Raw genomic sequence first — 57,671 nt, forward strand, 5'->3', positions numbered from 1 at the left:
GCGATCCCTTAATTTTGAATTGAAATACGAATTCCATGTCAAACCACTGGCGGAAGCAATTACATCCTGAAGTTTTACATAAACATTATGATACGCCCATCGTGTGTTGGCATCGGCTACGTATTGAAGATTTGCAGGGGACACATCATCACCTAAAGCATCATCCAATCCAGAAGTCATGCTTAACAGATGTTTACAGGTAATCAGATTTTCTTTTGCTGTCGGAGCGCTGGTCCAACCCGTTCCTAAATAATCGGAAACTTTGGAATTGACATTCAAAAAACCTTCCTGTTGTGCGATTCCGGTCATGGTTGCGGTTAATGTTTTTCCGGCGCTCGCCCAATACCAGTTGTCTGTTGCGGCGTGGCCGTTAAAATAGCGTTCCATAACAATCCTGCCGTTTACAAGGATAATAAAGCCTTTGGTGTGTTTGTCATTCAAATACGTTTCTAAGGGCGTTACTGCTGCTGGATTCCAGCCTAAATCGGCGATGCTTTTCGTTTCCCAGGTAGTTCCGGTTAGTGGCGGAAAATACATTGCTTCGGGTGTGGGGGAAGGGTTTTCTGTTGCCACATCGGAATCGGAATTGCAACCCAACAGGAGAGCCAGAATGAATATCGGTAAAATGATGTTTTTCATTTGTTAAGATTTCGGATAGGACTTTAAAATTAGCGAATAGTTTAATCGGTTTTGTTTTTTCGGAATGGTTTTTACAATTAACTTTGTGAAAATTCAAATCCGATGAAAAAAGTTTTTTCCATAATTCTTGTTGTCTTATTTTTTACTGGTTGTAAACAGCATATCGATGAAAAAGAGTTGGTGAAAATAAACGGCTATTGGGAAATAGAAAAAGCCGAATTACCCGATGGCAGTAAAAAAGAATATAAGGTAAACACCACGATAGATTTTTTTGAAATCAAGGGTAAGAAAGGCTTCCGAAAGAAAGTAATGCCGCAACTTGACGGTTCGTACCTGATGAATGATTTGTCTGAAAACATTGAAGTAGTGAATCGGGAAGGCGACATCATTCTTAATTATGCTACACCCTACGCTAAGTGGAAAGAAGAAATCATTGCACTTTCCGAAGAGAAATTAGTCATCAAAAATGATCAGGATATTGAATATCACTATAAAAAACCAAAACCTTTTTCTGTGAAATAATGGCAAAACGATTCAACGAGGAAAGTCCGATTGGCGATGTTTTAAGACAGTTTATTCAGGAGAATAAGCTGCAGGCCGGTATGGATAAAATTGACGTTCGCGATGCCTGGAAAAACCTGATGGGTAATGGCGTGAATAATTACACTACCGAGATACTCCTCAAAGGAAGCACCCTTTATGTGGCACTTTCATCGGCTGTTTTAAGGGAAGAGTTGAGTTACGGCAAGGATAAAATCATTAAAATGATCAATGAAGAATTACGGAAAGAAATTGTTAATGAATTGATTTTAAGGTAGTTAAAAAAATGTAAATAAATTTATTTTTATTTATTCTAAATAAATTTGCACAGTTTATAAACCTTATTTAGTTTTGCATTAAATATAATCAATCTAAATAAGCTTTATAAAGATGAAAAGCCCTATCAAGTTTTTATTCGCAGCTCTTTTTTTTACTTTTCAATTATACGCACAAAGCAATGGATCAATTAAAGGTACTGTTGTTTCTTCGCAAAATTTCCCTTTGGAAAAGGTTACTGTTGCTACTCAAAACGCTGGTTTCAGTACGTTAACAGATAAAGGAGGGAATTATAACATTTCCAATGTAAAACCCGGAAATTACACCCTTATTATTTCTCACATCGGTTTTACCACTTCATCGGTTCAGGTTACGGTAACCTCAAATTCGGTAACTATTGTTCCAAAAGTAACCTTGGCAGAATCCCAAAATACGTTATCCGAAGTGATTGTTTCCGGAAGTGTAGTCAACAGAACCCTTGCCAATGGTAAGGCTGGTATCAAGACGATTGATTTACCGCAAAGTATTCAGGTAATTAACAGTAAGACTTTGGAACAGCAACAAACACTTAGGTTAAGTGATGTTATCAAAAACGTCAATGGTGTTTACGTAGGTTCGGCCCGTGGTGGTGCTCAGGAATCGTTTTGGTCCCGAGGATACGATATGAGCGCCAACAATATGTTTAAAAACGGCTTCCGTTCCAATTCGGGTTCGATGCCGGAAGTGGCCTCTTTGGAGCAGGTAGAAGCTTTGAAAGGGAGTTCGGCTTTGTTGTTTGGAAATGTTGCCCCTGGTGGTATCATCAACATGGTTACGAAAACACCTTATTTCAGTAAAGGAGGGTCGGTTTCTTTTCAGACAGGAAGTAATGCTTTTTACAAACCAACCATCGACTTTTACGGGCCGTTAAATTCAACAATTGCTTACCGATTCATTGGTTCGTATGAAAACGCCGAAAGTTTCAGAGACGTGGTAACAAGGGATCGTATTTATGTAAATCCATCCCTTCTATTTAAAGTCAGTAAAAAAACCCATATTTTATTACAAGGGGATTATTTGAGAGACAATTGGACTCCCGATTTCGGTACCGGTGCCATAGGAAAAGAATTGGTCGATTTGCCCCGTAACACTTATTTGGGAGCAAAATGGTCTAACGGTTTGACGACTCAGGCGACATTCACAGGTCAAATCAGTTATAAGTTTCACAAGAATTGGAAATTCAGTTCCAATACCTCGATACAGGATTTCGGAAGAAAATCAGAAGGTACAGAACGTATTCAGCCCTCTGCGAATGGAACGTTGAACCGACCATACGGAAAAAACAAGAACACGGAACTTATTACAGCACAGCAGTTCAATCTTCAGGGTACAGTTATGACCGGTTCCGTAAAACACCAATTGTCAACGGGTGTTGATACCGATTACTCTTTTGGTCAGGCGTATACGTATGCTTTTGATACAGCAAATTACGATCAGATAAATATTTATGATCCATCAACGTATGAGAATGATAATGGTAGTATGACAGGTGCCAGAAACTCAAAAATCGTAAGAACGGAAACCAATCGTTTTGGCGGATATGCGCAGGATTTAATCAGTCTTAGCGATAAATTCAAAGTTTTGGCCGGTATTCGTTGGTCTTGGCAGGAAGCACAGGCTATAAATTATAATGAAAAATTAACGGCTGGAGTTCAGGAATATACGCCGGAAAACGATCCAAATCCAAAAAAAGACGCGAAACGTATCGATGCTGCTTTTTCACCAAAAGCGGGATTAGTGTATCAGCCTACCAAAAACACCTCCTTATTTGCCAGTTATGCCAACTCATTTACGCCAAATACAGGGATTGGTATCGATAAACAACCGTTAGAAGCTTCCATTATCGATCAATTCGAAGTAGGGGTTAAGAAAGAATTCTGGAACGGAATTTTAACAACCAACATTACGTTATACCAAATTGTAAACAATAATTTAGCGCAAATGGCCGAATTTGATGCGGAGGGTGCAGTAAATTCAAATTCGCAAATGAAAATTTTGTCTGGAGAAACAAAAAGTAAAGGGGTTGAAGTAGATGTAAACGTGAAACCGATTGAAGGACTTAGTATCCTTGCAGGATACAGTTATAACGACATGCGATTCTCGGATACTGAGGAAGGTATTGTAGGAAGTTTTATCGAAGGCGACCGTGTTGCCAGAACGCCTGCCCATACCGCTAATTTAAGCTTCTTTTATACTGTTCCTTCAGGGAAATTAAAAGGACTTTCCTTTGGTAGTATCGCAAATTATATCGGAGATCGTATTGGAGGATGGAACAGGGATTATGCCAAAGATCCAAACACGAATCAGATTTTTATCCGTGATCGTGAAATTCCAATCAGCGGGTATACTACCATTGATGTTTCTGCCGGATATACTTGGAGACAGTTCTCTATCCTGTGCCGATTGTCCAATATCACAAATGAATTGAACTATACCGTTCATGAGAATTACAGTGTGAACCCAATTGCACCACGTCAGGTAATGGCGACTTTAAAATACAAATTTTAAGATAGATGAAAAGACAAAAACAGCTTAGAGCCATACACCGCGATCTTGGGTATTTCTATTTGGGATTAATCATTTCCTTCGCTTTCTCCGGAATTTTAATGAACCACCGCGAAAGCTGGCATCCCGAAAAATATACAGTGGAATCCAAAGCCATAGAAGTGACATTGCCGCCGGAAGAACAGATTACGGAGAAATTCGTAGAGCAATTCGTCAAAGGATTAGGGATAGAGGATAAGTTCAAACGCCACGGAATCAAGAAAGGAGAATTGCGAATCGCATTTGAAAATACCGATGTGGAAATTGATCTGAAAACCGGAAAAGGCGAGATCGTTACATTCAAAAAAACGCCTTTCATCAGTCAGACCATGAAACTGCATAAGAATACGTCTAACTGGTGGATTTATTATTCCGATATTTTCGGACTGTCTTTAATCATCATTGCCGTTACAGGCGCGTTAATGATTTCCGTAGGGAAACATACTTTCAAACGTCGAGGCTGGAAACTCGCATTGGCCGGAATCTTATTCCCGCTACTATTTTTATTTTTGTTAGCTTAATTTTATAAAAAAGAGAAAACCCATTTCAATTGAAATGGGTTTTTTTATGGAATGCAAATAGGTTTTGGGTTACTCCTGTTTTCTGTTTTGGGCGTGTCCCGAAAAAGGGCCGGGCTTCCCGATAGCTATCGGGACGTTCCAATCTTTTCGGGAACAGAAAAAGTTCCCCAAAAGGATTACCACTGCTATCCCTCACGCAAACCTTGCAAATAACATGTTTAGTGGAAAAGAAACGAACTAAAGTCTAATCACATTAAAATTGTTTCCGTGTATCAAAAGGCTTAGTAGGGACAAAAAAGAAAAACCCACCTCGCAATGCGGGTGGGTTTTGTATTTGGTAATTCTAAACGATTAGAATTGCTCTCTTCCTGCAAAATGGAAAGCGCTTTCAATAGCCGCATTCTCATCACTATCCGATCCGTGAACTGCATTTTCTCCGATAGAAGTCGCATATTTTTTACGGATAGTACCTTCAGCAGCATCTGCCGGGTTGGTAGCACCAATTAAAGTTCTGAAATCCTCAACTGCATTGTCTTTTTCCAAGATAGCAGCCACGATTGGACCTCTTGTCATGAACTCAACCAATTCTCCAAAGAAAGGTCTTGCGCTGTGAACAGCATAAAATTTCTGAGCATCCGCTACAGTTAACTGAGTAAGTTTCATCGAAACGATTCTGAAACCACCTTCAGTAATCATATTTAAAATTCCACCGATGTGTCCGTTTTCAACACCATCCGGCTTAATCATTGTAAATGTTCTGTTAGTTGCCATTTTTGTATTTTTTAATTTGGCGCAAAAGTACTGCTTTCTAATTGAAAAACAACTGCGTTAACAGAAATTTATTTAACAGTTCTAACAATTCGCAATCCGAAAAATTCGTTTGTGGATGTTGGATTCCAACTCAACTGGTTGGATGGTTTTAAGTAATCCAATTTGCTGCTGTCCCAAGAGCCCCCTCTTACCGTACGTTTCTCCCCTCTGTCCGGACCTGTTGGGTTGTCTCTTTTTTCAACCAAATGGTGAATCGGGCTGTAATAATTCCAACACCATTCCCAAACATTGCCACTCATGTCATGGATGCCAAGTTCATTGGCTAATTTTGTTCCGATTTCCTGCGGAGATTTCCTGCTGTTTTGAGCATACCATGCAATCATTTCAAGATCATTGCCTCCGGAATAGGTGAAATTCTGAGATTTGTTACCTCCTTTGGCGGCATATTCCCATTCTGCTTCACTTGGCAAACGGTAACCGTCAGCAGAAAAATCACATACGTATTTCTCTCCTTTTTTGGTGTAGGCCGGTTTCAGATTATTTACTTTGCTTAACCAATTGCAATATTTTATCGCATCGGTCCAGGTAATGTTTGTCATCGGATATTCGTCATTCCATCCCCAAGATGGTCTTGCCGGCATGTTCATTTTATTGGCACTGGTATAGGCTTTCCAGTCGGCAACCGTAACTTCAAATTTAGCCATTTCAAAAGAAGCGACTGTGATGTCGTAAACGATTTTCTTTTTGGTTTTCGGATCTACCGCATTTTCTTTAGGAGACATTTTAAAAGTACCGCCTTCGACCATAACCATTTTAGGTTTCATGTTGGAAATCTGGTAAAAAGAGCATAAAAAAAGTGCCATGGCACTTAAACTTAATAGTAGGTAATTCTTCTTCATATGATAATTTTAACTTTTCTTTAAATTTATGTTGCGAAAATAACACTTTTTCGTTACCAACCTAATTTTAAAAGAAATTTGTTAGATGAAGTGCTTAAAATTATCGATGAAATACACTGATGTAAGTAAAATTTTGCTTTATTCTAAAACAATTATCTTAAATTCTTGGGATAATGGAATTAGTTCCTCAAGTAATCTTTCAAGGAGTCTTTTTCCGTTATCAAGATAGAACTCCGAAAAATTGGCTTTACGTTCCTGTAAACTCTGATTTGGGAATAATTCGTTCTGAATTTCATAGATTCGGAGAAGCTGCTCCTGATGGTTTCTTTTTTCGGCTTTCAGTAATCGTTTTTCAAGATTTTCCAAGCCTTTAAGTTGTTTTCTTTCCTGCGCTTTTACGGCTCCTATAAAAGACTTGTCGGTTTGCATTGCAATTTGGTTCAGTTTGTCGAACTGGTTTTTAAGAAATGCTTTTTGTTCGGAAAAATCCAGATTGAAATTGGAAAATTCAGCGGTTTTTCGATTGGTTACCTCGGTTTGTCCCGAAAATAAATCATGCCACTGCAAATTCAGTTTGTCGACTTTCTGGACTTGCTTTTCCGTAGCCAGTAAAACCGAATTACGAAGCAAAAGTATCGGAAAAGTAATGGCATTGGCTTCAAAATTAGCTTTCAGTTCCAGCCAATACGCAATCTCTCCTCCACCGCCAATATAACAAAGGTTGGGCAGGATTACTTCCTGATATAACGGACGCAAAATCACGTTCGGACTGAATTTCTCCGGATGGTTTTCCAACTCGTTAAGAATTTCAGATTCCGAAAACGTCGTGTTTGTATTGTTTATTCTGTAGTTGGAGCCTTCAAAAACAATGCGCTCTCTTAAATTGTCTTCAATGTAAAACAAATTGATTTCCCGCGGATTTACCTGAACCGTATAGTCTTTCAGTTTTTCATTGGTTTCCGATACCATTTTAAAAGAAGTCTGTTCCAGTAATTCCCGCTTGACAAACGGAACAAACAAACGTTTCAATTCGGCGTCATCTCCGTCGATAATCACTAACCCCTGTTCTTTAAACAATTCGTTGGCTAAAAATCGGGTGGCATCGGTCAAATTAGTATGTTCCAGATACGCTTTTTGAAATAAACCGCGTAAGAAATCGGCATTAGCACCAACGCCCAATTCCTTTGAAAAAACATTGAAAACTTCCTGGAGTCCTTCGGTTGAAATCCTTCCCACGGGGCCGCTGGTTGCTCTGTTCCACTGTATTTTTTTATTTCTGAAATGGAAATAATTGATTTCTTCAAAATCGTGATCCTCGGTTGCCATCCAATATACGGGAACAAAATCATATTCGGGATAGGCATTTTTCAGTTGTTTGGATAAATTGATTACCGAAACAATCTTATACAAAAAATAAAGCGGACCCGTAAAGAGATTCAATTGATGTCCGGTCGTAATTGTAAACGTTTTATCGTTTTTTAATGACTGAATGTTCGTTTTCGTAGCTTCGGAAACATCCAATTTTTGGTATTGCTTCGCCAATGCGTTTACCAAGACGGCTCTGTTTTCCAAAGGAAAAGTAGTCCTTTTTTCTTCGGCCTGTAATTTGAAATGCTCCGGTTTCGGAAAACGATGGTATAAGGACTGTACTTCCGGCTTCTGATTCAAATAATCAACAATAAGCTTTGAAAAATATCCGGAATTCTGATAACTGATACAGTCGGTTGGCATAGCATTTTTTTTTATTACCGCTAAAATAACAAAAATAAATGTAGCTGAATTCGGTTTAACAAAGACTTATAAATTCGGCTTATCGTTTCAGTGTAAAATGACCGCGATGTTCTTTTCCGTTTTTACGGGTTACCACAAACCAATAATCATCGGAAGGTACCGGCACACCTAAGTAAGTGCCATCCCAACCTTCGGAAGCATTCCCCAACTGTTTTAAGAGTTTTCCGTAACGGTTGAATATTTTTACGGTCAGATCCGATTCTTTTTCCGAAAATTTGATTCTCCAGAAATCATTATACCCATCGCCGTTCGGAGTGAAAAACTTAGGATGAATAAGTAAATACACCTCATCAGCCACAACGCCACAGCCGTGTTTGTCTCTTACATAAACGGTATGTTCTCCCACTTCCAAATCATAAAAAGTAGAACTGTTTTGATAATTAATCCCATCCAATGAGTATTCGTAATCACCCAATCCGGTGACAGATACTGTAATGATGTTGTTTTCGGGTGTCCAGTCCAATATGTCGAAATTTGTTATGGTTGCCGGATTGGATAAAACGACCTTAAAGGTTTTGGTTGTACTGCAAATTACCGAACCGTGACTCTCCGTTACGGTCAAAGTATAATTTCCGGCCTGCGAAATCACCGCGGTTGGGCTTGTACTTCCGTTAGACCAGGTATAGCTGTCAAAAACAGCATCTTCCGTTACGGTAACGGTATGGTTTTCACACAGGTAATATAAATCGTCTATGGTAATAACCGGTGTTGGGATTAAGGTTAAATCCAAATTGGCTATACTGAAACAACCGTAGGTATCTTTTACCACTACATAGATGATTTGGTTGGTTGTATTCAAATTATAACCGCTGTAATTGGTAATACCTTCCGCTGTCAGTTGATTTTGAGCCCCATTCAGTGAGGTATAGTAAGCAAATGTATAATTCGAAGGTGTTGATACGAACATAGGATTATAGAGCGATAAATTCACCGGTTCGTTTCCATTGTTCAGATTATCACAAATCAGCGTACTGTAATCGGTAACCACCGGAAGCGGTCGGAAATAGGAGCTGATAAATGCATTTTGGATGTTAGATATACAATTCAAACCTTTTCGCACTCTTAACTGTAAATTGGCGCCATTATTTAAATTGCCTAATGTATTGTTGGTTGACCAGGTTACTCCACCGTCAAAACTGTAAAAATCGGCAGGAGTTGTTATGATTATCGTGGCATATTTGTCACAGCCGGCATCATCTATAGTGTAGGTAGGGCGACTGTTTTCAAAACTGGTTAAATACACATATACATTTGGAGACGTGCATCCCTGAGCATTTTTTATTTTGATGATGTAACTTCCCGCAGCAAGATTGTTGAAAGTGTCTGAGGTTTGCCAGGTTGTTCCTCCATCAGAACTGTATTCCGATGCAGGGGTGGTCACTGTGATACTACCCAAGTTGGAACAATAAGGAGCAACAACGGAATACGTTGGGGCTGATAAAAACTGACTGTAAAATACGACACTATTAAAATTGGAAATACAGCCAAATTCATTTTTAGTACGAATTAAATACGTTCCAATCGGTAAATTGCTTGCGGTATTGCTGGTGGTCCATGTAACCCCGTTATCAAAACTATATTCTGTTGCCGGAGTGGTAATAGTGATACTGCCCAAATCATCACAATTCGTTGGATTAACACTGGTGTAAAGTGGGTATGAAGATAAATACGGAACGAGGTTAATAGGCGAACTGTAGGAAATACAGTTGTTTATCGTTTTTATTTTTATGCGATAGGTACCAACCTGTAAGTTGGTTGCAGTGTTGTTTGTGGTCCAGGTCACACCATCATCATAACTGTATTGCGATGCCGGGGATGCTATCGTTATGGTTCCCGTGTTTACAAAACAAGTGGGTTGCGTAACCACGATAGTAGGCGATACCGCAATTTGACTTGGTAAAATAGTTACCGAAGCATTCGCCACACATCCGTCGCTATCCGTTATTGCAACGCTGTATGTTCCTACGCTGTTAACAACTGTGTCGCGAGTCGTATCACCGTTAGACCATAAGTAGGCACTTCCCGGGGAGGCGGTGAGTGTGGTACTCCCACTACAAACATTTAAAATACCGGAGATGGTTCCGGAAGGATTTTTTACCATAACCTGAAAAGCTATGATTTTATAACAGGTAGCATCTTTCGTTACTCTCGCAAAAATGGTTGACGAATAACTTTCGTGATTGGTAAAGTTCGTTATCGGATTTGTATCGTTAGTGGCATCGATTAGTGTGGTGAAATAACTTAACGTCAGTCCCGTCTGTGTCCCGATAATTTGGGTGTCTACAGTGGTAAGGTCAAAAAATTCTTTCCCGTCATCATTTCCGTCACAAAGTTTCAGTACGCCGGTTTGCAGCGTAAAATTACAATCGGGAGTACAGTTCATAAATGAAATATCCCACCCCGGATTAGCATCGGTATCGCTTGCCGAACTGAAATTCGTTCCCGCACAGTCAGATTCGGTTACACCGTAATTGATAACCACACCCACATTGTAATTTCCGGTTATGGTATCAGGTAAATTGGTTCCGTCCAACTGAAAACAGAAGGTATTGTTGGTCAAATCCAAAGCAGATGTGACCGAAGTGCTGTAAATAACCGCATTCGTACTGTCGTAAACATTCAGCGTAATGGCTTCTACAGAAGCCGCAACACCTCCGGAATTCGGCACTGTAAAAGTACCGCAAACAGAGAGTGGTAATGTCGGACAAATTTGATACATAGGATCTAATTCGATACTTCCCTGAAGGTTCTCATCAGAGTGCAACAAACACAAATCGTCAATATAAGCATAGCCAAAATGACCGCCCAAACCGCATCGTGCACCGGTAAACTCGATGGTAAATTCTTCATTGTTAGGAATAGAAGAGATGTCAAGGCTTCCGGATTGCCAATTCTGGGTGTACAAAACAATGCTTCCGGCTTCATAATTTGGAGCTTGCGTAAAGATACAGTTGGTTGGATCACCGATTACACAGAACTCACTCACTACGGTACCGTTTCGGTTGATAATTCTCGCCTTGAAAAAGGGTTGTTCGTTAAAGTGTCCCGAATCTTCAATACTTTGAAGCACCGCTTTGTAATTAAAAATCACATTGGTTTCATTGTTGGTTTTGAAGCGTTTGGCCTGAACTACACCAGATGTTGTATAAGAGTCCTTGTGATTTATTTTCAATGCAAACTGATCAAAGGCATTGATGTTTCCAATGAATTCATCAATATAATTGGAAGGCACTGTCGATGCCATTAAACTATTCTGATTCGGATTATACTGTGCAATATTCTGATTGGCAGTTGTAGTTGGGGTAACACATTGTGTAGGATTGATTGGGTTTGCGGTCGTATATAAAAAATGCTTCAGAACCGTTGCGCCGGAAGCGATTTCAAATTCTTCGAAATTACTGTTACTGCACAAATGGGCCGGAGTTAAGGTAGCTCTGGAAGTGGAGGTACTCTTGTTGTTTACATTTAATTCTTCCTGTCTCTTTAAGAAATACAATGCACGCTGCACCGAATCGGTTATTATTTTACCGTTGCGGTCTTCAATAATTTTAGTTTTGAACAGACTATTGTCCGAAATTCGATTTGGGTTCGTATTTTGGGAAAAAAGCAGTGTGGAAAACAACAAACAGCCAACAAGAAATAAATGCCTCACTTTAATTTTTTTTTGCAAAACTAAGAGAAATGTTACAACTATTCTTATAAAAACAAACATTTAAACAAAACCTTACAATAAGTTCACAGTTTGATTTTTTTATGTGATAAACTGAATTGTTCAGGTGTTAAAAAAATGTAATAATGGTATATTTTAATAAAATGGGGGATTTATCTTTTGAGCGTAAAGTGACCCTGATATTCTTTTCCGTTTTGGCGTGTAACCATTTTTTGATACCCAATCACGCCTTTAATATCTAAAACAAAAGGAAATCGATAACGAAATCACTGAAAAAATAAACGCACTACGATATCGAGAAAATTCAGCAAATCCATGACATCATTAAAAATATGGAGTAATTTTGTCGGTCAATAAAAACAAATGAATAACATCCTCCTAATCACGCCGCCTTTTACCCAGCTGAATACGCCGTATCCGGCCACGGCTTACTTAAAAGGGTTTCTCAATACCAAAAACATCGATTCGTTTCAGATGGATTTGGGTATTGAAGTGATTTTGGAATTGTTTTCCCAACCGGGTTTACAAGGTGTTTTTAAGCAGTCGGCGGACAATAAAAGTACGTTTTCCGATAACGCACAACGCATCTTTTCGTTACAGAACGACTACATCAAGACCATCGATTCGGTTATCGCTTTTCTGCAGGGAAACAATCCTACTTTAGCGCGTCAGATTTGTTTGGACGGTTTTCTGCCCGAAGCTTCCCGTTTCAGTCAGCTCGACGACATGGATTGGGCGTTCGGAACCATGGGAATGCAGGACAAGGCGAAACATCTGGCCACTTTATATTTAGAGGATTTATCCGATTTCATTGTGGAATGTGTCGATGAAAACTTCGGATTCAGTCGCTATGCCGAACGTTTGGGAAGAAGCGCCAATTCGTTTGATGAATTATATGAGTATTTACAAACCGAACCAACGTACATCGATTCCATCACTTTAAAGATTCTTAGCGAAAGACTCGAAGAAGTACAGTCAAAATTGGTTTGCCTTTCGGTTCCTTTCCCCGGAAATTTATACAGTGCTTTTCGTTGTGCGCAATACATCAAACAACATTTCCCCGAAATCAGGGTTTCCATGGGCGGTGGTTTCCCGAATACCGAATTACGGGAACTAAAAGACAAACGCGTTTTTGAATTCTTTGATTTCATTACCTTAGATGATGGCGAATTGCCCGTAGAACTTTTATACGAAACCGTTTGTCATCCTGAGCCTGTCGAAGGAACTTTCAAAAGAACCTTCCTCTTGGAAAACGACACGGTGGTTTATAAAAACAATACGCTGCGTCACGACTACAAACAAAGTGAAGTCGGTACGCCCGATTACTCCGATTTGTTGTTGCATAAATACATTTCCGTAATCGAAATCGCCAACCCAATGCACAGTCTTTGGAGCGACGGACGCTGGAACAAACTAACCATGGCACACGGATGCTACTGGGGAAAATGTACGTTCTGCGATATTTCACTCGATTACATCAAAATATACGAACCCATTGCTGCCAAAATTCTGGTGGATCGGATGGAAGAACTTATAGCCCAAACGGGTCACAACGGTTTTCATTTTGTTGACGAAGCCGCACCACCGGCCTTAATGCGGGAAGTGGCTTTGGAAATTCTCCGCAGAAACCTAACGGTAACCTGGTGGACGAACATTCGCTTCGAAAAAAGCTTCACGGCCGATTTGTGTGTTTTACTGAAAGCTTCCGGTTGTATCGCGGTTTCCGGTGGATTGGAAGTGGCTTCCGACCGATTGTTGGAACTGATCAAAAAAGGCGTAACGGTTGAACAGGTAGCCGTAGTTACCCGCAACTTTACCGAAGCCGGCATTATGGTACATGCTTATTTGATGTACGGCTATCCAACACAAACCATTCAGGAAACGATTGACAGTCTGGAAATGGTACGCCAGTTGTTCGAATTGGGCGTACTGCAGTCCGGATTCTGGCATCAGTTTGCCATGACAGCGCACAGTCCGGTGGGCATGTTTCCGGAAGAATTCGGCGTGATTCCCGAAAGTAATGAAATCACCTTTGCGAACAACGATATTCAGTTTAAAGACAAAACCGGAATTGATCACGATAAATTCAGCTTCGGACTTAAAAAATCCTTATTTAATTACATGCACGGCATCTGTTTCGATTATCCGTTGCAGGATTGGTTCGATTTCAAGATTCCGAGAACCGCGGTCAAACCCGATTTTATTTATAATTGTCTTGAAAAAGAAGTGGCCTTTACGGTCAAGCCGAATGCTAAAATCGTTTGGATAGGAGGAAAACCGTTAACCGAGTCGTTTACGAAAAGCAAGAAAGGCAATTCGTGGGAAATGATGAAGTTGACATTTCACGACAAGCGGGAAGTCTTCGAAATTACGGTCGACAAAGAAAAAGGCGAGTGGTTACAATCGTTATTGGATAAAATTTCGGTTACGAACGAAAAACGTTATACTTTCAACGAAGTCAAATCCGATTACGAAACTTCAGGCTTGGATGATTTCGAATTGTTCTGGTATGCTAAACCCTTAAATACCTTACGGAATTTCGGATTGTTAATCTTATAACACGCTGTTTTGATAATTTATTTTCAAATAATAATTAAAATAATTGTTTGTTTTGCGGATAAGTTGTTAAATTTAGATAAAACTTGCTAAATTTAGTTTAGTATCTGAAAACAAGAACAGTGAAACCTATTCGTAAACGTTATAATGACTCCACCTATTCCAAGGTAATATTACTGCTTTCGTTGGTAACCTTCGGATTATTATTGCTTGTACTCTCATTATACTTTTACACCCGAATACAGGAAAAGCAGATTTTTAAGTCCAGCAGGGAACTGTATGCCAATGAAATCTCTTCCTTGTTAAAACTGAACGCAGAGCCTTACCTGTCGGTTATTGCCGATGCCACCTATTGGGACGAGTTTGTGGATTTTACTCAAAGCAAAGACATCAAATGGTTCAATACTTCGGTAGCCAACATCATTGATTCGTATAAAGTGGAATATTTGTGTGCATATAATGTTGATGGAGAGTTTATTACCAAAGTATCCACGCTTAAAATTAAAACAAAAGATTTTATTCCCGAAGCGGCTTTAAAAAGAATTCACGAAAAAAAAGCCGATAAGTTTTATTTGAAAATACCCGAAGGCATTGTAGAAGTTTATGGTGCCACCATACATCCTTCCGATGATCCGTTCAAAAATAAAACCAAACCATCTGGCTATTTTTTTATCGCCCGATTGTTGGATGCCGAGTACTTCACCAATATAGAAGAAATATCCAGTTCGAAAATTAAATTTTACGAAGGGAATGAAAAGGCAAAAAAAACCGTTTTTACCGTAGTGCCTTTAAAGGATTATGAAGGAAATGTTATTTCCAGCCTGTATTTCAAACGAGCCTACGATATTGATTTTTCCATAACCAAAAGAATTCTCCTGATTACCGCTTTAGCACTGCTGTTATCCTGGATAGTATATTATTATTATGCCAATTTATGGTCAAGATTACCCATCAGTTTCATTAAGAAAATTTTAGTGAACGGCGATCCGGGCGCCATTGCATCTCTGAAAAATATAAAAGGGGAATTCCGATACATTGGAAAACTCTTCGAAGAGAATAAGTTGAAAACCGAACAGCTCGCCATCGCCAAAAGCAAAGCGGAAGAAAGCGACCGACTGAAGTCCTCGTTCCTGATGAATTTATCCCATGAAATCAGAACACCGATGAATGCTATTTTAGGATTTACCGATTTGCTGTCCAATCCTGCCGTATCCGATGCCGAGAAAAAAGAATATATCACGATCATTCGGCAAAGCGGTAAGAACCTGATTGAAATTATTGACGATTTGGTTGAAATGTCCAAGATCGATTCCAATATCGTAAAACCCAACCTCTATTCTGTTAATTTGGATGAGTTGGTTCAGATGACTTACCATTCTTTCAAAGGACTTAATCAGAATACGAACATTGAGTTTAAATTGATTTCTCCTAAAAAACCGATTCGCACGAACATCATGACGGACGGCACAAAATTGAAGGAAATTATAACCAATCTCGTAAACAACGCCTTCAAGTTTACGGAAAAAGGTTTCATTATTCTGGAATATGATCTTGACGAAGAAAACAAAAAAATCATTTTCAGCATAAAGGATTCGGGAATCGGCATTCCGGAGGAATTTCAACAAAGCATTTTTAAACGTTTCAGTAAAATGAATGCCAAAGGGATTTCCGCTAACGAAGGTTTAGGTTTGGGGCTTGCCATTTCCAAAGCCTATGTTACGATGCTTGGGGGAGAAATTGAGTTTCAGTCACAAATGGCGATTGGCTCAACGTTTACTTTTTCCATTGCATTGGAATATGATGAAGCGCAACTCGAAACCGAGGCGGTTGTCAATAAAGAAATTACTCCCATTGATGTGGGTAACGAAAAAATCATTTTAGTTGCGGAAGACGATAATATTAATTTTATCCTGTTGGAAAAGCTGTTGAAAATGAATAATTTCAAGGTAATCAGGGCGAAAGACGGCCTGGAAGCGGTTCAGATCTGTAAGGAGAACCATGAAATTGATTTAGTATTTATGGATATTAAAATGCCCAACTTAAGTGGTTATGAAGCTTTTGTTGAAATACGAAAATTCAATCCCGCAATTCCCATAGTAGCGCAAACGTCCTATTCTTTTTCAGAAGAAATCGAGCGCATCAAAGAAATCGGATTCAACGATTATATTTCCAAACCATTGGACAAGGAGAAAATATTCGGGTTGCTGAAAAAATACTTTGCCGAACAATAACCTTGGAATAACAATCGAATCCTTATCAAATCAAAAAGTAGTTATCGGATTAAAGGGAATACTTTTTCGGATTTATATCTGAAGTAGTGTCTTGTAATATAACTATATCAGATTACCAATTTCGAAGTTAAAAGTTTGCGGGAAAACGCTTTAGATTATTTACATTTACGGCAACAAATTTTTTAGCCCATGAGTACTACTTATAAAGTGACCGTAAATACATCAACTCATTTTGATGTTGTAGATTCGGATGTGTCCTCTCTGGATGCCGTGAGTTTAGGAGACTCGAAATTCCATATTTTAAAAGACAATGTGTCTTATAAAGCAGAAATTACTGCGGCTGATTTCAACGCCAAAAAGTACACCGTAAAGATGAATAACACTACTTATGTGGTGGACATCGCCAATCCGTTGGACCAATTGATTAAGGAAATGGGGTTTGCCGTAGGTGCTTCCAAACAAATCAATTCCATTAAAGCACCCATGCCGGGCTTGATTCTGGAAATCAGCGTGGCAGTGGGCCAGGAAGTGAAAGAAAACGATCCAATCCTGATTCTGGGCGCCATGAAAATGGAAAACAGTTTCCTTTCGCCAAGAGACGGTGTCATCAAGTTAATTGCCGTAACACAAAATCAGGCGGTAGACAAAGGTCAGTTATTAATCGAATTCGAGTAAAAGTAAGAATAGAAAAAAGAACCAAGAGAAAAGACTTCATTCAATAAAAAGATCTTTCTTCTTTTATCTAAAAAAAAATATGAAGAAAATATTAGTTGCCAATAGAGGAGAAATTGCGCTTCGTGTCATGAAAACAGCCAAGAAAATGGGAATCAAAACCGTTGCTGTTTATTCGGTGGCCGACAGAAATGCGCCTCACGTTAAATTTGCCGATGAAGCGGTTTGTATCGGTGAAGCACCTTCCAACCAATCCTACCTTTTAGGAGATAAAATCATAGAAGTAGCCAAAACATTAGGGGTTGACGGTATTCACCCGGGTTACGGATTCTTAAGTGAAAATGCCGATTTTGCCGAATTGGCAGAAAAAAACAACATCACGTTTATCGGACCAAAATCGAAAGCCATTAAAATCATGGGAAGTAAGCTGGCGGCCAAAGATGCTGTGAAAGCCTACAATATTCCGATGGTTCCGGGTGTGGATGAAGCGATTACCGATGTTGAAAAAGCAAAACTGATTGCCAAAGAAATCGGATTCCCAATCCTGATTAAAGCATCTGCCGGTGGTGGAGGAAAAGGAATGCGTGCCGTGGAAAACGAAGCGGATTTCGAATCCCAAATGAACCGCGCCATCAGTGAAGCGGTGGCAGCTTTCGGAGACGGTTCGGTTTTCATTGAAAAATATGTAGCGTCGCCACGACACATCGAAATTCAGGTTATGGCCGACAGTCACGGGAATATTTTATATCTGTTTGAAAGGGAGTGCAGTATCCAGCGTCGTCATCAAAAAGTGGTGGAGGAAGCACCTTCAGCAGTGTTAACTCCGGAAATCCGTAAAGCGATGGGAGAAGCGGCTGTAAAAGTGGCCGAATCGTGTGATTACCTTGGTGCCGGAACGGTAGAATTCCTGTTGGATGAAAACAAAAATTTCTACTTCCTGGAAATGAATACACGTCTTCAGGTGGAACATCCGGTAACGGAAATGATTACCGGAATGGATTTGGTGGAAATGCAGATTCGTGTGGCCCGAGGCGAAGCCTTGAATATTAAACAAGAAGATTTGAAAATTAACGGACATGCGATGGAATTGCGTGTCTATGCCGAAGATCCGTTAAACGATTTCCTTCCGAATGTAGGACGTTTGGATGTGTATCAGATTCCGGAAGGAGAAGGTATTCGTGTGGATAACGGATTCGAACAGGGTATGGACATTCCGATTTATTACGATCCGATGCTTTCCAAACTGATTACCTACGGAAAAACCCGTGAGGAAGCGATTCAGAAAATGATTGAAGCCATTGATGCGTATCACATTGAAGGGGTTAGCACGACGTTACCTTTCGGGAAGTTCGTTATGGAGCACGAAGCGTTCCGTTCCGGGAATTTCGACACCCATTTCGTAAAAAAATATTACGACAGCGAAGTGTTGAAAGCCCAAATGCTGAAAGAAGCTGAAATTGCAGCCTATGTTGCCTTGAAGCAATACATGGAGGATCAGAAAGTTTTACGTTTACCAAATCAGTTATAAGATGGAATCAAAATTCGATATATTAAATAAGAAAATAGCCGAATCCAAACTGGGCGGCGGCGAGAAAAGAATCCTTACCCAACATGCCAAAAAGAAATTAACGGCTCGGGAGCGCATCCAATACTTTTTCGACGAAGGTTCGTTTGAGGAAATCGGCGCTTTTGTGACCCACCGTACCAAAGATTTCGGTATGGATAAGGAACATTACTTAGGTGATGGTGTAATTACAGGATATGGAAACGTAAACGGGCGTCTGGTATATGCTTTTGCTCAGGATTTTACGGTTTTCGGAGGTGCTTTGTCGGAAACCCATGCGGAGAAAATCTGCAAAGTGATGGATATGGCACTAAAAGTAGGCGCACCAATGATCGGATTGAACGACTCGGGTGGCGCGCGTATTCAGGAAGGCGTTCGTTCTTTAGGGGGGTATGCCGATATTTTCTTCCGAAACGTACAGGCATCCGGGGTGATTCCACAGATTTCTGCGATTATGGGACCTTGTGCCGGTGGCGCAGTGTATTCTCCGGCGATGACGGATTTCACGATGATGGTGGAGAATACTTCATATATGTTCGTTACGGGACCCAACGTGGTGAAAACGGTAACGAATGAGGAAGTGACTTCCGAAGAATTGGGAGGCGCGAGTACGCATTCGACAAAATCCGGAGTGGCACATACGACTTCGGCCAATGATGTAGAATGTCTGGAAGATGTGAAACGCCTGTTGAGTTATCTGCCGCAAAACAATACCGAAGTGCCGGAAGATTTACCGTATGCATTAGGAGAGGAATTCAGAGAGCAATTAAATACGATTGTTCCGGATAATCCGAACAAACCGTATGATATGCACGATGTTGTTAATCAGATTATTGATGAGGACAGTTTCTTTGAAATTCATAAAAACTACGCCGAGAATATTATTGTTGGTTTTGCCCGTTTGGGAGGGAAAAGTGTCGGCGTGGTAGCTAACAACCCCATGTTCTTAGCCGGATGTCTGGATGTAAACAGTTCCATTAAAGCGGCCCGTTTTACCCGTTTCTGTGATGCGTTCAACATTCCGTTATTGGTATTGGTGGACGTTCCGGGCTTCTTACCGGGAACGGATCAGGAGTGGAACGGAATTATCGTTCACGGCGCAAAATTATTATACGCATTAAGCGAAGCAACGGTTCCGAAAGTGACCGTAATTACCCGTAAAGCCTACGGTGGCGCCTATGATGTGATGAACTCGAAGCATATCGGAGCGGATATGAATTTTGCATGGCCGGGAGCTGAAATTGCGGTTATGGGTGCCAAAGGCGCTTCTGAAATCATCTTCAAAAAAGAAATTGCCGAGGCGGCGGATCCTGCTGCGAAGTTGCTGGAAAAAGAAACGGAATACGCGGAGAAATTCGCAAACCCTTATCGTGCCGCACAACGTGGCTTCATCGATGAGGTGATTTTCCCTCAGGACACGCGAAGAAAGTTAATAAAAGCCTTCAAAATGCTTGAAAATAAAGTAGTGGACACCCCAAAACGCAAACATGGAAATATTCCTTTATAATGCAAAAAACCGCCGAAAGGCGGTTTTTTTATTAACTACTACAAAAACTAAAACAAAACTACACCGCTACCGATATAATTTTTTTGGAACTGTTCAATAACTCAATCATACAATTTATATCTTCTTTGTTTAAATCGTACTGATCGTTATCCAACAGGTAATTTTGATATTCCAGCATTTTCCGGTATTTCAATAACGACAGTGGACTATGTGAATTCAGGTATTCCGATTTGTATTCGCGCCACAGATTCATTCTCTTGACCATGAAATTCATGTAATAATAATGGGTATCGTTATGGGCATCAAAACCTTCAAATTTTATTTTTTCTAAATCAAGTCCTTCTTTTTCTTCTTCGGAGAGCGTATCCAAGGCGTTGTTGATGCGACGGTACATGTTCAGGATCTGACTGGTTTCCTCGCAAATTTCAACCGGAATCTCTTCGGTATCTACTTCGAAAATTTCATAGTATTGTTCGGTATAGCCATTTTCCAGGATTTCAATTTTGATTTCATACTCTTCGGTCTGATCGGTTATTTTTGACAATATTTTAAACTGATTGGCCAAAATCTGTCTTTCAACGATGGATAGGGTTTCCGGAATCATAATTTTAGTTGTTTAATTGTTTCTGCAATAGTAGAATGATATCGGGACGCGCTGTTGTGGTTTTTCCGCAATTAATGTTAAAAGCGACAATAGTCTAAAGAATGGGAACAAAAAAATCCCCATAAACGGTCGCTTATGGGGAGTATGTTTTAGAATTCGATTACGTTATCTCAAATCTTGCAGGGCTTCAAGCTTTCGGATTCGTTCTTCAATCAGTACTTTGAATTTTTCTTTTTGGTCTTTGTTTAAGTAACTCATGATTTCACGGTCGGTGTTAACCAGTGAGGCATTCATTTCGGCTATTTTAGCTTCTTCGGAATCATCGCCTGAAGCAATGGCCGTTTGTTTTTTCTGATTTTCGGTAATCACTTTGGTAATAACAATCAATTGAAGCTCATCTAAATGCAATTCCTTGTTTAATTTCTCAATGGTTTTTGCAGCTGTTTCTTCGCGTATTTTATCCTGCTCTTTTTTAGGAAGTTTCGAAATGTCCCGCATCGGCATGTTTCTCCTTCTTCCGTATCCGGTTACGCCACTTCGCTTGTTAGCACCATAAGGATCTTCATATCCATCCTGCGCATAAACGGTCGTGAAGCTCACTAGGAGCAATACAACGGTAATTGTTTTTTGAATGGATTTCATATGCCTCAAATTTGATTATCAGGTCTATACAGCCGGTTCGCCATAAAGGTCAAATTCTGTAGCTTCGGTGATTTTTATGTTTACGAATTCGCCTGTTTTTACGTAGTGTTTCGTCGCATCAATCAAAACTTCATTATCTACATCCGGACTGTCGAATTCGGTTCTTCCCACGAAATGACCACCTTCTTTTCGGTCGATGATGCATTTGAAAACCTTTCCGACTTTCTCCTGATTCAGATCCCAGGAAATTTGCGATTGCAGCTCCATGATTTCATTGGCACGTGCCTGTTTCACTTCGTCCGGCACATCATCTTCCAATAAATAGGCGTGGGTGTTTTCTTCATGTGAATAGGCAAAACAGCCCATACGGTCAAATTTCATTTCCTGAACAAAGTCTTTCAGAATGTTGAAATCTTCCTGAGTTTCACCCGGATAACCAACGATTAAAGTCGTACGAATCGCCATTCCGGGAACCGCTTCACGGAAATCCTTCAATAGTTTCGTGGTTTTTGCCTGAGTGGTTCCGCGACGCATCGATTTCAAAACACTGTCTGAAATGTGTTGCAACGGAATATCAATGTAATTACAGATTTTCGGCTCACGCTTCATCAATTCCAACACATCCATAGGGAAACCGGTAGGGAAGGCGTAATGCAAACGAATCCACTCGATTCCTTCCACTTTTACAAGGTTTTCAAGCAGTTCGGCAAGGTTACGTTTTTTGTATAAGTCCAATCCGTAATACGTTAAATCCTGAGCGATAAGAATTAATTCTTTCACGCCGTTTTTAGCCAAACCTTCCGCTTCTTTTACCAATTTTTCAATCGGCTGGGAAACGTGTCCGCCTCGCATTAACGGAATCGCACAAAAACTGCACGGACGGTCGCAACCTTCGGCAATTTTCAAATACGCATAATTTTTCGGGGTCGTCGTTAAACGCTCTCCCAACAATTCGTGTTTATAATCGGCACCCAACGCTTTCAGCAGTTGCGGTAATTCTGTCGTACCAAAAAACTGATCCACATTCGGGATTTCTTTCTCTAAATCAGGTCGGTATCGTTCAGACAAACATCCGGTTACGAAAACCTTGTCTACCAAACCACGTTCTTTCTTATCGGCATACTCCAAAATCATGTTCACCGATTCTGCTTTCGCATTGTCAATAAACCCACACGTGTTGATAACGATAATGTTACCTTCGCTTTCTGCAGGTGCTTCGTGCTCCACTTCTTTACCGCTGGCTTTCAACTGGCCCATCAGTACCTCACTGTCATACACGTTTTTCGAACACCCAAGGGTGATTACATTGATTTTGTTTTTCTTTAACGACTTGGTTCTCATATATTTACGATACTTATTTTAACAAAGTGCGCAAAATTACGCTTTTTATAATTAGGAGCACCATCGTTTGGGAATTTTTTAAGGTTCGTCCCGTTTTCCGCTGCTCCCGATGAAAAATCGGGATCCACTGCAACCGGGGCTATGGGCCAACGTCAGTGCATGAAAAAACCACTCCGTAAGAAGTGGTCTAATATGTTGAAGATGCTACTTTTAGAAATTGAAAGTGTAAGAAAGCGTCATGTTGTTGTTTTTAACGTTCACCTTGGCGGCATCCGTAAAGCTGGACAATAAACTCACTGCCATATCTCTTTGCGAGTGCGAGTAAGCCAGGTCAATTCGGGAATTACCAAAATTATAACCCAAACCGGCTGAATATCCGGTTAAGTCGTCCATGGTTTTTCCGTCTTTGTACGGACTTTCTTCAAATCGGTATCCGCCACGAAGACTGATCTGTTTGATTCGGTATTCAAGTCCGACTCTAAACTCGGAAGCCGTTGTAAGCGTTTCCGCCATTTTAGCGTTCACCGAACTGTAATAACGGTCGTTTTCCGGTTTGAATTTGGTAGCAGAATAATCCTTTAAGGAATAGTCAAAACTGATGAGCCCTTTTTTTCCAAATAGATACGCCATACTTCCGGTAACTTTTCCCGGAGTCTGGATTTTATAAGTAGGGTAGATGTTTATCAGATTGGGATTGATGTTTGAATAAGATTCGGTGTTTGCCGGATTGTCATTCGGTCCCGTTCTGAATGTAGTTGAAATGCTTTGGGACAGTTCATCGGTAAGACTATACCAAGTTGGCGATTCATAGCCTAAGCCCAATCGGAAGTCTTTGGTAACCTTTGCGATAGCACCTAAATTTAATGAAAATCCGCTTCCGTAAGTGTGCATTTCGTTGTTGAAAATGACGCTGCGAAGTGTTGCGCTGTTAAGATTGTTTGGTCCGGAGTTTGACTCGTAAACGGAAGAAGTCTGAATGTAATCGGTAAAGTGCACGTTCAGATTGATTCCCAAATACAACTTGTCTTTATAGGAACTCGAAACGTTGAAAGCCAGTTTTCCGTTATATCCGGACGACGAAACCACGTTTTCCTGATAGAAATTTCCACCTGCCGGAGCATTGGAATTATAGCTGGTTATGTTGGGATCGTTAGTGTTTGTAGGGTCAACAGGGCTAAATATGTACGATTGGTATCCTAGCCAGGCCTGTTGGTCAATAAAAGTCAATTCTCCGTAATCGGCATCTTGTAACGTACCGAGGGTGATGCCTCCCAAACCGTTAAAGCCATTGGCAAATGCGGTAAAATATTCACTTATGGAACGATTCGGATTTGAACCTCTTGAAAAGATATTGTTTTCAAAGTCGTTGGTATTTTCGTAATTGATAGCCAATGTGAATTTTTTCCAGTCGCTGTTCTCCTTGGTGTTAAGGAAAACAAGCGCTCCGCCCAACTGATTGAAATCCAAGGTTCCGCTGTTATCTGTTGCTGTTCCGCCAAAATAACTGGAATTGTTCCTGGTGTTGTAATTGCTTAGGGTTCCGCCTGCGGTATTGCTGTTAAAAAAAGCAGACCCGGCCGGATTTACATTCAGCGATGATAAATCGCCGCCCACGGCGCCAAAAGCACCACTCATTCCCCGGAAACGTGCGGTTCCCAAAGTGTTGTCAATAGCATAACGCAATGCCGTTGCGGGATTAGGTTCTTGGGCGTTTGCCATGAAAGCCGACAAGATAAAGGCTGTATAGAGTAACTGTTTTTTCATAACATGTCTTAGTATTAATTAACGTAAAAACCTAAGTCCAAAATAAATTGGACTTAGGAATTAAATTTATCTTCTTCCGCCGCCTCCTGATCTTCCGCCTCCTGAGTTGCCACCACCTCCAAAAGAACTTCCGGAACTTCTAGGTGTTGAGTAACTGTTGTTGCTTCTGGGAGCTGAGTAGTTGTTGTTTCTTGGAGCAGAATATTCCGAACTTCTTGGTTTTGGTTCGCTGCTCGGGTTTACTCTCGGACGCGGAGTAGGTTCCTGATATTGGGTACCTCTCGGATTCACATTGTTATTTCTTGGATTGACGTTATTGTTTCGAGGATTAACCGTATTGTTGTTTCTTGGGTTTACAGTACTGTTGTTATTTCTCGGATTGTTGAAATTAGGTGTTCTTGGATTAGTGAAATTGCTGCTTCTCGGACGTGGGTTGTTAATGGTATTGCCTCTTCCTCCGGAATATATCCCTTGATTAGAATACGATCTGCCTCTGTTTCCTTGATAGGAATAGCCTCCTCTTGTTCCGCCAATGTAATGATGATGGTGTCCGTAATATCCATTGTATGGGTAGTAGTAACCCGAGTAATAAGGGCTGTACCATGAGTTCCATCCCCATCCGTAATAAGGAGAGTTCCATCCCCATCCAAATCCAACATTCCAATAATTACCATAATATGAATTCCATCCCCAACTCCAACTTGGTGAGTACCATGAATTCCAACCCCAACCATAATAAGGGGAATTCCATCCCCAATAGTCGTTATTATAATAGTTAATGGTTACGTTTTTATCATTGTCACCCCAGCCGGCATAATTATCCTGTTGATTTTTTGCGACCGTATCATTGGATTGTGAATTGTAGCCCTCTATGTCTGTAAAAGCTTCATTGTCATAGGAGTAATTATCTTTGTTAGCCGCAAAAAAATCTTTGTATTTGTTGCTTTGTTCAAGATTTTCTTCGCTGTACTTATTTTCAGTCTGTGTGCGTGGTCTTTCGGACGAACCGTAAACCCCGTCATTATCGTAATACGAAGCGTTTTGATAAGAACCACAGGAGGAAGCCAAAAGTCCTACTAATCCAAATATTGTGTAAATGGATACGTTTCGGCCGGATAGGTAATTAGTTTTCATATCAATGGTGTTTTTTATTGTTGGACATAACAAAAATAGTTAGTTTTGTCGAACTATTTTATCAAAGATAAGTTAAACAATATTTGTGCCAAAGTATTAAAAATGAGCAAGAACTTAACAAAACGATCAGAAGATTATTCCAAATGGTATAATGAACTGGTTGTAAAAGCAGATTTAGCAGAGAATTCCGGAGTGAGAGGGTGTATGGTTATCAAACCGTACGGCTATGCTATTTGGGAAAAAATGCAGGGAGAATTGGACCGTATGTTCAAAGAAACAGGTCATCAAAACGCGTATTTCCCCTTGTTCGTTCCGAAAAGCATGTTTGAAGCAGAAGAAAAAAATGCCGAAGGATTTGCAAAAGAATGTGCTATTGTTACGCATTACCGATTAAAAAACGATCCTGATAACAAAGGAAAATTAATGGTGGATCCAAATGCCAAACTGGAAGAGGAATTAATCGTTCGTCCCACCAGTGAAGCGATTATTTGGTCTACATATAAAGGTTGGGTGCAATCCTACAGAGATTTACCGTTATTGATTAACCAATGGGCGAATGTGGTGCGTTGGGAAATGCGTACGCGTCTGTTTTTACGTACTGCCGAATTTTTATGGCAGGAAGGGCATACCGCGCATGCCACAAAAGCAGAAGCCTTGGAGGAATCGGTGAAAATGATGAACGTGTATGCGGATTTCGCTCAGAATTTCATGGCGATTCCGGTTGTAAAAGGAATTAAAACCGAAACGGAACGTTTTGCCGGAGCTGATGAAACCTATTGTATTGAAGCCTTGATGCAGGATGGTAAAGCGCTTCAGGCGGGAACATCGCACTTCTTAGGGCAAAATTTTGCCAAAGCGTTTGATGTGAAATTTGCCAATAAAGAAGGAAAACAGGAACATGTTTGGGGGACCTCTTGGGGTGTTTCCACACGTTTGATGGGTGCTTTGGTGATGACACATTCTGATGATAACGGATTGGTGTTGCCTCCAAACTTAGCGCCGATTCAGGTGGTGATTGTACCGATTCACAGGACAGATGAGCAATTGGAAGCGATTTCAGCGCAGGTAAACGACTTAATGAAAGAATTGCGTAAAGCAGGTGTTTCCGTTAAATTTGATGATAGGGATACACAGAAGCCAGGATTTAAGTTTGCGGAATGGGAACTAAAAGGAGTTCCGGTGCGTTTGGCTATCGGTCCGAATGATTTGGAAAACGGAACGTATGAGGTTGCTCGAAGAGATACATTGACAAAAGAGACGGTTTCCAAAGACGGAATTACAGCTTATATTCAGAATTTATTGGAGCAAATTCAGAATGATTTGTTCAATAAAGCGCTGAATTACAGAGATGCACATATTACTGAGGTAAATTCGTTTGAGGAATTCAAAGATGTTTTGGAGAACAAAGGCGGGTTTGTTGCTGCCCATTGGGACGGTACCGCCGAGACCGAAGAAAAGATCAAAGAGTTAACAAAAGCAACCATTCGTTGTATCGCTTTGGATCGTGTTGAAGAGGCGGGAAGCTGTGTGTTTACTGGGAAACCATCAGCGGGAAGAGTGCTTTTTGCGAAGGCATATTAAAAAAAAAATATTTTTTTCTACTGAGTCTTGTGGGAATAAAAAATAGTTGTATTTTTGCAACCGCAATTAGAGAAAAGAGGCCCGTTCGTCTATCGGTTAGGACGCCAGGTTTTCATCCTGGTAAGAGGGGTTCGATTCCCCTACGGGCTACAATCTTTTAACTCTAATATGGCCCGTTCGTCTATCGGTTAGGACGCCAGGTTTTCATCCTGGTAAGAGGGGTTCGATTCCCCTACGGGCTACAATCTTTTAACTCTAATATGGCCCGTTCGTCTATCGGTTAGGACGCCAGGTTTTCATCCTGGTAAGAGGGGTTCGATTCCCCTACGGGCTACAAATTAGTTGTAAATAAGTTTTATAAAATAATGATTGGTGTCTCGGTCATTGTTTTATTAGTTAAAACCAAAGTGATTGTCTTAACAGTTGTGGGAGGTTTTTCTTTTTTAACTAGTAGTTTATAACAATTATTACAATTAAAAAAAGAACAAAATGGCAAATCATAAGTCCGCTTTAAAAAGAATCAGAAGCAACGAGAAAAAAAGAGTATTAAACAGATACCAACACAAAACTACACGTAATGCTATCAAAGCACTTCGTTTAGCGACTGACAAGTCTGAGGCAGCTGCAAAATTATCTTCAGTAATCTCTATGATTGACAAATTAGCTAAGAAAAACATTATTCACGCTAATAAAGCTTCAAACTTAAAATCAAAATTAACAAAACACGTAGCTGCTTTATAGTAACTAAGTTTTGATAAAATAAAGAGCTCTCAGTATTGAGGGCTTTTTTTATTTTTTATTAATTGGTTAAATTTTAGCTAACTACTTCATAATTAGTCTTTTTAATCCAAAAAATAGTTGTACTTTTGCACCTTCAAAATTAGTATATGACTTCAATTAGAAACATCGCGATTATTGCACACGTTGACCACGGTAAAACAACATTGGTTGACAAAATTATGTATCACTGTCAGTTATTCCGTGAAAACGAAAACACAGGTGATTTGATCTTGGATAACAACGATTTAGAGAGAGAAAGAGGGATTACCATTACTTCTAAAAACGTTTCCGTAACTTACAAAGGCACAAAAATTAACATTATCGATACTCCGGGCCACGCCGATTTTGGTGGGGAAGTAGAGCGTGTATTGAATATGGCGGATGGAGTTTGTTTGTTGGTGGATGCTTTTGAAGGTCCGATGCCACAAACCCGTTTCGTATTGCAAAAAGCGATTGACTTAGGATTGAAACCATGTGTGGTTATTAATAAAGTGGATAAAGAAAACTGTACTCCGGAAGAAGTGCATGAAAAAGTTTTCGACTTAATGTTTGAATTAGGCGCTACCGAAGCTCAGTTGGATTTCCCAACCGTGTATGGTTCTGCAAAAAATAACTGGATGTCTGATGATTTCAGAAACCAGACTGAAAACATCGAGCCATTATTGGATATGGTTTTAGAACACGTTCCTGCTCCTAAAGTTTCCGAAGGAACACCACAGATGCTAATTACATCTTTGGATTTCTCTTCTTTTACCGGTCGTATTGCGATTGGTCGTTTAGAAAGAGGTGTTTTAAAAGAAGGAATGCCAATCTCGTTGGTGAAAAGAGACGGGACGGTTATCAAATCAAGAATTAAAGAATTACACACTTTTGAAGGTCTTGGCCGTAAAAAAGTGGAACAGGTTGTTGCCGGTGATATCTGTGCGATTATTGGTGTTGAAGGTTTCGAAATTGGTGATACCATTGCTGATTTTGAAAACCCGGAAGCATTACAGACTATTGCTATCGATGAGCCTACAATGAGTATGTTGTTCACCATTAACGATTCGCCATTCTTTGGTAAAGAAGGTAAATTTGTTACATCGCGTCATATTAGAGATCGACTGACTAAAGAGTTAGAGAAAAACTTAGCCATGAGAATGGGTGAAACGGATTCTGCTGATAAATTCATGGTTTTTGGTCGTGGTGTATTGCACTTATCGGTTCTTATTGAAACCATGAGAAGAGAAGGTTATGAAATGCAAATTGGACAGCCACAGGTAATCATCAAGGAAATTGATGGTCAGAAATGTGAGCCAATTGAAGAATTAACCATTGACTTGCCAGAGCATCTTTCCGGACGTGCTGTTGAATTCGTAACCATTCGTAAAGGTGAAATGCTTTCGATGGAAGCTAAAGGTGAGCGAATGATTATTAAATTTAATATTCCGTCTCGTGGAATCATCGGATTGAGAAATCAACTTTTAACCGCTACTGCCGGAGAGGCAATTATGTCACACCGCTACATTGGATACGAACCTTTTAAAGGGGAAATTCCGGGAAGAAACAACGGTTCGTTAATTTCTATGGAAAACGGAAAAGCGATTCCTTATTCTATCGATAAATTGCAGGATCGTGGTAAATTCTTCGTTGAGCCCAATGCTGAGATTTATGAAGGTCAGGTTATTGGAGAGAACAGTCGTGGTGATGATATGTGTATCAACGTAACTAAAGCTAAGAAGCAGTCTAACGTTCGTTCCTCCGGAAATGATGAAAAAGCAAGAATTATACCTCCAATTATTTTCTCATTGGAAGAAGCTTTAGAATACATTCAAAAAGACGAATATGTTGAGGTAACTCCAAAAAGTATTCGTTTGAGAAAAATATATCTGACTGAAAATGACAGAAAGCGTTTCAAAATTTCATAATTGAAACACTCATAAATAAAAAAAGCCACTCATTTGAGTGGCTTTTTTTATGTTCTATTTTCCTTTAAATAGGAGATTGACTATTGCTAAAATGACAATGGCCCCTACAGCTCCGGTTAAAATAGCGCCTAAAATGCCTGTCCCAAGGCTGACTCCTAATTTACCTAAAAGCCAATAACCTACAAAGCTGCCTAAGATGCCTACAACAATATTGCCCAATAAACCTAAACCGCCACCGCTGAAAATCTGACTTCCAAGCCATCCGGCAACCGCTCCGATAATTAATGTAACTACAATTTCCATAACTTATTGATTTAAAGATTAATAGCTGTAAAGTTACTACTATAAATCCAATAATTATTAGGAATGTGACTGTTAAAATGATTTATCGTTTCAAAGCGAAATGCCCTTTGATGATTCTGCCATCTTCAAGATTCATTACATACCAGTAATCAGTTGAAGGAAGCAGTTGTCCATTGAAAGTACCATTCCAGCCTTCTCCACCCGGTGCCATTTGTTTCAATAACTTACCAAAACGGTCAAAAATATAAATGGAACTGTTGGCATAGAACCCTTTTTCCATGCCTTTAATAATCCAAGTATCGTTATATCCATCGCCATTGGGAGTGAAAAACCTCGGAATACCCAATACGGAAACTTCTTTTGGAATTACACCACAGCCGTCAATATCGCTGATATAAACGGTATGTATTCCGGGTGTTACGTTTTCAAAATGATTGCTTAACTGAAAAGGGCCGGTAGGGGAATCCAAACTGTATTCAAATTCGTTTTCATTGCCCTGAACAAATACCGTAATGGTGTTGTTGTCGGATAAATCGGTAACCGCTACGGACTCCACCATTGCGACATCCGAATCTTTAACGATAATGGTTCTTTCTTTGAAGCAGCTTACCCCGTTGGTCACTTTAACAGTATAGGTTCCTGAGGCCAAAACGTCTATAGTTGGGGTCGTTTCTCCACCCGGCGTCCAAAAATAGGTAAACAAAGTTGGGTTCTGCGTGCCTATTCCCGCATGTAACGTAATTGGAACAGTAGGAGTGTTTAAGCAAAAAACGGCTGTGTCTTCGGTTTCAATATCAGGTAATGGTTTGACTGTTAAGTCAATTACGTTAATGCCAATACAGTCATTTCCGTTTTCTGATCTTACAAAAATCCGTTGGTTGTTCGCCTGTGTGTTGGTGTAATCAAGTGGTGTTGTTATGGCATTTTCTTCCATTAAAGCATCATTACCTGAAAGGTAGTACTTGGTTGTGTTGCCCGGAATTTCAAAACCGGCGTCCGATAAATCAAAAGAAGTGAAGCCATCCTCGGTACCGTCTGTGTCACATTCTCGTAAATCAACTATGGTCGTTGGATTTATCGTTACATTTAACGTTAAAGTAGTGTAGCTGTAACATTGAGTGGTATTGTCGGTAATCTTAACATTAAGTGTCTGAGGATTTTGAATGTTTGTATAAACCGTATTCAGCGGTGTAATGTTGTTGGTCTGAGTGTAAAATTGAGTGCTGTAATTGGTATTGTTTCCTGTCAAAATGCCATTGGCTTCTGTTAAATTGAAAGTTGTTAAACCGTCGGGATTGACTTGAAAATCGCATTGTGTTAATTGGGCAGGAATGGCAATGGGAAGCGGATTCACAATCAAATCAAACGGACGGGTACTGTAACAATCTGTGTTTAAATTGTTTTCAATTCTGACAAAAAGGGTTTGCAGGTTTGGCGTCGTGTTATAAAAGGAAAGAGGCTGATGATTGCTGTCTGAATCGGCATCATTTTGTGATAAGTGATAGGAAATGGTATTTTCAGAGGCACTTTGCGTACCTAAAATATCGTTGTTTAACGAAGATAAATTAAAAATCGCCTGTCCGTTTGTAGTATCCCCATCTAGTGCATCATCACAAATGATAAGGTTTGATAGTGCATTTATCACCGGGCGTTTGAAAACGTTTACCGTAAAATTTGTAATGGCATAACATAGAAGGTTATTTTTATTGGAAACCCTTGCATAAACAATGAATGTTGGGGTTGAATTCGTATAATTTGTAGCATCAATTGCATTGGTATTGTCTATGGCATCCTGATTGTTTAAAAAATACTTCACTTCAAAAACCGAAGGATCCTGACCACCGAGAATGGTGTTCGTTATTAATGATGAAAAGTTAAAGTTGTACCTCTGATCCCCGTCATCATCACATTGATTAAGCACCTGATTTGGGATTGCATAGGCAACGGGTTTTGCATGTATTGTTACCATTTGTTCGTTTGTTACCGAACTTCCATTTACCGTTATTGTAACACTTACCGTATAATTACCCGGAGTGGTATAGGTATGGGTGGGTGATACTTGTGTAGAAGTGTTTCCGTCACCAAAATCCCAATCGATACTGTCTAAATTCGGATTCGCGGGAATAGTGAATTCGGTAGGATCTCCCAAACAAATGTTTGTTACCGCTATACTGGCATTAAAAACTGAGGTAATGAACGGAGGCAAGCCCAACGCGGAACTTCCGTAAACCAATTCTACTCCCAGTTGTTGATAATCACAGCCCGGTCCGGCTATTTCCGGATTATTGATTACACCTAAGTGAGTGTCAATATTGCTTTGCGTTGAAAAATTAGCCCGATATATTTTCTTGTTGGGGCCTAATTGGAGTGCTCCTGCTGTAGAATTGTACTGATCAATAAGAACTTGATTTATGGGGGTTGTGGTTAAATCAAATTGCAATAATTGACTGGACAGGTTGTTGTTTATCCCGTTTGTGGCATAAAGTTTTCTGGAATCGGCGGAGAATTCAATTCCGTAAGGACTGCCACCGGTAACAAGACTGATTGGGTTGGAAACGATTCCTGTCGTATTATCAAAATCATACAGCAGTATCTGCCCGTTTTCTTCTGTTCCTCCGGTTATGTTTCCTAATTGACTGTGTGCGATTGCAATTTTTCTTCCGTTTGGAGAGGATTTCAAATAGCCAATGGAATTTTTACGATATCCGTTTATGGATACAAAAGGGGTAGTGGTTGAAATCACCGGATTGGGATCCACACCATTATTGTCTATTTTGAAAGCGTAAAATTTATTAACGAAATGGGTTAAAACCCAAAAACCGCTCCCGTTATTGTTTTTTACCGCCGTAATTTTTTCTGAGCACTTGTAGGCTACTTCGCTATTGTTTATGGGATTATAAGTCACCAAATAGGAATTTCGTGTTGTAATATCCCCGATGCTTCCGTTTGAGCCGGTAATCGATAAGTCTACAATCGAATAGGTTAATCCGTTATTAAATCCGTCATCCTGATCTGGGGTAACATTGGTATTCTGATCCGGAAAAACAGCGGCATTTTCATGGTGAGGTTCATCAACGGTAAAGATGTAGTAAATGTCAGGATTTCCGGGTTTCGGAACAATAATGGCAGATTGTGTGCTTGAAGGATCGCCCAGAAGACCGGTTCCGGCGTTATAATTTCCGTTAGGCATTATAACATGATTCCTGTCCCAAACGGTTTTTCCATCCGAATAAAAAAGCAAATCGCCATTAGCATTTGATATGGAGCTGCAGCCTTCAAAAGTGAATAGTAGTCCACCAGATAAAGGTTGCACCGAACCATCCGGCATAAATTTTATTCCGGCTCCGCTTCCAAAATACCAATTGTTAGCTTCTCCTTGTGCAAAAGAAACAATTGAGATAAATAAGCACAAAAAACTACAATAAATTGATTTCATGATAAAAAGACGTGAATAAAAGTCAAATGTAAGAATTTTTATCTTTTCAAACTAAAATGACCTTTAATAATCCTTCCGTTTTCAAATGTAAGGGTAAACCAATAATCGTCAGAAGGTAAAGTGTTATTCTCCAATGTCCCGTCCCAGCCATCATTTTCTGAGGAGATCTGTTTCAGCAGTTTACCATAACGGTTAAAAATGAAAAGTCGGGAGTTAGGGTAGTTGGTATCCAGATTTTTGATTTTCCAAACATCGTTATATCCGTCTCCGTTAGGGGTGAAAAATCTAGGGTAATCCAAAACATAGGTTGTTTCAAAGTCATCTCCACAGCCATAGATGTCGCGAACGTAAACTGTATATTCTCCCGGATAGACTCCGGTAAAAACATTACTGGTTTGATAAATTACATCGTTCAGCGAATATTCATAAGTACCGGAACCGCTAACATATACAGTGATGGAATTGGCAATGCCCGAAAAACTGTTCGTATCGATACCGGTTATTGTAGGCGGCTCTGAAGTGGTTACGAAATAGGTTTTTGTAACCGAACATCCATCAGCGTTGGTTACGGTCACCGAATAGTTTCCTGACTGTGAAACGGTAATTGTTTGCGACGTTTGAACGGGAGTGGTGTTCCAGGAGTAGGAATTGAAACCGGATCCCGGATCAAGAGTTATGCTTTGCTCGTTGCAGATGGGAACAGACTCGTCTTGCAGGTTCGATGAAAAGGCGGTTACGGTTAAGGTAATCGGTAATATTTCAGAACAACTGTTTGCGATTCGGGCATAAATGATTTGCTGGTTTGGAGTTGTATTCGGATACGGACTGGTTAACGCATTGACAAAGTTTTGGGCGTCTTGTTGTGATGCAAAATACTGTATGACGGTGCCGGCCGGAAGGGTATTGGTATTTCGGATCAGTTGTGTAATCGCATTGAGGTCAAATTCATACAATCCGTCCTGTTCGGCATCGTAGTCGCATACTTTTACGGGTGCTATGGGATTCAGCGCGATACTGTTGGTTACCTGAAGAGTGATATCAGCGTAATCAACACAACCAAAATCGTTTTCTACTCTGGCTATAACAGTATTCCCTAAAGTATTTTGATAGGACTGTGGATTCGTAATGGCATTTTGCTGATTTTGGGCATTTGTTAAATTTCGATAATATCCCTGAATCGTCATTTCTGGATTACCACCGGTTATTGCTGGCACGGCATCGGTCAGGTCAAACGTGGCGATTGCGTCATTGTTGTCGTCGCATTCGGTTAGATTTGTATCGTTGGCTGTAACCGGAGCATATTCAACATTGATATAACCATAGACCGTACAACTTCCGACATCGGCCATTAAAGTATATACCCCGGCAGCATTGATGGTATAGGTTGGTGAGCTGACATTGGTATACCCCGGAATCGGAGCCCCGTCTTTCAGCCAACTGTAACTCAATGTTCCCGGCACGGTATAATCCGGTGTTACGGTAAGGGTTTCGCCCGGACAAAGCGGATTTCCGTCGGCAATCAAACGATCGTCGCCCATGGCATAATCGTTATTGAAACTGTTGCCACCTATAAAAATAGCCGAATCGTAAAGATTGTTTCCCTGATCGGCAATAACCATTTTGATGTGGTACGAACGACCCGGTATTATGTCGGCTTCGGCATTCATCACTCTGGTTTGTCCGTTAAAATTGGTAGGGTGATTACTTCCGTTAAAAGCATCGAAGTATTGTGCATTGGCCGCCGGACAAACAGTGCCGCTACCCCGAACGGTGGTGACTTTTACGGGAATATTCGTTCCGGGAACCACCGCCAGATTTTGATTGGCAGGCGATCCGATTTCGTTCAGTAAAAAGGCAAAACCATCGGAATAATTACATTGATTTGAACTCGGATTTGATAAGTACTGCTCCGACGAAAAAATATAATTAAAACTCATATAATTAGTAACCGCAACAAAATCAAATTCGACAATGGTGGCATTAATGGTATTGTTTTCATTAATGGCCATTTCCAAATCGTTATCTCCCGGCCAGGAAGAAGGGCCTTCACTTAGCAGGGAGGAATTCGGACCAATGGCAGAACTCGCACGACCGGTCGAAATAAGCAATCCTTTTTGAAGCGGAAAGCCAGAACCGTTGCTGTCAAAGGAAGCAAAACTTTTCTCCCCGCCGCCAAAATCATAGCCGGTTATGGTAATGTTTGTAGGTACCACACAACTCCCGCCGGCAAACAATTCCTGAACAAGCTGCGTTGGGGTTTTTGAGTTATCTACACTAATAGTCTGTGCTGAAGCCGATAAGGACAGCAGCAATATAAAGAGTGCCGAAAAATGGATTTTATATTCACGCATAGTATCGCAAAGATACTACAAATCTCTTTTTTTAAGTATTTTATACGACATAAACATAAAAATACCGGTCCAAATTAACACGATTAGTATTTCATAATAATGAACCGTATAATCTTTCTCAAAAGCTTTACCTCCAATGGTTTCTCCCACATTTTTAATTACCGACAAACGGGAGAAGGGTTCTTTTATTAAATTACTCATCGATTCCAAAGGGAAAAACTGACTCACATTGGCAGCAACATCAGTATCTTTAAAGAAATTCCACTTCATTAAACCAATGGAAATTCCCTCAATGATGTTCCAGACAAATAAGAATCCGAGTGCAAACGCCGAACGTTTTACCAGAATTCCCAAAAACAAGCAGAAGGAGAAGAAGGCAACCAGTTTTATGAAATAGGCCAAAAGGTATTCCAAATCGGAGAAAACGATGCCGATTTCATTATAGGAAGAAAAACTGTAACCCAAAATCAAAGACATGATAAAAATGAAGACAGTCGAGCCCAAGGCAAACAGGATAACCGTTAAAAATTTCGACTGAATGAATTCTTTCTTACTCATTCCGTCAATAAGGTTTTGCTTTAACGTTCCGTAACTGTATTCGTTGGCCATCATGGAGACGATTACGATGGCTAAAAACAGTTTTAAAATAGCCGCAATGTACGTGTTGAAATGCCAAATGTATGGGAAGTTGAAAATTCCCTGTTCGGCAATATGAAGCTTAAAGGCACCAAATTCAAATTTGATGGAAGCAATTAAGGCAATAAAAGAAAGCAGAATGAAGTAAGCAATGATTAGGACCTTACTGGATCTGTTTTTCCAAAGTTTTTGTAATTCTATATCTAAAAGTCGTTTCATCTCGGAGGGATTAATTGTGGTTTGTAAGTTGTAAAAACTGTTCTTCAAGGCTGTGTTTGCGTTTAACCAAATGGTTCAGACTGATGTTGTTCTGAAATAGAAATCGGTTCAAATCGGCAGCTTCCAACGGTGCTTTCAAATACACGAACAGCTTTCCGTCTTCGTCATCAATTTTTTCAACGGCCGGATGATTCTGAAGCGTTGCTTTCAGTTGATTGTTGTCGTTGGCCTGCAGTTCAAAAAAGCCTTCGTTGGTGATAATGCCATCTACGGAACCCGAGTATAGTATTTCGCCTTTGCGTAGCACAACCACGTGGGAACACACTTTTTCCACTTCATCCAAAAGGTGGGAAGCCAATAAAATAGTGGTTCCTAAAGACGCAATATGCTTAATGATATCCCGTATTTGGCGAATTCCCTGAGGATCCAATCCGTTGGTAGGTTCGTCCAGAATTAGAATTTCCGGATCGTTCAAAAGAGCTGAAGCAATAGCTAAACGCTGTTTCATTCCCAAAGAAAAAGTTCTGAATTTACTGTCTTTGCGTTCCAAAAGACCAACAACCTGTAGTTTCTCTTCCACCTTGTCGTAATGAATCCCTTTGATTTTACAAACCAGTTTCAGGTTTTCCTCGGCAGTCATGTACGGATAGAAATTCGGTCGTTCAATAATGGCGCCTACCTTTTTCAGGGCATGATGCGTATCCATTTTTCCGTCAAACCATTTGTAGTCCCCGGAAGTGCGGTTGACCACATTGAGTATGATTCCTAAAGTGGTCGATTTTCCACTTCCGTTCGGACCTAAAATGCCGTAAACATTTCCCTTTTTAATTTCAAAAGAAACGTTTTTAACTGCATGAACGCTTCCGAAACGTTTATTCAGATTTTCAATTGTAAGAATAGTTTCCAATTTTTTCGTTTTTTGATTGTTATCAATAGGACGAACAACTGTTGCTTTTGTTACCGATTTTGAAAAGAATTACTGAAAAGGTACTATGGCCGGTTTCCCGATTTGATAATCGAACAAATCGATGTCGTTGTTTTTGAAGGAGTTAAGCTTGAAAATATTATCGCCTGTTCCCGGGATGGTAGGATAATAAGCAAAGGATAACAGAAAACTGTTGAACACCAGATAGTCATTACTGATTAAAACTCCGATTCCGAATTTAGAATACAAGGGGGTTTTCAGTAGGTTCTCGTTTTGGTGGGCAATCATACCCATGGAAAAATTGGCAAACGGACTCATACGAAACCCGAGGTAATTTCCCGGTATGTAAGATTGTGTCTGGAAAGTGACCAATAATTTTTTTGTTCCCTGAATTGAATTCTGAAACCCTTCGATACCATTGGGGTCACTTAGGTTAAGCAAGTCACTTTTTGTTGGGATACGGTTGTTTCCTATGGTTAGCTGCGGTTTAATGAACTGTCGGAATTTCCAGTTGCCGTATTCAATCAAATCGGTAAAATAAAGGGCTTCGGCTCTGAATGTGGTTTGTTCGGAAGCCCCGTCATTAAAGAAACTTCCGAGTTCAAAATTGCTTCCGAAGTACCCGAAATTATGAAATCCCCCAAACGAGAAGCGTCCGCCGAAATAATTCCTTCGGATGCTGTTCTTTTCTTCAAATCCTGATGTGATTGCATAAGTTTTTCCAATCTGTACATATTCCGGAATCCCGTAATTAAAGAGGTATTTGTTTTCCACAAATCGTCGGGAAGTAATACCGATGCTGGCCAGATATAATCTTGAATTACTGAAATAATCGATGGGATCATAGGCCAGTTCGGGGCTTTCGGGATACTTTATGTTTCGGAATCGCAAGGTGGTTACAAGATTTGTAATGCGGTCGTCTTCGGTATTGCCTTTAAAAATACGGAACGAATGTCCGGCCCAATAATCCTGGGTTTCCAGTTTGAAATTCTTTAGCGCCATTACATCGTTGGTTTCACTGAGCGAATCGCGATAAAAGCGTTGTTCGAAAGCGATTCCGCCAGCCCAACGGGTAAAAGGAGAAAAGAAAACGCGGTTAATCCCGGCAGCTTTTACATGATTCTTGTCGAAATCCTCGTCGTAATGAAAAACGGTACTGATGAATGTATTTCTGAAATTGGGGATTATATAGCGCATGCCGTAGGCGGCCGTATTATCGGTAAATCGTTGTCGGAAGTTGTTTTCAAATTCATGTCCCAATCCCAAAAAATTTCGTTCCGTGATTTCCAGATTACCATTGGAAGATGAAATCGAACCGTTGGGAATCAGGCTCCAGGAATCCAGAACCGTAATGGAAATGTCGACCGAATCCTTACTGTTCGGAATCGGTACCGGTTTAATGGATACATTGCGGATGTAACGTTGTCTTTGGATTAGACGTTCGGATTCTTTAACCAAAAGCGAATCCAGTTCGTCATTTTTTTTGAACAGCAAGTGGTTACGGATGGCCCATTTTTTCGACTTGGTATGCATACTGTTTCCGGCCTTTTCAATCCATTTTTTTGGTATTTTATTCGGATTGTCTATTGCGAAACCAAACGGATCCAAGACCTCAATATTGATGTTCCGAATGATTTTGCATTCGTGCTTTTTGAATATGTTCTGTTGTTGCCGGGTTTGTTTCTTCTTTTTTGTCGGATTTGTCCGTTCTGTGGGTCTGAAGATTAACCGGTGTACAAATTTGGTGAACTTCCGTTTCTTGGAATACCGCTCAATATAGCTGTATACTTTTGTGGTATCCCTGGGCATTCTGGTTACCTGACCCAGCATAGGCTGACAAGTAAAAAGAAGTATCAAAGAAAGTAAAAGTAAACGTTTAAACATGTTGTTCTGATAAAGGAATTATCTCAACGTAATTTAGTCTTTATTGTTGTGATGGGCAACTAAAAAAGGAGTTGAATAACCTTATGCGAATTCTGTTGGCGCAATGCAGTTAAAGTTATCGGATTTAAACTCCGAATTGCCTAAGATGATGATCCAGATGTTTCCATTGGAAAACTGCCCATTCTTCGGGGGTAAATTTACCAAAAAAAGGGTGCGGATAAGTGGTGCATTGCGAAGGACCACCCTCGGAAAATTTTCGGATGGATGCGGTTATTTTTGATTTTTCCTCTTCAAAGTTACAATTGTCTGGGAAGATATAGCTTTTGTCGGTTGGGGAGTTTTTACCGAAAGGTTTGGCAATCACAACTTTAGTCTTCAAAAGAGTGCCAATAATCCGGCCAATAAAAAGACGTTTCATGAAATTCTGCCCCATGGCAGTTTCTACCGACTTGTTGCAATGTGCCAACATTTGGGCCGCGTTCATTTTCCCCCATTGTCTTGGTGAGTCAGGTGTCAGTTTCTCAATGCGCTCCAGAATTCCAGAAACATCCGATGGATTAAATAGGTTGTTCATTGTATTACCGTATTATTTTCAGTAGGTTTTTATTAGTAAGCCAAATATACAAAAAGGGGTTTCAGTTTTATCTTAAAGCCAGTTTTGTGATAAAGAAAGGCTATAATTTATCCAACGGACTGATAATTCTCCGAATCGATTTATCCGACACGTGCGTGTAAACAAAAGTGGTTTTAATGTCGTTATGCCCCAATAATTCCTGTATGAACCGAATGTCGGTACCGCTTTCCAGTAAATGGGTGGCAAAACTGTGTCGTAAGCTGTGAATACCCACTTTTTTAGAAATCCGTGCTTTTTCCAACGCTTTTTTGAATACTTCCTGTAGGGTTCTCGCGCTGTATTGGCCGCCATATTGTCCTTCAAACAGATAGGTTTTCGGCTTGTATTCGAGATAATAGGAGCGAAGTTGTTCCAGGATGCTTTCCGGTAAATTCACATAGCGGTCTTTTTTCCCTTTGCCGCGTTCTATGTGAACCCGCATGGTTTTGCTGTCGACATTTGAAATTTTCAGATTTAGGATTTCACTGAGCCGCAAACCCATACCGTAACAAAGTTTGAGCATCGTATTGTGCTTCAAATTTTCGGTTACATCAAAGATGCGTTTCACTTCATAGGTGTTTAATGCTTTCGGAAGTTTGCTTTGCTTTTTAGGACGCGGAATTTCAAGAAATATTCTTTCCTGAAGCAAAACCTTTTCATAATAAAATTTGACGGCATTGATCCGGCTGTGTAATGAGTTTTCGGTAAGTCTCAGGTCTTCAATGCAGAAAATGAGGTAATTGCGCACTTCATTTTCCCCACATTTGTTTGCGGGTAAGTTTTTCAGATAATACAAATACTGCGCAAATTCACTCACATAGGATCGAATCGTGTTCGGACTGTAGCCTTTTAATTTGAGTTGATGAACGAGTCGTTGTATTTCTCTCTGATTGACATCTGAAATTTTTGACAGAACGTATTTTCCAATGGCAAAATCTTCCGGCAAATTAAAGAGTTTTCGGTAGTCGGCTGTGTCCGGAACATACCAGGTAATTAGGTTCCAATCCCACTGGGCACCTTTCAGCGCTTTGATTTGTGCAAGGAGTATTGGATTTTTTTCAAATCGGATGAAAATAACTTTCTTATCATTAAGTTCACCAAGGGTAAAAGTAAAAGGCTTTAAATCAATCATAATGGCTTATATAGGAATAGATTCAAATATAAGAAAAATCCTCATGTAAATGAATGCATGAGGATTTTGTTTTTATGTACTTTTGTAAATTATGTACCGATTAGCTCTTGTTTTCCTTGTTGAAATACACCAGATAGTAATACATCTGTTTTTCTTCGTCCCAGCCTTTTTCTACGTATTTTTCGGCACTTTCCGGGTTGATGAAATCCAGTTTGATCTGAATGTTAGTGTCCAGTTCAATGATGTTTTTCATTTTTTTACGCGCATCCGAAACCGCCGCATTGGCAATAGGGAACGAGGTTAAATCTTCAATACTGTATTTCTCGCCTTTGTCCACTTTGTAGTTTTTGAATTCCGAAATCAAGTCCGGATTGTCAATCACTTCGTTTAAGAATAGGGATTCCTCGAAGTTGTCGTTTTTCGCAAAGTGATTTACCGCACGGTTCATGAACATTACTTCTTCTTTCTTGTCTTCTGCCGGAAGTACTACCTCTTTGGCAAAATCCTGACAGAATTTCAAATACTTTTTCGTGATGAAATTCTCATCCTGAAACGCATCCACCGATAAGAAATGCTCTAACCAGTAACGGGCGTCATAACGGTTACTGTCTACGGTTAAAATTTTGTATCCTTCTTCTTTTTTGTAGTTGAAAATCAAACAGCCTTTGTCCAGTTTGTTCAGACTGATTCCCTGTTGCAGAATCATTTCCAGATTCGTGTCTTTCTCTTCAAACTGAAGGAAATCGGCTTTGATTTCACTTTTGAAAACGCCAATCGCGTCCACTACATTGTTGTCAATCGATACATTCGTTAAGTAGGTCACATACACTTCTCCGTTTTTAATGTGCGGATGGTTGGACTGCTCGAACAAATGACGGGTAATTTTTTTAGTAACTTCGTGTACGTTGCTCGGATTCGCGAAAATCTCATTCGCAAAATTGTACATTTCGTTGTAATCCAAATCCACATCGTGTGCAAACTGAAAATAGTTTTCCTCTTTGTCTCTGAAAGGTTTAAAGAAAAATTCTTTCAGAAGCGGCATAATCTCGTCATTCAGATTATACGGTTGTTCCGAAAGGAAAATAGCTTCGTTACGACTTTTGTTTCCAACTCTGTGGATAGACAAATTGTCGATATGGGTGTTGAATAGATTGATCATTTAGGTGGTATTTTTAGATGAAAGAACCAAGAAGAAAGATCGATACTTAAATCTTGGTTCATTTATTTTAATTCGAAAAATTTCTTTTCCCTTTTTGCTTAATTCCAGTTCTCTTCGTAACCCATATCCTCAAAAGAATCATCGCCGTCGAACATATCCATGTCCTCTTCGTCAAACTCGTCTTCGAAATCGCCGTAAATGTCGTCGTTGGAAACATCGGCGCCTCTGAAACCGCTGGTAGCAGCTTCAGCTGGTAATTCACCGTGAGAGAATAACAAAGCCGGGTAGGTTTCTCCGTCTTCATTTTCTTCGATAGCGCCCAATTCCAGGAAGAAAGTCCACATGCTGAAGAAATCATACACATACACCATTTTGGTACTGTCGCGGTGTAACAAGTCGTTCAGTTTGAAATCGGCCATTGTTTTCATTTCACCGGGAACATCACCGGTATCAAACATCGGAATTTCATCTTCTTCATTCCACGTCCAATCGTCTTCACAAGTGAAAAAAGAACCTGTTTCGGTACCGTCAAAGCCAAAAGCATTAACGATGGCATTGTGCAAATCTTCTAACGTATCGTCTTCAAGAATTGCAATATCTCTGAAAATATCTTCCTCTGCATCGAGGATTACTCGGAATTTGTAAACCATGACCTTATCATTTTTTGAAAGGTCAAAGGTAATTATTATTTTAGATTTCAGATTTCCGAAATGCGTTTTGTTGATAAGATTTTAATCCGCTCTCATAGAATTCGATAGGCAAATCATCAGGATCGGATAGGAAGAAAAAACGTTTGTGCGTATATTCGTCCACACGTATCGTTTCGGCTTCGATGTGGTTGGAAAGGAGGAAGGCTCTGGCGGCTTCAATGTCGTCCACTTCAAAGGCAAGATGGCGTAATCCGACTGCTTCCGGGCGCGAAACACGCTGCGGCGGATTCGGAAATGAAAACAATTCCACGATATAGTTTCCGTTTAAAGCCAAATCGAGTTTGTGTGACTGACGTTCCTCCCGATACACTTCCTGTAGGACTTCCAAACCCAAAATTTGGGTATAAAAGTGTTTCGATTTCTCGTAATCGGAACAGATAATGGCAATATGATGGATTTTATTCAGCTGTAACACGGCTTACATGGTTTTAGTAACCGTAATGCGGTCGGCGAGTTTCTTTTTAAGTTTCGTAAACTTCTTATTTGTAGGGTATTGCCGGTTAGCCGTCATGTTGTTGAATACTAAAGCGACAATCAACAAAATCATTGCGCCGCTGAAAACAGGGAAAATCACATACCAATAGCCTAATTTCAGAATGGTTGGAGACCCCGTAACAGCAATCAGGGCAGTTGCACCACCTGGCGGATGCAAGGTCTTGGTTATCTGCATGAAAACGATAGCGAATGCTACGGCAACAGCAGAAGCCAGCCAGATCATATCGGGGAAAAGTTTGGCCGCGGTAACCCCAACGATTGCAGAAACCACATGACCACCAATAAGATTACGCGGTTGGGCAAGCGGACTCTGAATCACGCCATACACCAAAACACAAGAGGCACCAAATGAACCAATCAGAAAGACGACATCTTCTTTCGGGAGCATGTTGTATTGCAGATAGGCGATGATTCCCATCCCTACAAAAGCACCTACGAATGCCCAGAAATGTTCCTTAAAATCAACCAGTGTTTCTTTATAAAGTACATATTTCGCTTTGCGGTAGTTGCGTTTTATTTTGTGTGTGGGCATAACAATCAGTTTATGGGTTTTGGCTGATAGGTGTAAACGGTATACGGATAAATAAGTTGCGCGGTGGTTTTGGAAACCAGACAAACGATTAATATCGGAAAGAATAAGGTGTAGTCGTTTATCAGTCCGCAAATCAGAAACAACGCGGTAAACGGTGCGTGAATACTTGCACTCAACATGGCCGCCATTCCGATAATCATAAAGTTGAGCGGAATCACATTCGCATCAAAGAAAGTGTTTAAAACGGTGGCTACCAACAACCCAAGAAAGGCTCCGATAAACATACTCGGCGCAAATACACCGCCATCACCACCAGAGGCTAACGTTATCGAGGTAATTATGGGTTTCAGAAACAGAATTCCAATCATGGTTAACACGAACGAAGTTGTAAGAACCACCGATTCGGAACTTGCAAACAAGGTTTTAACCGCATGATAACCTTCGCCGTATAATTGAGGAAATAACAGTAATGAAGCACTAATAATCACAGAACCAATAATGATTTTGGTGGCATGGTTGTCGATTTTTGTAAAACGGCCTTTGATATAAAGTACGCATTTGGTCAGATAAACCGAATTGGCTCCTGCCAATACACCCAATAATAAGAAATAAGGAAAAGCGTGAAGGTGCCAGGTAGCAATGCTGACTTCAAACAAAGGTTTTTCATCTAAAATAAGGATGAAAGCATAAGCGATGGCCACAGACAAACCAGTGGTTAGGGCAAACGTTTTAGTCACTTTTTTAGAGATGACTTCAAAAGCAAACAGCATTCCGGCGATTGGACTGCTGAATAATGCTGTAATTCCGGCCGCGATTCCGGCACAAATCAGTTCGGTTTTATGACGCTTGAAAACGTTTTCTTTTTGTTGAGCGACGGAACCAATGGCGGCCGAAGCAACCACAGTAGAAACTTCAATGCCTGTGGAACCACCAAAAACTACGGTTAGCAATCCGTTGAAAAAGTGGGAGGGGATTTTATACACCGGAATTTTTTTAGTGGGCGAACCGGTACTTTCAAAAATCTCTTTAATCCCTTTGTTTTCTTTCTTTTTAAACAAGTAATGTCTCAGTAAATAAATCACGGATAGTCCGAAAACAGGGAATATTATAAAGAAAATCCAGTTTACAGTGGCTTTATGAAACAGTATTTCTTCGTAATGTTCGGTTAAATGTTTTAGTGAAACCGCTAAAAAGGCACAAAGGAATCCGATAACAATCGAAACGATACTCAGTTTCTGTAACGTGATTTTTTTGTGATTCTTGCGAAGATGTGTGGTTGTATTCATTTAAAATGAGACTTCTGACTAATTAGGAAGCACAAAAATAAGTACTGAAAAACGTAAAGTCCTTTTTGAAATGTTAAAATTTAAATTTGTTATGTAGGGGTTTAATTAACTTATATTCAGTTCTTTCTTGATTTTTGCAGGTAATTTATCTTTTATTAGCGTATAGGATTGTGTAACAAAATGGTTCCATTGTGCAGGCGACAAGTTGTTGATGTCTTCAGCTAAAACCCACTTGTAGCGGGCTACATAAGGCGCCGGTTTAAAGCCATCCCGACTGGAAAGTGTGTCGAATTCGTCATCCAATACTTTAAAGGAAGCAGAAGTGGGTGTCTGATTCAAACCAATCACACAAAACATTTTTCCGCCGATACAGAAACACAAGTCGTGTTCCCATTTGATGTCTTCGGTTACTCCGGGAAGGGATTTGCAGAGCTGTTGTAAGTCTTCGATGTTCATAGCAATTGCGCGATTTTTCTTTTTCTTAACCAAGTTTCCATGGTGTCCCAAAAACCTGGTGCGTATTTCCAGCTGAATTCGTCATTTGGCAGGCCGGTTTTAGCGACGATGCCTCCGTGTCCCATGTTTGGGATTATAAATACGGTATGATCCTTATTTTTGGCAAGGGCCAAGGCCTCCAAGATACGTGGGTAACTTTTTTGTGAATTGACGTTCCAGTCTTTTTCGGCTAATTGCCAATACACAGGGATTTTTAACTGTTTCAGATAGTCATAACTGTCAACATAAAGGTTCTTGCTTAACCAGGTCCACCATTTTTCGGAGCCAGGTGTTTTGACTCTGGGTGTTGGGAAAACTTTTGAAAACCAGGGTTTGTCTTTGTAGCTCAAATAAATGTCGTTGCCTTCTTCCCAAGTCTTGTTTTGAGCGGCCGCTACCCAGTGCTGGCGAACCATTACCATGATTTCGGCTATTTCTTCTTTGGTGAAACCATCAGCAATAAAGCTTCCTTCATATTCATGCGCTATCGTTTCGAGGACACTTTGTCCGGAACCTACACGCATTAACAAAAAGGAAACGACTTTTGATTTTGCGGCTGCCATGGAACCTACCCAACCTCCCTGACTGGTGCCAAGAATGCCTATTTTCTTTTGGTTTACTTTCGGATTGGATTTTACGGTGTTAACAGCGGCTACCACATCCTCTGCTAACGCATCTAAAGCGGCTACCTCCCAATCGCCTTGTGATTTTCCGGCGCCCTGTTTGTCGAAAGTGAAAACACCAATACCCAATTGTAAAAAGTAGGTGGTAAAGAAACTAACGCCTCGAGTGGTCGGCCCTGAACCGTGTGCGAAAACCACAACCGGATGTTTTCCTTTTGTAACGGGTAAATATAAATCGCCTTCTAAAGTATTGTTACCGCTTTTGAATGAAATCGTTTCACGGGTATGCGGGAAGATTTTTTTTCCTACGATTGATTTTCCGTTTTTGGTCTGGATTAACTCATTGGCCTTGAAATGGAAAACTAAAGTACTGTCGTTGTTTTCTTTGAAATGCGTGTCGTCAATCGGAAGTAAAGCCCCTTGTTTTAACGTTTTTAAATTAAGATACACAAGGTTGTGATTGAACTCATCGAAAATACCAAGCGTAATTTTTTCATCATTACCGAAATCATAGGTGCCTTCGTAAGAATACAACTTTTTGGGATCAACGGTATGCTGACTGAATGAGGGGATGGTAATAATAAACAGAGAAAATACAAGGATGGCCTTGTAAAAGGATTTGATTTTTTTCATGATGATTGATGATGATTGATGATATTTAATTACAAAAGAATAAAAAAAAATTAACTTATGACTTTGGTTTGGTGATTTTCTTATGAGTCTCCGGAACGGCCATCAAGGCAGCACTGCAGAACCACGGAGTTAATTCGACTTCGAAAATTTTAGCTTTTACGGCAGGGTCGGTTTCCACCAAAGCCTGCGCTTCCTCTACCGTAGTTACGTTGAAGATGAAAACGCCTCTGTAATTACGGTCGTTTTTCATGAACGGGCCCGCAACTACCAGTTTTCCTTCATCGGCGAGACGGTTGATGTTGGCCATGTGCCCTTCAAAATATTTGGCTTTTTCTTCTTTGGTTGCAGTGGTATTGCTTCCTGTTTTTAGAATGCAGAAGATATAGGTTTTCATTCCGTTGTCGTTACCACCTAACTCTTTGGCAAGCTTTTCATCGTAAACGGTTTCGGTTTTTTGGGCTGTCAATGTGTTGATGGATAGCAGCATCAGCAAGATATACAATAACTTTTTCATCGGATGTTTTTTTAATGGTATTTCAAATGTACAAAATAAACTTTGCACTCAGCTGTTTAGTCACTCTGTCGCTTGAATTACGGTTCATCCTCAAAAAATAACAATTCGGCATTCTTTTTTATACTATGTGGTTTTTCTTGAGCACATTTGTACCATCAAAACCAAACAAAATGAAAACCATACTTACTTTCTTAATTGTCTTATACAGCATAAATTTTTTTGGACAAACCACGATTTCCGGAAATGTAACCGACCGTAAAGGTAAAATCATAACCGGAGCCAACGTATTTATTGAAGGCGCTTATGACGGAGCGACCACCGATGCCGAAGGGAATTTTACCTTTACCACTATGGAAAAAGGGCTGCAAACGGTGGTAATCACTTATTTGAGTTTTGAGACTTTTAGGATGCCGGTTACCATTGAAACCTACCAGCCGCAAACGATAAAACTTCGCGAGAGTGTAAATACGTTGGATGCGGTAGTGATTTCGGCCGGAACGTTTAAAGCGGGCGACAATTCGAAAGTATCGGCGTTGAAACCCTTGGACATTGTTACTACAGCAGGGGCAGCCGGAGACATTATCGGCGCTTTGCAAACTTTACCGGGCGCGCAAATTGTGGGCGAGAGCGGAAGGTTGTTTGTACGTGGCGGGGAATCCGATGAAACCCAAACCTATGTGGACGGAATTCGAGTAGCGCAACCGTATGGAGCTACGGCGAACAATTTACCAACGCGTGGACGTTTTTCACCTTTCTTATTCAGTGGGATGACGTTTTCCACTGGCGGTTATTCGGCTGAATTTGGCGATGCGTTGTCCAGTGTTTTGTTGTTGAATACGACCAATGAAGCGGATCAGGAAGAATCGCACCTGTCTTTTATGACCGTAGGTTTGGGAGCAAGCAATACGCAGAAATGGAAGAAGAGCTCGCTGACTTTCAATACGTCCTACATCAATTTGGAACCGTATCAGAAGGTTATCAAACAGGATGTCGACTGGATTAAACCGTATCAGTCCTTATCGGGAGAAACGGTTTTCAGAAGAAATTTCGAGAACGGATTGTTTAAGTTCTATGCCGCTTTTGATTATGCGACTTTTAATCTGAACCAGAAAGACGTGAATTCGGCAACTCCGATAAATGTGGATACTAAGAACAATAATTTTTACCTGAATTCATCCTATAAAGGGAATTTCGGTTTGGGCTGGAGTATTCAAACAGGCATCAGTTTCGGTTTCGGACAAAATAAAATCGGATTGGATGTCAACGATTTGAACAACCGCGAAAACGCATCACACCTAAAGCTGAAGCTGACCAAGAAGTTTTCAGACCGAATCAATCTGACTTTTGGTGGGGATTATTTCATTACCGATTTTGATGAGACCTATAAAGACCAGAATTTTGGCGATTTTACGTATGGATACCGCAACAATATAGGAGCCGTATTTGCAGAAACGGATATTTTCTTTTCGAAGAAATTAGCGGCTAAATTGGGCGTGAGAGCGATGAACAGCGATTTGTTAGACAAAAGTGTTGCCGATCCGAGAATCTCTCTGGCATACAAGACGAGTAAAAACGGACAGGTCTCGTTAGCATATGGCGATTTTCATCAGAATCCGAAACAGGACTACCTTAAGTTTTACTCCGATTTCAATTATGAAAAAACATCGCATTACATCCTGAACTATTTGTATGCAAACAACAGAAAAACCTTGCGTGCCGAAGTGTTCTTTAAGGATTACTCCGATTTGGTGAAATACAACGGGAGTATGCCATTATTTAACAGCCAATACAACAACAACGGTTACGGTTATGCAAAAGGACTGGATGTGTTTTGGAGAGACAGCCGCTCGATTAAGAACATGGATTATTGGGTTTCCTATTCTTTTATTGACAGCAAGCGGGATTATAAGAATTATGAAGCGAAGGTTACTCCGAATTTTGTGGCCAATCATACACTGTCGGTAGTTGGGAAATATTGGGTTGAGGATTGGAAATCGCAAATCAGCGTAACCAACAGTTTTGCTACCGGACGCCCTTACGACAATCCGAACGAAACCGCCTTCATGAACGGAAAGACAAAAAACTATAACAGTTTGAGTATGAGTTGGGCGTATTTGCTTTCACAACAAAAGATTTTGTATTTTTCGGTATCGAATGTATTGGGGAATGATAACGTTTTTGGTTATCAGTATGCGAATTCCCCGGATTTGGCAGGACAATTTCAGCGCCAGGCCATCACACAACCGGCAGACCGTTTCTTTTTTATCGGGTTCTTCTGGACGATAAGTCAGGATAAGAGTAAAAATCAGTTGGAGAATTTGTAAGCTTACAGCTGTCTGCTATAAGCTGTTAGCTAAAAAAAACAATTCATCCTCAAATTTCGACAGTTCGGTAAGGATAAATTTTACAGGTATGAAAACCGACCTACATTTGACATATAAATTAAAGGTTTCAATCATTCATCATTAACAAAAATCAGTAATTAATTAAAAGAATAGAAATTATGACTAGAATTATCACATCATTAGTATTTTTTATCTGCACATTGGCATATGCTCAGTCGCCATCACAGTACGAACAGGGAATGGGAAAAGCCATGGGATTATGGAAAGAAGGAAAAACTGCGGAAGCAACTGCTATTTTCGAAAGAATCGCATCGGTAGAGAAAACAAACTGGTTGCCAAATTATTATGTGGCCTTCATCAATACAATTGAAGTATTTCAATCTCAGGATAAATCGAAAGCACCGGCTTATTTGGATAAAGCACAGCAGGCTTTGGATAACGCGTCGGCAATCAGTCCGAATAATCCCGAATTGATGGTGGCTCAGGCGATGATTTACACGGCCTGGATTGTTCAGGATCCGATGACCAACGGCATGAAGTATTCCAGCAAAGCAATGGAACAGTACTACAAAGCACAAGCGATTGCACCGGAAAACCCAAGAGTGGTGTTCTCTAAAGCCGAATTTGAAATTGGCGGAGCGAAATACTGGGGAACCGATACCAAACCAATGTGTGCGGAAATTGAACGTTCTTTAGCTTTATTCGCTAAATTTAAACCCGAAACCGCATTTCACCCAAGTTGGGGATTAGACAGAGCAAAAGAGGCTTTAGTAAATTGCGGAAAATAAATTTTTAAGTGACTCGGCAACTCAGTTACTTAGTCACTTAGTTACTCATAATAAAATGAATATATATTTAAAACATTTTTTACGTTCGATTGCCATTGGATTACTGGTTTTTTTCCTGCTGCTGTTTTTGAGCTGGATAACCGGATCGACCATTGCAATGGACCGGAAATTGCTGATGAACTTGCAGTTTACCTTGTTGTATTCGGTTTGTTTGTATATGGCGAATTCGATATTGTTCATTTATTTAGACCGAATTTTTGCCGATGACCGGTTTTCTTTTAAACGATTGCTCATAGGGTTTATAAGTTCTTTTTTTACTTCAGTTTTCATTATTTTCCTGTTGCGGGTTTTTGAAGAAGTGGTGATTAACCAAAACACGTTGGATGATTTTCTGACAAATGAACAGGCTGGGAATTATTTGGTAGCCACCATTATTACGTTCATCGTTACGCTTATTGCTCATTTGGTTTATTTCTATCGTTCCTACCAGGAGAATAGAGTTAAACAGCAGAAAATAATAGCGGGAACGGCTTCGGCAAAGTTTGAGAGTTTGAAGAATCAGATTGACCCGCATTTTTTGTTCAACAGCTTGAATGTATTGAGTTCATTGATTGAGGAAAATCCTGAAAACGCACAAAAATTCACTTCGTCGCTGTCGAAAATTTACCGCTATGTTCTGGAACAGCGTGATAAGGAATTGGTGAGTATTGAAGAAGAGCTGACTTTCGCCAAAACGTACATGAATTTATTGAAAATGCGATTCGAAAACAGTATTTTCTATGAATTACCGGCAAAAGTGAGCAATCCGGAAGCTAAAATTGTTCCGCTGTCGTTGCAATTACTATTGGAGAATACGGTAAAACATAATGTGGTAAGCGAAAAAAAACCCTTGCACATCCGCATTTTCGAACGCGATAATTGCCTGATTGTGCAAAACGATTATCAGAAAAAAGAAGTGCTGAAAGACCGTCAGGGTGTCGGACTGCAAAACATTATAAGTCGGTATGCCATTTTAACCGACAGAAAAGTCAGAATTACTCAAAGCGAAAAAGAATTTACGGTAGAATTACCGTTATTAACCAAACAGATAGGAATTATGGAAATAACCTCTCATTACAGTGATGATTCGGCCTATTACAGAGCCAAAAAAAGAGTGGAAGCCATTCGTGGTTTTTACGGAAGTTTAATATCGTACTGCGTTGTCATTCCGGTGCTGGTATTTATCAATTTGCAATTTTCCTCTAAATTCCAATGGTTCTGGTTTCCGATGCTTGGATGGGGAATCGGACTGGTAATGCACGGTATTGGCGTTTTCGGATACGGTTCGCGATGGGAAGATCGTAAAATACGGGAAATTTTAAATGAAGACAAAGAAAAACAAAATTGGAAGTAATCATGGAACGAAATTATACAGAAGAGGAACGCTATAACCTAGCTAAGAAAAGAGTACAGGAAGTTAAAGGATTTTACGGAAATCTGACCGCCTATATTGTGGTTAACATTTTCTTGGTTGTAGTTAATTTAATGACCTCTCCGGAACATTTATGGTTTTACTGGCCCATGTTGGGTTGGGGGATAGGAGTCCTTTTTCACGGATTACGTGTTTTTAATCGTATGCCTTTTTTAGGCAAAGACTGGGAAGAACGCAAGTTGAAAGAGTTTATGGAAGAAGAAGAGCGTCGTAAAAACCAATTTAAACAGTAGCTGTCATGGAAAATTTTGAGAACAACTTCGAAGAGCGTTATCAATACGCACAAAAAAGGGTAAAACGACTGAAAGGCTTTTATTCACACCTTGTGGTTTACATCCTTGTGAATATTATGATTGTCTTCTTAAATATTCGAGACTTAGAGCCGGGTGAAAGCTATTTTCAGTTTGAGAACTTCTTTACGGCTTTCTTTTGGGGAATCGGTTTGTTGACTCACGCCGTTAGTGTTTTCGGACATCATCTGATCTTCGGAAAAGAATGGGAAGAAAAGAAAATCAAGGAATTGATGAATAAGGACAAACAGGAGCGTTGGGAGTAATTTCAGTGATCAATTATCAGTATTTAGTGTTCTGTGTTTAGATAACAGATAACCGATAGCAGAAATCAGATTGCGGAAAATCAGTGACAACCTAAGAAGAAAAAAAATCTCAGTACCTTAGCATTTCAGAATCATAGTACTTTAAAGAAAATGAAAAAATACCTGCCGATAATTGTTATACTGTCGCTTGTAAAATTACTGATTCATCTTGTTGCAAATCGGAATTACGGTTTTCATCGGGATGAATTACTGCATTTGTCCGTAAGCGAACATTTGGATTGGGGGTATATGGAATTTCCGCCTTTCATTGCTGTTGTCGGGAAACTGGCTCATTTTCTTTTCGGATACTTGTTGTCGGGTGTAAGATTGTTTCCCACGTTAGCAGGCGTCGCCATTTTAATGTTGTGTTGTATGATAACCAAAGAGCTCGGCGGTAAGAAAAATGCAATAGTGTTGAGCGGAATTTCGGTATTGGCATTCATTCCTTTTTTTCGGAACCATACGCTTTTTCAACCGGTGGCTTTCGATCAGCTTTTCTGGACCTTGGGTTTTTATTTTCTGGTAAGATATCTCAATACGAAAAACATAAAATTCCTTGTTTATTTGGGAATTACAGCCGGAATCGGACTCATGAACAAATACACTTTTGTGGTTTGGGGATTCGGGATAGCGGTAGGGTTATTGTTTTTTGAAAAAGGAAAAGCCTTCCGAAACAAATGGCTTTATATTTCAGGAATCCTTGCCCTGATACTTGTTTTACCAAACATCGTCTGGCAGTTCAATCATGATTTTCCACTTTTGACGCATTTGCAGCAATTGAAAGAAAGTCAGCTGGATGAAATCGGGCCTTATGATTTTGCGTTGGAACAACTGAAAATGCCATTCACATTAATCATCAGCCTAATCGGATTGTCGGCCTGTTTCTTCGATAAGGAATTGAAGAAATATAAAAGTATTGGTGTGGCGGTTTTGGTCATTTTTTTTACAATGTGGTTCTTACAATCCAAAGCTTATTATTTCTTTGCAATTTATCCGATGCTATTTGCTTTGGGCGCTGTGAAGGTTGAAAAATTGCTCGAAAGAAAATCTGCTTGGAATTATGTGGTGGCAGCGATTTTATTTGTGCCGACCGTTTATTTCATTCCGATGGCAACACCGCTTTTACCGATTGAAGCGTTCGTAGCGTATAACAAACTCCAACCCGAAAAGGACGGAAGAATTATCCTGACGGGCGATTATGCCGATATGTTCGGATGGGACGAACAGGTAAAATTGGTGGACAGTCTCTATACATCATTATCCAAGTCGGAACAGCAAAAATGTGTTATTCTGGCCGAAAATTACGGAGAAGCCGGAGCCCTGAAAATATTAGGAAAAAAGTACGGTTTGCCCAATCCGGTTTGTCGTCACGGTAGTTTCTGGATATGGGGACCGGGTGAAAAAGAGGGTGAAGTTTTTATCAGCGTGGGAAATGAAAAAGACGTGGTTTATGAATTTTTTGAAGAGCACACCCTCGTTAAATTGGTAACGCATAAATATGCCATAGACGAAGAAAACAACATACCGGTTTATATTTGCCGAAAACCAAGAATCAAACTGAAAGAGATTTGGCCCGGACTGGAAAAATATATTTTTGAATAAGAATAATAAAATAGAATCTTAGCGACTCAGAGCCTAAGTACCTTAGCACCTTTCAAAGAAAATGAATATCATTATCATCGAAGACGAAAAACCGGCCGCACGCTTATTGCAGCGTAAAGTCGAAAAACTGGGATTGAATGTAAACACCATGCTGCATTCGGTAGAGGAATCCTTGGATTGGTTTAAGAACAACCCGCATCCCGATTTGATTTTTCTGGATATCCAATTGTCCGACGGATTGTCGTTCGAGATTTTTGAAAAAATCACCATCAAAAGTGCCATTATTTTCACCACAGCGTATGATGAATATGCGTTGAAAGCCTTCAAATTAAACAGTATCGATTATTTGCTGAAACCGATTGATGAAGACGATCTGGAAGTGGCGGTAAATAAGTTTAAAGAACGTAATCAGCCGCAAAACTTGTCATTGGATTTCGAAATGATCAAGAAAATGCTGGTCAATCCGATTGATAAGAATTATAAAAAACGATTCACGGTAAAAATCGGGCAACAGTTAAAACTGATCAATGTGGATGAGGTGGAATGTTTTTACAGCGAAAATAAAGGGACTTACTTGCATACGCTAGACAATCGCGATTATTTGCTGGATGGCACTTTGGAACTCCTTGAAACCGAATTGGATCCGAAAGATTTTTACCGCGTCAGCCGAAAATTCATTGTTCCGATGAAAGCCATAAAGGAAATTCAACTGCACAGCAATTCCCGCCTGAAAGTTGTTTTACCAACCTATAACGACGATGAGGTTATTGTAGCACGGGAACGGGTCAACGATTTTAAGGAATGGATTGGGTAAATAACTAATAGAAAGTGTTCGGATTTCAACATGCCATCGGTTTGCTGAAATCCGATTTTTTATTTACTCAATCGGTGCAAGGTAAACACCATAGCCGAAAGCAACATAAAAGCCACCAACTGATGTGCCAATCCCAACCAAAGCGGTACGTGGAATAACAAGGTGAAAATACCCAAAGCAAACTGCACAATAACTACAGCGACCAAAGTTGTTATTCCTTTTTTCTGCGTAGTGTTCAGAATATATTTTTTACCTCGGAAATACAGGTACACCATTAAACCGACCACAACATAGGCCATGGTTCGGTGAACGAATTGTACGCCGCTTTTGCCTTCGGTAAGACGTAGCAGCCAGGAATCTTTTTCTAAAACTATACTTTCGTGGAAAAATTGTCCGTCACTCATTAAAGGCCAATGGTTGTGAATCAAACCGGCATTCAGTCCTGCCACAAAACCGCCGTAAACGATCTGGATAATCAAAACCACCAAAGCGATTCGCGCTATGGAACGCAGGGGTTGTATCACTTCAATCCGGTTCGGGTAAATCAAATCCAAAGCCACCCAAAGGGTGTAAGCAAATGTTATGAAAGCAAAAGTAAGGTGTAACGACAATCGGAAATGACTCACATCCGGACGGTCAATCAAACCGCTTTTCACCATGAACCAGCCCAAAAAACCCTGAAAAGCGCCCATCGCCAAAAGCACAACACACTTTTTAATGGTTTCCGGAGAAAGTCGTTTTTTGATTAAGAAATAAACGAACGGAATAATGAAAACCATTCCGATTATTCGTCCGATGAAACGGTGAAACCATTCCCAGAAATAAATGAATTTGTAATCGCTTAAATCAAAATCGTTATGTATGTTAATTTGCTGATACTCCGGAAATTTCTTGTATTCTTCAAAGGCATGTTCCCATTTTTTTTCCGTTAACGGAGGAAACGTATCGGTAATTAAATGCCAGTCGGTCATCGATAAACCGGAGTTGGTTAATCGGGTGATTCCACCTACCATTACCATGATGAATAATAATGCACAACCGGATAACAACCAGATAATTACGGATTTGTCTTCTTTTTTCATTTTGGATTCAGTGGTATTTTTAGCAAATTTATTTCTATTGCAATCAAAAAACAATCGAATAAAAGTTAAACTTTAGTTTACTTTCTTCAGTCCCATTTTTTCGGCTCTTTTCAATACAAAATCATACGCCGCCTGATAGTCATTCGGAATTTCGCCTTCCAGAATTGCTTCTTTCACCGCTTCTTTCAAAACACCAATTTCTCTTGACGGTTGTAAGTTGAATAATTCCATAATCTCTTCTCCCGAAATAGGCGGCTGAAAAACACGTACTTTGTCGCGTTCTTCCACTTCCACAATTTTCTCGCGTACAATTTTGAAATTATTATGGTATTTCTGAAACTTCTTAGGATTTTTTGTGGTGATATCCGCCTCACATAAAGTCATCAGGTTTTCCACATCTTCACCGGCATCAAAAACCAAACGTCTTACGGCAGAATCCGTAACGATATCTTGCGCCAATACAATTGGGCGCGAACTCATCATGACCATTTTCTGAACGAATTTCAGTTTTTGGTTCAACGGCATGTGCAAACGTTCGAAAATCTTTTTTGCCATTTTTCCGCCTAAAAATTCATGACCGTGAAATGTCCAGCCTTGTTTTTTGTTGTAACGCTTGGTGGGTGCTTTTCCGATATCGTGCAGTAAGGCCGACCAGCGTAACCAAACATCATCGGTATTCGGACAAATATTATCCACCACTTCCAGCGTATGGTAAAAGTTGTTTTTATGCGTATGCCCTTCAATTTCTTCCACCTGATTTAAAGCGGTCAGTTCCGGAAGGATAATGTCCAGCAATCCGGTTTGGTATAACAGCAAAAATCCAACGGAAGGAACATCCGACATCAGGATTTTATTCAGTTCATCAACAATACGTTCTCCCGAAATAATACTGATTCGGTCTTTGTTTTTGGTAATGGAAGCTAAGGATTCGGCCTCAATTTCAAAATTCAGCTGGGAAGCGAAACGGATCGCACGCATCATTCGCAACGGATCATCAGAATACGTGATATCCGGATTTAAAGGCGTTTTGATGGTTTTGTTTTCCATATCGGCTA

The 57,671-nt window shown here is 40.1% G+C and carries 47 protein-coding genes and 3 tRNA genes (2 of these 50 only partly in view); 22 read left to right on the plus strand and 28 right to left on the minus strand.

What is annotated here, in order from left to right:
- On the minus strand, positions 1–639 hold the 5' portion of the coding sequence (locus BLQ05_RS07945; protein WP_023577069.1) for a serine hydrolase domain-containing protein. It extends 438 nt beyond the left edge of the window; the window shows 639 of its 1,077 coding nt (coding positions 1–639); its start codon is at positions 637–639; the stop codon falls past the left edge of the window.
- A 102-nt stretch (positions 640–741) separates the two neighbouring features.
- Here BLQ05_RS07945 and BLQ05_RS07950 point away from each other — a divergent pair, with 102 nt between their 5' ends.
- The 4 genes from BLQ05_RS07950 (at position 742) to BLQ05_RS07965 (ending at position 4,559) form a co-directional block, all read left to right on the plus strand.
- A complete protein-coding gene (locus tag BLQ05_RS07950; protein ID WP_023577068.1) occupies positions 742–1,161 on the plus strand; it encodes a lipocalin family protein in 420 nt (139 codons plus the stop codon).
- Positions 1,161–1,457, plus strand: coding sequence for a DciA family protein (locus tag BLQ05_RS07955; protein WP_035654702.1), 297 nt, complete (start codon positions 1,161–1,163; stop codon positions 1,455–1,457). The genes BLQ05_RS07950 and BLQ05_RS07955 overlap by 1 nt, the downstream gene beginning before the upstream one ends.
- Before the next feature lie 112 nt (positions 1,458–1,569).
- A complete protein-coding gene (locus BLQ05_RS07960; protein WP_023577067.1) occupies positions 1,570–4,002 on the plus strand; it encodes a TonB-dependent receptor in 2,433 nt (810 codons plus the stop codon).
- A gap of 5 nt (positions 4,003–4,007) precedes the next feature.
- A complete protein-coding gene (locus BLQ05_RS07965) occupies positions 4,008–4,559 on the plus strand; it encodes a PepSY-associated TM helix domain-containing protein (protein WP_023577066.1) in 552 nt (183 codons plus the stop codon).
- Between the two features lie 351 nt (positions 4,560–4,910).
- On the opposite strand, the gene BLQ05_RS07970 is transcribed toward BLQ05_RS07965, so the two are convergent.
- The 4 genes from BLQ05_RS07970 to BLQ05_RS07985 form a co-directional block, all read right to left on the minus strand.
- The gene (locus BLQ05_RS07970) at positions 4,911–5,330 is read right to left on the minus strand and encodes a nucleoside-diphosphate kinase (RefSeq protein WP_035654699.1); all 420 of its coding nucleotides are present in this window, start codon (positions 5,328–5,330) and stop codon (positions 4,911–4,913) included.
- Between the two features lie 68 nt (positions 5,331–5,398).
- A complete protein-coding gene (locus BLQ05_RS07975; protein ID WP_023577063.1) occupies positions 5,399–6,229 on the minus strand; it encodes a formylglycine-generating enzyme family protein in 831 nt (276 codons plus the stop codon).
- A gap of 138 nt (positions 6,230–6,367) precedes the next feature.
- Complete coding sequence (bshC, locus tag BLQ05_RS07980; RefSeq protein ID WP_023577062.1) at positions 6,368–7,960, minus strand: bacillithiol biosynthesis cysteine-adding enzyme BshC; 1,593 nt, start codon at positions 7,958–7,960, stop codon at positions 6,368–6,370.
- Positions 7,961–8,039: 79 nt separating this feature from the next.
- Positions 8,040–11,672, minus strand: a complete 3,633-nt coding sequence (locus BLQ05_RS07985) for a T9SS type B sorting domain-containing protein (protein ID WP_023577061.1) — start codon at positions 11,670–11,672, stop codon at positions 8,040–8,042.
- Between the two features lie 381 nt (positions 11,673–12,053).
- Here BLQ05_RS07985 and BLQ05_RS07990 point away from each other — a divergent pair, with 381 nt between their 5' ends.
- From BLQ05_RS07990 to BLQ05_RS08010, 5 genes are all read left to right on the plus strand, one after another.
- A complete protein-coding gene (locus BLQ05_RS07990; protein ID WP_023577059.1) occupies positions 12,054–14,249 on the plus strand; it encodes a B12-binding domain-containing radical SAM protein in 2,196 nt (731 codons plus the stop codon).
- 119 nt (positions 14,250–14,368) lie between these two features.
- Entirely contained in the window at positions 14,369–16,477 is a 2,109-nt protein-coding gene (locus BLQ05_RS07995) for a response regulator (protein WP_023577058.1), read from the plus strand.
- A 189-nt stretch (positions 16,478–16,666) separates the two neighbouring features.
- Positions 16,667–17,152, plus strand: coding sequence for an acyl-CoA carboxylase biotin carboxyl carrier protein subunit (locus BLQ05_RS08000; RefSeq protein ID WP_023577057.1), 486 nt, complete (start codon positions 16,667–16,669; stop codon positions 17,150–17,152).
- A gap of 79 nt (positions 17,153–17,231) precedes the next feature.
- Positions 17,232–18,677: an acetyl-CoA carboxylase biotin carboxylase subunit gene (gene accC, locus BLQ05_RS08005; protein WP_023577056.1), complete on the plus strand. Its 1,446-nt coding sequence runs from the start codon at positions 17,232–17,234 to the stop codon at positions 18,675–18,677.
- Position 18,678: 1 nt separating this feature from the next.
- Positions 18,679–20,220 (plus strand): acyl-CoA carboxylase subunit beta, encoded by a 1,542-nt coding sequence (locus tag BLQ05_RS08010; protein ID WP_023577055.1) that lies wholly within the window; start codon positions 18,679–18,681, stop codon positions 20,218–20,220.
- Between the two features lie 58 nt (positions 20,221–20,278).
- On the opposite strand, the gene BLQ05_RS08015 is transcribed toward BLQ05_RS08010, so the two are convergent.
- The 5 genes from BLQ05_RS08015 to BLQ05_RS08035 form a co-directional block, all read right to left on the minus strand.
- Positions 20,279–20,824, minus strand: a complete 546-nt coding sequence (locus BLQ05_RS08015; RefSeq protein WP_023577054.1) for a YfbU family protein — start codon at positions 20,822–20,824, stop codon at positions 20,279–20,281.
- Positions 20,825–20,989: 165 nt separating this feature from the next.
- Positions 20,990–21,466, minus strand: coding sequence for a hypothetical protein (locus tag BLQ05_RS08020; RefSeq protein WP_023577053.1), 477 nt, complete (start codon positions 21,464–21,466; stop codon positions 20,990–20,992).
- Between the two features lie 24 nt (positions 21,467–21,490).
- Positions 21,491–22,807 (minus strand): 30S ribosomal protein S12 methylthiotransferase RimO, encoded by a 1,317-nt coding sequence (gene rimO / locus BLQ05_RS08025; RefSeq protein WP_023577052.1) that lies wholly within the window; start codon positions 22,805–22,807, stop codon positions 21,491–21,493.
- 210 nt (positions 22,808–23,017) lie between these two features.
- Positions 23,018–24,571 (minus strand): OmpP1/FadL family transporter, encoded by a 1,554-nt coding sequence (locus tag BLQ05_RS08030; protein ID WP_023577051.1) that lies wholly within the window; start codon positions 24,569–24,571, stop codon positions 23,018–23,020.
- Between the two features lie 66 nt (positions 24,572–24,637).
- A complete protein-coding gene (locus BLQ05_RS08035) occupies positions 24,638–25,705 on the minus strand; it encodes a hypothetical protein (protein WP_035654695.1) in 1,068 nt (355 codons plus the stop codon).
- Positions 25,706–25,807: 102 nt separating this feature from the next.
- On the opposite strand from BLQ05_RS08035, the gene proS reads away from it, so the two are divergent.
- The 6 genes from proS (at position 25,808) to typA (ending at position 29,973) form a co-directional block, all read left to right on the plus strand.
- On the plus strand, positions 25,808–27,286 hold the full coding sequence (proS, locus tag BLQ05_RS08040; RefSeq protein WP_035654728.1) for a proline--tRNA ligase: 1,479 nt from the start codon (positions 25,808–25,810) through the stop codon (positions 27,284–27,286).
- 78 nt (positions 27,287–27,364) lie between these two features.
- Positions 27,365–27,436, plus strand: a tRNA-Glu gene (locus tag BLQ05_RS08045).
- Positions 27,437–27,456: 20 nt separating this feature from the next.
- Positions 27,457–27,528, plus strand: a tRNA-Glu gene (locus BLQ05_RS08050).
- 20 nt (positions 27,529–27,548) lie between these two features.
- Positions 27,549–27,620: transfer RNA gene (locus tag BLQ05_RS08055), tRNA-Glu, on the plus strand.
- A 155-nt stretch (positions 27,621–27,775) separates the two neighbouring features.
- Positions 27,776–28,027, plus strand: coding sequence for a 30S ribosomal protein S20 (gene rpsT / locus BLQ05_RS08060; RefSeq protein ID WP_023577048.1), 252 nt, complete (start codon positions 27,776–27,778; stop codon positions 28,025–28,027).
- Between the two features lie 146 nt (positions 28,028–28,173).
- Positions 28,174–29,973, plus strand: a complete 1,800-nt coding sequence (gene typA / locus BLQ05_RS08065) for a translational GTPase TypA (protein ID WP_023577047.1) — start codon at positions 28,174–28,176, stop codon at positions 29,971–29,973.
- 54 nt (positions 29,974–30,027) lie between these two features.
- Here the strand turns inward: typA and BLQ05_RS08070 are convergent, their stop codons facing one another.
- From BLQ05_RS08070 to BLQ05_RS08145, 16 genes are all read right to left on the minus strand, one after another.
- A complete protein-coding gene (locus tag BLQ05_RS08070) occupies positions 30,028–30,276 on the minus strand; it encodes a GlsB/YeaQ/YmgE family stress response membrane protein (protein WP_023577046.1) in 249 nt (82 codons plus the stop codon).
- A gap of 82 nt (positions 30,277–30,358) precedes the next feature.
- Positions 30,359–33,712, minus strand: a complete 3,354-nt coding sequence (locus BLQ05_RS08075; RefSeq protein WP_035654693.1) for a T9SS type B sorting domain-containing protein — start codon at positions 33,710–33,712, stop codon at positions 30,359–30,361.
- A gap of 38 nt (positions 33,713–33,750) precedes the next feature.
- A complete protein-coding gene (locus tag BLQ05_RS08080) occupies positions 33,751–36,063 on the minus strand; it encodes a T9SS type B sorting domain-containing protein (RefSeq protein WP_023577044.1) in 2,313 nt (770 codons plus the stop codon).
- Positions 36,064–36,078: 15 nt separating this feature from the next.
- Complete coding sequence (locus BLQ05_RS08085; RefSeq protein ID WP_023577043.1) at positions 36,079–36,918, minus strand: ABC transporter permease; 840 nt, start codon at positions 36,916–36,918, stop codon at positions 36,079–36,081.
- Between the two features lie 10 nt (positions 36,919–36,928).
- Positions 36,929–37,825 carry an ABC transporter ATP-binding protein gene (locus BLQ05_RS08090; RefSeq protein ID WP_023577042.1) on the minus strand — a complete coding sequence of 299 codons (897 nt, stop codon included), beginning with the start codon at positions 37,823–37,825 and terminating at the stop codon, positions 36,929–36,931.
- 69 nt (positions 37,826–37,894) lie between these two features.
- Positions 37,895–39,727, minus strand: a complete 1,833-nt coding sequence (locus BLQ05_RS08095; protein ID WP_023577041.1) for a hypothetical protein — start codon at positions 39,725–39,727, stop codon at positions 37,895–37,897.
- Positions 39,728–39,851: 124 nt separating this feature from the next.
- Positions 39,852–40,301 carry a DUF1569 domain-containing protein gene (locus BLQ05_RS08100; protein WP_023577040.1) on the minus strand — a complete coding sequence of 150 codons (450 nt, stop codon included), beginning with the start codon at positions 40,299–40,301 and terminating at the stop codon, positions 39,852–39,854.
- Between the two features lie 100 nt (positions 40,302–40,401).
- Positions 40,402–41,472 (minus strand): tyrosine-type recombinase/integrase, encoded by a 1,071-nt coding sequence (locus tag BLQ05_RS08105; protein WP_023577039.1) that lies wholly within the window; start codon positions 41,470–41,472, stop codon positions 40,402–40,404.
- Between the two features lie 100 nt (positions 41,473–41,572).
- Positions 41,573–42,631 (minus strand): nucleoid-associated protein, encoded by a 1,059-nt coding sequence (locus tag BLQ05_RS08110; protein WP_023577038.1) that lies wholly within the window; start codon positions 42,629–42,631, stop codon positions 41,573–41,575.
- A gap of 98 nt (positions 42,632–42,729) precedes the next feature.
- Positions 42,730–43,281 (minus strand): IS1096 element passenger TnpR family protein, encoded by a 552-nt coding sequence (locus tag BLQ05_RS08115; protein ID WP_023577037.1) that lies wholly within the window; start codon positions 43,279–43,281, stop codon positions 42,730–42,732.
- Positions 43,282–43,321: 40 nt separating this feature from the next.
- On the minus strand, positions 43,322–43,756 hold the full coding sequence (gene gloA2 / locus BLQ05_RS08120) for an SMU1112c/YaeR family gloxylase I-like metalloprotein (RefSeq protein ID WP_023577036.1): 435 nt from the start codon (positions 43,754–43,756) through the stop codon (positions 43,322–43,324).
- Between the two features lie 3 nt (positions 43,757–43,759).
- Positions 43,760–44,368, minus strand: coding sequence for an HPP family protein (locus BLQ05_RS08125; RefSeq protein WP_023577035.1), 609 nt, complete (start codon positions 44,366–44,368; stop codon positions 43,760–43,762).
- A gap of 5 nt (positions 44,369–44,373) precedes the next feature.
- A complete protein-coding gene (locus BLQ05_RS08130) occupies positions 44,374–45,654 on the minus strand; it encodes a chloride channel protein (protein ID WP_023577034.1) in 1,281 nt (426 codons plus the stop codon).
- A gap of 105 nt (positions 45,655–45,759) precedes the next feature.
- Positions 45,760–46,110, minus strand: a complete 351-nt coding sequence (locus BLQ05_RS08135; protein WP_035654690.1) for an MmcQ/YjbR family DNA-binding protein — start codon at positions 46,108–46,110, stop codon at positions 45,760–45,762.
- Complete coding sequence (locus BLQ05_RS08140; protein WP_023577032.1) at positions 46,107–47,405, minus strand: alpha/beta hydrolase family protein; 1,299 nt, start codon at positions 47,403–47,405, stop codon at positions 46,107–46,109. The genes BLQ05_RS08135 and BLQ05_RS08140 overlap by 4 nt, the downstream gene beginning before the upstream one ends.
- Positions 47,406–47,460: 55 nt before the next feature.
- The gene (locus BLQ05_RS08145) at positions 47,461–47,919 is read right to left on the minus strand and encodes a YciI family protein (protein WP_023577031.1); all 459 of its coding nucleotides are present in this window, start codon (positions 47,917–47,919) and stop codon (positions 47,461–47,463) included.
- A 170-nt stretch (positions 47,920–48,089) separates the two neighbouring features.
- On the opposite strand from BLQ05_RS08145, the gene BLQ05_RS08150 reads away from it, so the two are divergent.
- The 7 genes from BLQ05_RS08150 to BLQ05_RS08180 all read left to right on the plus strand — a co-directional run bounded on the left by BLQ05_RS08150 (position 48,090) and on the right by BLQ05_RS08180 (position 55,534).
- A complete protein-coding gene (locus tag BLQ05_RS08150; RefSeq protein ID WP_023577030.1) occupies positions 48,090–50,243 on the plus strand; it encodes a TonB-dependent receptor in 2,154 nt (717 codons plus the stop codon).
- Between the two features lie 179 nt (positions 50,244–50,422).
- Positions 50,423–51,052 carry a tetratricopeptide repeat protein gene (locus BLQ05_RS08155; protein WP_023577029.1) on the plus strand — a complete coding sequence of 210 codons (630 nt, stop codon included), beginning with the start codon at positions 50,423–50,425 and terminating at the stop codon, positions 51,050–51,052.
- Positions 51,053–51,107: 55 nt separating this feature from the next.
- Positions 51,108–52,445: a histidine kinase gene (locus tag BLQ05_RS08160; protein WP_023577028.1), complete on the plus strand. Its 1,338-nt coding sequence runs from the start codon at positions 51,108–51,110 to the stop codon at positions 52,443–52,445.
- Between the two features lie 2 nt (positions 52,446–52,447).
- Positions 52,448–52,756: a 2TM domain-containing protein gene (locus BLQ05_RS08165; RefSeq protein WP_023577027.1), complete on the plus strand. Its 309-nt coding sequence runs from the start codon at positions 52,448–52,450 to the stop codon at positions 52,754–52,756.
- 5 nt (positions 52,757–52,761) lie between these two features.
- Complete coding sequence (locus tag BLQ05_RS08170; RefSeq protein WP_023577026.1) at positions 52,762–53,079, plus strand: 2TM domain-containing protein; 318 nt, start codon at positions 52,762–52,764, stop codon at positions 53,077–53,079.
- Between the two features lie 150 nt (positions 53,080–53,229).
- Entirely contained in the window at positions 53,230–54,720 is a 1,491-nt protein-coding gene (locus BLQ05_RS08175; protein ID WP_023577025.1) for an ArnT family glycosyltransferase, read from the plus strand.
- A gap of 61 nt (positions 54,721–54,781) precedes the next feature.
- Entirely contained in the window at positions 54,782–55,534 is a 753-nt protein-coding gene (locus BLQ05_RS08180; protein ID WP_023577024.1) for a LytR/AlgR family response regulator transcription factor, read from the plus strand.
- 59 nt (positions 55,535–55,593) lie between these two features.
- Here the strand turns inward: BLQ05_RS08180 and BLQ05_RS08185 are convergent, their stop codons facing one another.
- Together BLQ05_RS08185 and BLQ05_RS08190 are read right to left on the minus strand one after the other, a co-directional pair.
- Positions 55,594–56,616 (minus strand): COX15/CtaA family protein, encoded by a 1,023-nt coding sequence (locus tag BLQ05_RS08185; protein ID WP_023577023.1) that lies wholly within the window; start codon positions 56,614–56,616, stop codon positions 55,594–55,596.
- A gap of 72 nt (positions 56,617–56,688) precedes the next feature.
- Positions 56,689–57,671, minus strand: partial view of a CCA tRNA nucleotidyltransferase gene (locus tag BLQ05_RS08190; RefSeq protein ID WP_023577022.1) — the 3' portion only. The gene runs 436 nt beyond the window's last position; only the last 983 of its 1,419 coding nucleotides appear in the window; its start codon lies beyond the right edge, outside the window — the gene reads right to left on this strand; it ends in the stop codon at positions 56,689–56,691.

The organism is Flavobacterium saliperosum (genome assembly GCF_900100625.1).
Taxonomy (GTDB): Bacteria; Bacteroidota; Bacteroidia; order Flavobacteriales; family Flavobacteriaceae; genus Flavobacterium; species Flavobacterium saliperosum.

Excerpts from the sequence above, each read along its gene's own strand:
- BLQ05_RS07950 (WP_023577068.1), top strand. The coding sequence starts at position 742 with ATGAAAAAAGTTTTTTCCATAATTCTTGTTGTCTTATTTTTTACTGGT.
- BLQ05_RS07955 (WP_035654702.1), top strand. The coding sequence starts at position 1,161 with ATGGCAAAACGATTCAACGAGGAAAGTCCGATTGGCGATGTTTTAAGA.
- BLQ05_RS07960 (WP_023577067.1), top strand. The coding sequence starts at position 1,570 with ATGAAAAGCCCTATCAAGTTTTTATTCGCAGCTCTTTTTTTTACTTTT.
- BLQ05_RS07965 (WP_023577066.1), top strand. The coding sequence starts at position 4,008 with ATGAAAAGACAAAAACAGCTTAGAGCCATACACCGCGATCTTGGGTAT.
- BLQ05_RS07970 (WP_035654699.1), bottom strand. The coding sequence starts at position 5,330 with ATGGCAACTAACAGAACATTTACAATGATTAAGCCGGATGGTGTTGAA.
- BLQ05_RS07975 (WP_023577063.1), bottom strand. The coding sequence starts at position 6,229 with ATGAAGAAGAATTACCTACTATTAAGTTTAAGTGCCATGGCACTTTTT.
- bshC (WP_023577062.1), bottom strand. The coding sequence starts at position 7,960 with ATGCCAACCGACTGTATCAGTTATCAGAATTCCGGATATTTTTCAAAG.
- BLQ05_RS07990 (WP_023577059.1), top strand. The coding sequence starts at position 12,054 with ATGAATAACATCCTCCTAATCACGCCGCCTTTTACCCAGCTGAATACG.
- BLQ05_RS08000 (WP_023577057.1), top strand. The coding sequence starts at position 16,667 with ATGAGTACTACTTATAAAGTGACCGTAAATACATCAACTCATTTTGAT.
- accC (WP_023577056.1), top strand. The coding sequence starts at position 17,232 with ATGAAGAAAATATTAGTTGCCAATAGAGGAGAAATTGCGCTTCGTGTC.
- BLQ05_RS08010 (WP_023577055.1), top strand. The coding sequence starts at position 18,679 with ATGGAATCAAAATTCGATATATTAAATAAGAAAATAGCCGAATCCAAA.
- BLQ05_RS08015 (WP_023577054.1), bottom strand. The coding sequence starts at position 20,824 with ATGATTCCGGAAACCCTATCCATCGTTGAAAGACAGATTTTGGCCAAT.
- BLQ05_RS08020 (WP_023577053.1), bottom strand. The coding sequence starts at position 21,466 with ATGAAATCCATTCAAAAAACAATTACCGTTGTATTGCTCCTAGTGAGC.
- rimO (WP_023577052.1), bottom strand. The coding sequence starts at position 22,807 with ATGAGAACCAAGTCGTTAAAGAAAAACAAAATCAATGTAATCACCCTT.
- BLQ05_RS08030 (WP_023577051.1), bottom strand. The coding sequence starts at position 24,571 with ATGAAAAAACAGTTACTCTATACAGCCTTTATCTTGTCGGCTTTCATG.
- BLQ05_RS08035 (WP_035654695.1), bottom strand. The coding sequence starts at position 25,705 with ATGAAAACTAATTACCTATCCGGCCGAAACGTATCCATTTACACAATA.
- proS (WP_035654728.1), top strand. The coding sequence starts at position 25,808 with ATGAGCAAGAACTTAACAAAACGATCAGAAGATTATTCCAAATGGTAT.
- rpsT (WP_023577048.1), top strand. The coding sequence starts at position 27,776 with ATGGCAAATCATAAGTCCGCTTTAAAAAGAATCAGAAGCAACGAGAAA.
- typA (WP_023577047.1), top strand. The coding sequence starts at position 28,174 with ATGACTTCAATTAGAAACATCGCGATTATTGCACACGTTGACCACGGT.
- BLQ05_RS08070 (WP_023577046.1), bottom strand. The coding sequence starts at position 30,276 with ATGGAAATTGTAGTTACATTAATTATCGGAGCGGTTGCCGGATGGCTT.
- BLQ05_RS08075 (WP_035654693.1), bottom strand. The coding sequence starts at position 33,712 with ATGAAATCAATTTATTGTAGTTTTTTGTGCTTATTTATCTCAATTGTT.
- BLQ05_RS08080 (WP_023577044.1), bottom strand. The coding sequence starts at position 36,063 with ATGCGTGAATATAAAATCCATTTTTCGGCACTCTTTATATTGCTGCTG.
- BLQ05_RS08085 (WP_023577043.1), bottom strand. The coding sequence starts at position 36,918 with ATGAAACGACTTTTAGATATAGAATTACAAAAACTTTGGAAAAACAGA.
- BLQ05_RS08095 (WP_023577041.1), bottom strand. The coding sequence starts at position 39,727 with ATGTTTAAACGTTTACTTTTACTTTCTTTGATACTTCTTTTTACTTGT.
- BLQ05_RS08100 (WP_023577040.1), bottom strand. The coding sequence starts at position 40,301 with ATGAACAACCTATTTAATCCATCGGATGTTTCTGGAATTCTGGAGCGC.
- BLQ05_RS08105 (WP_023577039.1), bottom strand. The coding sequence starts at position 41,472 with ATGATTGATTTAAAGCCTTTTACTTTTACCCTTGGTGAACTTAATGAT.
- BLQ05_RS08110 (WP_023577038.1), bottom strand. The coding sequence starts at position 42,631 with ATGATCAATCTATTCAACACCCATATCGACAATTTGTCTATCCACAGA.
- BLQ05_RS08115 (WP_023577037.1), bottom strand. The coding sequence starts at position 43,281 with ATGGTTTACAAATTCCGAGTAATCCTCGATGCAGAGGAAGATATTTTC.
- BLQ05_RS08125 (WP_023577035.1), bottom strand. The coding sequence starts at position 44,368 with ATGCCCACACACAAAATAAAACGCAACTACCGCAAAGCGAAATATGTA.
- BLQ05_RS08130 (WP_023577034.1), bottom strand. The coding sequence starts at position 45,654 with ATGAATACAACCACACATCTTCGCAAGAATCACAAAAAAATCACGTTA.
- BLQ05_RS08135 (WP_035654690.1), bottom strand. The coding sequence starts at position 46,110 with ATGAACATCGAAGACTTACAACAGCTCTGCAAATCCCTTCCCGGAGTA.
- BLQ05_RS08140 (WP_023577032.1), bottom strand. The coding sequence starts at position 47,405 with ATGAAAAAAATCAAATCCTTTTACAAGGCCATCCTTGTATTTTCTCTG.
- BLQ05_RS08145 (WP_023577031.1), bottom strand. The coding sequence starts at position 47,919 with ATGAAAAAGTTATTGTATATCTTGCTGATGCTGCTATCCATCAACACA.
- BLQ05_RS08150 (WP_023577030.1), top strand. The coding sequence starts at position 48,090 with ATGAAAACCATACTTACTTTCTTAATTGTCTTATACAGCATAAATTTT.
- BLQ05_RS08155 (WP_023577029.1), top strand. The coding sequence starts at position 50,423 with ATGACTAGAATTATCACATCATTAGTATTTTTTATCTGCACATTGGCA.
- BLQ05_RS08160 (WP_023577028.1), top strand. The coding sequence starts at position 51,108 with ATGAATATATATTTAAAACATTTTTTACGTTCGATTGCCATTGGATTA.
- BLQ05_RS08165 (WP_023577027.1), top strand. The coding sequence starts at position 52,448 with ATGGAACGAAATTATACAGAAGAGGAACGCTATAACCTAGCTAAGAAA.
- BLQ05_RS08170 (WP_023577026.1), top strand. The coding sequence starts at position 52,762 with ATGGAAAATTTTGAGAACAACTTCGAAGAGCGTTATCAATACGCACAA.
- BLQ05_RS08175 (WP_023577025.1), top strand. The coding sequence starts at position 53,230 with ATGAAAAAATACCTGCCGATAATTGTTATACTGTCGCTTGTAAAATTA.
- BLQ05_RS08180 (WP_023577024.1), top strand. The coding sequence starts at position 54,782 with ATGAATATCATTATCATCGAAGACGAAAAACCGGCCGCACGCTTATTG.
- BLQ05_RS08185 (WP_023577023.1), bottom strand. The coding sequence starts at position 56,616 with ATGAAAAAAGAAGACAAATCCGTAATTATCTGGTTGTTATCCGGTTGT.